54 protein-coding genes are annotated in these 57,374 nt (G+C 43.4%); 31 read left to right on the top strand and 23 right to left on the bottom strand.

From position 1 onward, the window contains the following. Window positions 1-181: 181 nt before the first annotated feature. From KYS23_RS14775 to KYS23_RS14740, 8 genes are all read right to left on the bottom strand, one after another. Window positions 182-1,159: a polysaccharide deacetylase family protein gene (locus KYS23_RS14775; protein ID WP_159532242.1), complete on the bottom strand. Its 978-nt coding sequence runs from the start codon at window positions 1,157-1,159 to the stop codon at window positions 182-184. Window positions 1,160-1,167: 8 nt separating this feature from the next. Further along, window positions 1,168-2,331, bottom strand: a complete 1,164-nt coding sequence (locus KYS23_RS14770; RefSeq protein ID WP_159532241.1) for a hypothetical protein — start codon at window positions 2,329-2,331, stop codon at window positions 1,168-1,170. Next, window positions 2,328-3,515: a glycosyltransferase family 2 protein gene (locus tag KYS23_RS14765; protein WP_159532239.1), complete on the bottom strand. Its 1,188-nt coding sequence runs from the start codon at window positions 3,513-3,515 to the stop codon at window positions 2,328-2,330. Before KYS23_RS14765 ends, KYS23_RS14770 begins: the two co-directional genes overlap by 4 nt. A gap of 6 nt (window positions 3,516-3,521) precedes the next feature. Then, window positions 3,522-4,034: a serine O-acetyltransferase gene (locus KYS23_RS14760; RefSeq protein ID WP_159532237.1), complete on the bottom strand. Its 513-nt coding sequence runs from the start codon at window positions 4,032-4,034 to the stop codon at window positions 3,522-3,524. Window positions 4,035-4,036: 2 nt separating this feature from the next. Continuing rightward, window positions 4,037-4,933: a ThiF family adenylyltransferase gene (locus tag KYS23_RS14755; RefSeq protein WP_218395984.1), complete on the bottom strand. Its 897-nt coding sequence runs from the start codon at window positions 4,931-4,933 to the stop codon at window positions 4,037-4,039. Window positions 4,934-4,956: 23 nt separating this feature from the next. Then, window positions 4,957-7,704, bottom strand: a complete 2,748-nt coding sequence (gene prsT, locus KYS23_RS14750) for an XrtA/PEP-CTERM system TPR-repeat protein PrsT (protein WP_218419191.1) — start codon at window positions 7,702-7,704, stop codon at window positions 4,957-4,959. A gap of 169 nt (window positions 7,705-7,873) precedes the next feature. Continuing rightward, complete coding sequence (locus tag KYS23_RS14745; RefSeq protein WP_159532231.1) at window positions 7,874-8,785, bottom strand: PEP-CTERM sorting domain-containing protein; 912 nt, start codon at window positions 8,783-8,785, stop codon at window positions 7,874-7,876. 64 nt (window positions 8,786-8,849) lie between these two features. Then, a complete protein-coding gene (locus tag KYS23_RS14740; RefSeq protein ID WP_218395986.1) occupies window positions 8,850-9,770 on the bottom strand; it encodes a PEP-CTERM/exosortase system-associated acyltransferase in 921 nt (306 codons plus the stop codon). A 214-nt stretch (window positions 9,771-9,984) separates the two neighbouring features. On the opposite strand from KYS23_RS14740, the gene KYS23_RS14735 reads away from it, so the two are divergent. Together KYS23_RS14735 and KYS23_RS14730 are read left to right on the top strand one after the other, a co-directional pair. Next, on the top strand, window positions 9,985-10,764 hold the full coding sequence (locus KYS23_RS14735; protein WP_232370651.1) for a S1 family peptidase: 780 nt from the start codon (window positions 9,985-9,987) through the stop codon (window positions 10,762-10,764). A gap of 14 nt (window positions 10,765-10,778) precedes the next feature. After that, complete coding sequence (locus KYS23_RS14730) at window positions 10,779-11,795, top strand: NAD-dependent epimerase (protein ID WP_159532227.1); 1,017 nt, start codon at window positions 10,779-10,781, stop codon at window positions 11,793-11,795. Window positions 11,796-11,816: 21 nt separating this feature from the next. Here KYS23_RS14730 and KYS23_RS14725 read toward each other — a convergent pair whose 3' ends face one another. The 4 genes from KYS23_RS14725 to KYS23_RS14710 form a co-directional block, all read right to left on the bottom strand. After that, entirely contained in the window at window positions 11,817-12,698 is an 882-nt protein-coding gene (locus KYS23_RS14725; protein ID WP_201299272.1) for a patatin-like phospholipase family protein, read from the bottom strand. Between the two features lie 411 nt (window positions 12,699-13,109). Next, entirely contained in the window at window positions 13,110-15,296 is a 2,187-nt protein-coding gene (locus KYS23_RS14720) for a malate synthase G (RefSeq protein WP_218419189.1), read from the bottom strand. A 154-nt stretch (window positions 15,297-15,450) separates the two neighbouring features. Continuing rightward, complete coding sequence (locus KYS23_RS14715) at window positions 15,451-16,395, bottom strand: LysR family transcriptional regulator (RefSeq protein WP_159532223.1); 945 nt, start codon at window positions 16,393-16,395, stop codon at window positions 15,451-15,453. Between the two features lie 257 nt (window positions 16,396-16,652). Then, a complete protein-coding gene (locus tag KYS23_RS14710; RefSeq protein ID WP_159532221.1) occupies window positions 16,653-18,248 on the bottom strand; it encodes an isocitrate lyase in 1,596 nt (531 codons plus the stop codon). 380 nt (window positions 18,249-18,628) lie between these two features. On the opposite strand from KYS23_RS14710, the gene KYS23_RS14705 reads away from it, so the two are divergent. The 3 genes from KYS23_RS14705 to glsB all read left to right on the top strand — a co-directional run bounded on the left by KYS23_RS14705 (window position 18,629) and on the right by glsB (window position 22,218). Beyond that, on the top strand, window positions 18,629-19,582 hold the full coding sequence (locus tag KYS23_RS14705) for a chemotaxis protein CheV (RefSeq protein ID WP_159532220.1): 954 nt from the start codon (window positions 18,629-18,631) through the stop codon (window positions 19,580-19,582). A gap of 245 nt (window positions 19,583-19,827) precedes the next feature. After that, entirely contained in the window at window positions 19,828-21,288 is a 1,461-nt protein-coding gene (locus KYS23_RS14700; RefSeq protein ID WP_159532219.1) for an alkaline phosphatase, read from the top strand. Between the two features lie 21 nt (window positions 21,289-21,309). Further along, entirely contained in the window at window positions 21,310-22,218 is a 909-nt protein-coding gene (gene glsB, locus KYS23_RS14695) for a glutaminase B (protein ID WP_159532218.1), read from the top strand. Here the strand turns inward: glsB and KYS23_RS14690 are convergent. From KYS23_RS14690 to KYS23_RS14650, 9 genes are all read right to left on the bottom strand, one after another. Next, window positions 22,212-22,910 carry a VC0807 family protein gene (locus KYS23_RS14690; protein ID WP_159532217.1) on the bottom strand — a complete coding sequence of 233 codons (699 nt, stop codon included), beginning with the start codon at window positions 22,908-22,910 and terminating at the stop codon, window positions 22,212-22,214. The two genes, glsB and KYS23_RS14690, sit on opposite strands and share 7 nt — an antisense overlap. Before the next feature lie 63 nt (window positions 22,911-22,973). Further along, window positions 22,974-23,513 carry a rhomboid family intramembrane serine protease gene (locus tag KYS23_RS14685; protein ID WP_218419187.1) on the bottom strand — a complete coding sequence of 180 codons (540 nt, stop codon included), beginning with the start codon at window positions 23,511-23,513 and terminating at the stop codon, window positions 22,974-22,976. A 93-nt stretch (window positions 23,514-23,606) separates the two neighbouring features. After that, entirely contained in the window at window positions 23,607-24,800 is a 1,194-nt protein-coding gene (locus KYS23_RS14680) for a glutathionylspermidine synthase family protein (RefSeq protein ID WP_218395990.1), read from the bottom strand. A 3-nt stretch (window positions 24,801-24,803) separates the two neighbouring features. Continuing rightward, window positions 24,804-25,484: a DUF1190 family protein gene (locus KYS23_RS14675; protein WP_420838761.1), complete on the bottom strand. Its 681-nt coding sequence runs from the start codon at window positions 25,482-25,484 to the stop codon at window positions 24,804-24,806. Window positions 25,485-25,493: 9 nt separating this feature from the next. Next, entirely contained in the window at window positions 25,494-25,910 is a 417-nt protein-coding gene (locus KYS23_RS14670) for a DUF350 domain-containing protein (protein WP_159532214.1), read from the bottom strand. Between the two features lie 26 nt (window positions 25,911-25,936). Further along, window positions 25,937-26,581, bottom strand: coding sequence for a YjfK family protein (locus KYS23_RS14665; RefSeq protein WP_159532213.1), 645 nt, complete (start codon window positions 26,579-26,581; stop codon window positions 25,937-25,939). Between the two features lie 14 nt (window positions 26,582-26,595). After that, a complete protein-coding gene (locus KYS23_RS14660; protein ID WP_218419185.1) occupies window positions 26,596-27,651 on the bottom strand; it encodes a potassium channel family protein in 1,056 nt (351 codons plus the stop codon). 103 nt (window positions 27,652-27,754) lie between these two features. Further along, complete coding sequence (locus KYS23_RS14655; RefSeq protein ID WP_218395992.1) at window positions 27,755-28,435, bottom strand: PspA/IM30 family protein; 681 nt, start codon at window positions 28,433-28,435, stop codon at window positions 27,755-27,757. A gap of 23 nt (window positions 28,436-28,458) precedes the next feature. Further along, entirely contained in the window at window positions 28,459-28,848 is a 390-nt protein-coding gene (locus tag KYS23_RS14650) for a DUF2170 family protein (RefSeq protein ID WP_159532211.1), read from the bottom strand. Between the two features lie 237 nt (window positions 28,849-29,085). Here KYS23_RS14650 and KYS23_RS14645 point away from each other — a divergent pair, with 237 nt between their 5' ends. The 6 genes from KYS23_RS14645 to secF all read left to right on the top strand — a co-directional run bounded on the left by KYS23_RS14645 (window position 29,086) and on the right by secF (window position 35,236). Next, window positions 29,086-29,298: a DUF6471 domain-containing protein gene (locus KYS23_RS14645; protein WP_232043593.1), complete on the top strand. Its 213-nt coding sequence runs from the start codon at window positions 29,086-29,088 to the stop codon at window positions 29,296-29,298. A 377-nt stretch (window positions 29,299-29,675) separates the two neighbouring features. Next, complete coding sequence (gene queA / locus KYS23_RS14640; protein ID WP_159532210.1) at window positions 29,676-30,740, top strand: tRNA preQ1(34) S-adenosylmethionine ribosyltransferase-isomerase QueA; 1,065 nt, start codon at window positions 29,676-29,678, stop codon at window positions 30,738-30,740. 166 nt (window positions 30,741-30,906) lie between these two features. Further along, the gene (gene tgt, locus KYS23_RS14635) at window positions 30,907-32,019 is read left to right on the top strand and encodes a tRNA guanosine(34) transglycosylase Tgt (RefSeq protein WP_159532209.1); all 1,113 of its coding nucleotides are present in this window, start codon (window positions 30,907-30,909) and stop codon (window positions 32,017-32,019) included. 24 nt (window positions 32,020-32,043) lie between these two features. Then, window positions 32,044-32,382, top strand: a complete 339-nt coding sequence (gene yajC / locus KYS23_RS14630) for a preprotein translocase subunit YajC (RefSeq protein WP_013783253.1) — start codon at window positions 32,044-32,046, stop codon at window positions 32,380-32,382. 55 nt (window positions 32,383-32,437) lie between these two features. Next, the gene (gene secD / locus KYS23_RS14625) at window positions 32,438-34,285 is read left to right on the top strand and encodes a protein translocase subunit SecD (RefSeq protein WP_218419183.1); all 1,848 of its coding nucleotides are present in this window, start codon (window positions 32,438-32,440) and stop codon (window positions 34,283-34,285) included. Window positions 34,286-34,294: 9 nt separating this feature from the next. Beyond that, complete coding sequence (secF, locus tag KYS23_RS14620) at window positions 34,295-35,236, top strand: protein translocase subunit SecF (RefSeq protein WP_218419181.1); 942 nt, start codon at window positions 34,295-34,297, stop codon at window positions 35,234-35,236. Window positions 35,237-35,305: 69 nt separating this feature from the next. Here secF and KYS23_RS20935 read toward each other — a convergent pair whose 3' ends face one another. Next, window positions 35,306-36,217, bottom strand: coding sequence for a LytR/AlgR family response regulator transcription factor (locus KYS23_RS20935; RefSeq protein WP_159532207.1), 912 nt, complete (start codon window positions 36,215-36,217; stop codon window positions 35,306-35,308). A 107-nt stretch (window positions 36,218-36,324) separates the two neighbouring features. On the opposite strand from KYS23_RS20935, the gene KYS23_RS14610 reads away from it, so the two are divergent. Beyond that, window positions 36,325-37,611, top strand: coding sequence for an acyltransferase family protein (locus KYS23_RS14610; protein WP_218419179.1), 1,287 nt, complete (start codon window positions 36,325-36,327; stop codon window positions 37,609-37,611). A 90-nt stretch (window positions 37,612-37,701) separates the two neighbouring features. Here the strand turns inward: KYS23_RS14610 and suhB are convergent, their stop codons facing one another. Next, window positions 37,702-38,478 carry an inositol-1-monophosphatase gene (gene suhB, locus KYS23_RS14605; RefSeq protein ID WP_013783261.1) on the bottom strand — a complete coding sequence of 259 codons (777 nt, stop codon included), beginning with the start codon at window positions 38,476-38,478 and terminating at the stop codon, window positions 37,702-37,704. 275 nt (window positions 38,479-38,753) lie between these two features. Here suhB and trmJ point away from each other — a divergent pair, with 275 nt between their 5' ends. The 19 genes from trmJ (at window position 38,754) to bamB (ending at window position 57,292) form a co-directional block, all read left to right on the top strand. Further along, a complete protein-coding gene (trmJ, locus tag KYS23_RS14600) occupies window positions 38,754-39,515 on the top strand; it encodes a tRNA (cytosine(32)/uridine(32)-2'-O)-methyltransferase TrmJ (protein ID WP_218419177.1) in 762 nt (253 codons plus the stop codon). Window positions 39,516-39,526: 11 nt separating this feature from the next. Beyond that, window positions 39,527-40,351 (top strand): serine O-acetyltransferase, encoded by an 825-nt coding sequence (gene cysE / locus KYS23_RS14595; protein WP_218395999.1) that lies wholly within the window; start codon window positions 39,527-39,529, stop codon window positions 40,349-40,351. A gap of 197 nt (window positions 40,352-40,548) precedes the next feature. Continuing rightward, window positions 40,549-41,034, top strand: a complete 486-nt coding sequence (iscR, locus tag KYS23_RS14590) for a Fe-S cluster assembly transcriptional regulator IscR (protein WP_057790573.1) — start codon at window positions 40,549-40,551, stop codon at window positions 41,032-41,034. Between the two features lie 30 nt (window positions 41,035-41,064). After that, window positions 41,065-42,243 carry an IscS subfamily cysteine desulfurase gene (locus tag KYS23_RS14585; RefSeq protein ID WP_218419175.1) on the top strand — a complete coding sequence of 393 codons (1,179 nt, stop codon included), beginning with the start codon at window positions 41,065-41,067 and terminating at the stop codon, window positions 42,241-42,243. Between the two features lie 263 nt (window positions 42,244-42,506). Further along, on the top strand, window positions 42,507-43,943 hold the full coding sequence (sufB, locus tag KYS23_RS14580; RefSeq protein WP_129739519.1) for a Fe-S cluster assembly protein SufB: 1,437 nt from the start codon (window positions 42,507-42,509) through the stop codon (window positions 43,941-43,943). Window positions 43,944-43,946: 3 nt separating this feature from the next. Beyond that, window positions 43,947-44,708, top strand: a complete 762-nt coding sequence (gene sufC, locus KYS23_RS14575; RefSeq protein WP_126873137.1) for a Fe-S cluster assembly ATPase SufC — start codon at window positions 43,947-43,949, stop codon at window positions 44,706-44,708. Beyond that, the gene (gene sufD / locus KYS23_RS14570) at window positions 44,705-45,961 is read left to right on the top strand and encodes a Fe-S cluster assembly protein SufD (protein ID WP_159532200.1); all 1,257 of its coding nucleotides are present in this window, start codon (window positions 44,705-44,707) and stop codon (window positions 45,959-45,961) included. The genes sufC and sufD overlap by 4 nt, the downstream gene beginning before the upstream one ends. Beyond that, window positions 45,958-47,175, top strand: coding sequence for an aminotransferase class V-fold PLP-dependent enzyme (locus KYS23_RS14565; RefSeq protein ID WP_218419173.1), 1,218 nt, complete (start codon window positions 45,958-45,960; stop codon window positions 47,173-47,175). Before sufD ends, KYS23_RS14565 begins: the two co-directional genes overlap by 4 nt. Window positions 47,176-47,184: 9 nt before the next feature. Continuing rightward, window positions 47,185-47,541 (top strand): HesB/IscA family protein, encoded by a 357-nt coding sequence (locus KYS23_RS14560; protein ID WP_126873140.1) that lies wholly within the window; start codon window positions 47,185-47,187, stop codon window positions 47,539-47,541. A 23-nt stretch (window positions 47,542-47,564) separates the two neighbouring features. After that, window positions 47,565-48,098: a putative Fe-S cluster assembly protein SufT gene (gene sufT / locus KYS23_RS14555; RefSeq protein ID WP_159532196.1), complete on the top strand. Its 534-nt coding sequence runs from the start codon at window positions 47,565-47,567 to the stop codon at window positions 48,096-48,098. A 16-nt stretch (window positions 48,099-48,114) separates the two neighbouring features. Next, the gene (locus KYS23_RS14550) at window positions 48,115-48,525 is read left to right on the top strand and encodes a SufE family protein (RefSeq protein ID WP_218419163.1); all 411 of its coding nucleotides are present in this window, start codon (window positions 48,115-48,117) and stop codon (window positions 48,523-48,525) included. Between the two features lie 212 nt (window positions 48,526-48,737). After that, window positions 48,738-49,169 carry a nucleoside-diphosphate kinase gene (ndk, locus tag KYS23_RS14545; protein ID WP_013783282.1) on the top strand — a complete coding sequence of 144 codons (432 nt, stop codon included), beginning with the start codon at window positions 48,738-48,740 and terminating at the stop codon, window positions 49,167-49,169. Between the two features lie 481 nt (window positions 49,170-49,650). Next, window positions 49,651-50,769 (top strand): dual-specificity RNA methyltransferase RlmN, encoded by a 1,119-nt coding sequence (rlmN, locus tag KYS23_RS14540; RefSeq protein WP_159532194.1) that lies wholly within the window; start codon window positions 49,651-49,653, stop codon window positions 50,767-50,769. A gap of 24 nt (window positions 50,770-50,793) precedes the next feature. Next, a complete protein-coding gene (gene pilW / locus KYS23_RS14535) occupies window positions 50,794-51,822 on the top strand; it encodes a type IV pilus biogenesis/stability protein PilW (protein WP_218419161.1) in 1,029 nt (342 codons plus the stop codon). 8 nt (window positions 51,823-51,830) lie between these two features. After that, complete coding sequence (locus KYS23_RS14530) at window positions 51,831-52,886, top strand: RodZ domain-containing protein (RefSeq protein ID WP_159532190.1); 1,056 nt, start codon at window positions 51,831-51,833, stop codon at window positions 52,884-52,886. A gap of 8 nt (window positions 52,887-52,894) precedes the next feature. Continuing rightward, window positions 52,895-54,013, top strand: coding sequence for a flavodoxin-dependent (E)-4-hydroxy-3-methylbut-2-enyl-diphosphate synthase (ispG, locus tag KYS23_RS14525; protein WP_013783286.1), 1,119 nt, complete (start codon window positions 52,895-52,897; stop codon window positions 54,011-54,013). Window positions 54,014-54,090: 77 nt separating this feature from the next. Then, window positions 54,091-55,371 (top strand): histidine--tRNA ligase, encoded by a 1,281-nt coding sequence (gene hisS, locus KYS23_RS14520; RefSeq protein WP_159532188.1) that lies wholly within the window; start codon window positions 54,091-54,093, stop codon window positions 55,369-55,371. 12 nt (window positions 55,372-55,383) lie between these two features. After that, entirely contained in the window at window positions 55,384-56,004 is a 621-nt protein-coding gene (locus KYS23_RS14515) for a YfgM family protein (protein ID WP_159532186.1), read from the top strand. Window positions 56,005-56,035: 31 nt separating this feature from the next. Next, on the top strand, window positions 56,036-57,292 hold the full coding sequence (bamB, locus tag KYS23_RS14510) for an outer membrane protein assembly factor BamB (protein ID WP_159532184.1): 1,257 nt from the start codon (window positions 56,036-56,038) through the stop codon (window positions 57,290-57,292). Window positions 57,293-57,374: the final 82 nt, after the last annotated feature.

Genomic DNA, 57,374 nt, shown 5'->3' with positions numbered 1-57,374 from the left:
TTCACATTGACCACATCAACGTTTTCCGATTCGATACTTTGCTGGAATGCATCATCTTTGTTTCCAAATGATAATACTGAAACGTCTAGCCCTTTATCTTTTTGTCTCGACACTAAATTTTTCACGCATTTTTCAGCACCGCCAACTTGCAGACTACTTACGCAATGGATAATTCTCATTTTTAAAATTTCCTGGCATAACCGAACATCTGCATCAAATCGGCTTCACTCATTCCAGGTGCAATTGGGAAACGATGTAAATCATAAGGTGAAGAAGAAGGGAGTTGATTTATGCCTGGTTGAAAATTAAAAGCTAATTCATAACCATTGTTTTTAAGACCGTCGACAACATTATCATCATACGTAGAGCGGTTTCCTACGGGGTATGAAAACGCTGAAATCTTGCATTGTAAATTGGATTCTAAAAGCGCTTTTGAATGACTAAGTTCGTAAAATAGCTCATCAGTGGTTAGCTTGGTAAGAATATCATGGTTGTGGGAGTGAGCACCTAGTTCCATACCATTATCTATAAGTGCTTGTAAGTGACTCCAGTCCATAAACTCAGCGGCAGGGTACAAACCTGAATGGTTGAGATATGCTTCTAATTCCTTGATTTGTTCTTCCGCGGTGCTTTTACAGTGCTTAATAGATGCCAACACAGCACGGATAAAGTGATCACCATCATGCTGGTTAATGACCTTTTCAGACCACCCAGAGAGTTTGATTGCTTTTGGGTCATAGGTTTTAAGTAAATACGCTGCTTTGTCCCACCAAGGAGCAACGGTATTTCCTATTAATCCTGTTGCTATGAAAAAGCTAGCAGTGACATTAAGGCTTTTGAGAATTGGGAGAGCATTGCTGTAATTATCTATATAACCATCGTCAAACGTAATGCACATCACTCTTTCATTGATGGTTTCGTTAATACGAAGGTACTCGCGAAGGGCGCTCAAACTAATTATTCTAAAGTGTTTCTTAAAAAATGCGAGATGCTGCTCTAACTCCTTCGTGGAACAAGAGTAAACACAAGGGTCGAATTGCGTATCTGCACTGTCTCCAATTCGATGGAAATTAACACTGTATAAGCCATTTGGTCTAGATGACCAAAAATACTTGTTCAGCCCTAACAAGTTTCCGAATTTTTTCTTAATACGAGACATCGTCAAACTTAAAGCCGCTTAAATGATGGGGAGGGTAAAATATAATCTCTATAAGCATTGGGGGTCCCCTCTTCGCCTGCTTCTGCAGCTTTGATTATATTGTACATTTCTCGAGCCGAAACATAATGAAGTAAGTAGTTTTCGCCATCATTGTATTTCTCATTAAGGTGACGATGCATTGCCTCGACAGGCTTCCCTAACAGCGTATCCATATCCCCATCTTGCGCACCGTGAGTGTGAATTTTTATAAATACCCACTCAGGCTTCCCTTTTACATGTATACCTTCGTCAACCCACAAATCGACGCGGTTCGGGGTCGGGGGGAAGGTATGTCTGACATCAGAATTTTCAATTTGTGGGAAAATCCCTTTTTTTCTAACCTTCCAATTCAGTCCTAAAATGCCTTGGATAAGAAGTAGGTCGCCCCACGCTCGTCCGCCTTTTTCAATTGGCTTGCCGGTTTCGTACGATTTCGGTTTTTCAGGGTCATCTTTTGCGTAATAAATAGTATTGAGCATGGCAGGCTGAGATGTATCGGGAGAAGGGAAAGTAAAATCCGCGTAGCAACCTGTTTCATTTAGTACAATTAGTTCGTCATTGACACCACACCAATGACCTTCAGGGTGTGAGTTGTCCAGTACCCAGTTACCGTGGATGAATGCGTAGGTGGGTTTTCCTGTTTGGGGATCAATACTTAATGCGTTGTGTTCTTCATGAAGGCATTGCGCAAATCCCGATAGGGTTTTCCTTAAATTGTCACTGGTATCATTTTCATGATGTAGATGGATTTCAATTTCGCCAAAGCCTTTGGCACAAAGGTCTGAGATTTTATCTAGATGTTCTTTTCTATATTCTTCTTCTGGGTAAAAAAAACTATGTTTGGGATGGCAACCATCTGAATCAGTGAATTTCGACGCCATCAATGGATAATCAGTCATCCAGCGGTCTACACGTTTCCTTTCTAATTCTATGTTGTCTTTATTAAGCCATTGGGGTTCATAATGGTCAACGAAGCAAAACATGACATGCTTCGTTCCTGACGGCTCTGGCGATGATGTAAATTGACTCTTGGTATAGTTCCATAGCCAACTTTGCATTTTTTTCTTTTTAATAATGAAAATAAAGGCTGCTATGAAGAGTGTGAGTAAAATTAGTGAAACAACTGCAATCATCGAGATGTCCTTTGCCAAGTAGCAGATAAATTGCTTGTTAGATATCTAATGTAGCCGCGAAATAGCGAAATATTCATGGATACAAAAAACGTTATTAATGATACTAAACCACTAACAATAGGTATGTTTTTTAAAAGCTTAAGGCTTCCAAGTAGCCATAGGCAATAGAATGCAACCTGGGCGCTAAAAAGGTAAGTGTAAATCGAATGGCTATGCCAAAGCAAAGCGAAATTTGTAGATAAAGAGATGATCATAAAGTGCGGTACAAACCAACGCATGACTTTATGGCTTATATAAGAAAACCATCGCCATTTATATTTAGGGTTGAGTAACCAAGTAAGTCTGGCAAAAGCTTGGTAATTGCCTGCACCAATACGTATACGACGATTCGCTTCTTCCTGCATGCTCGGGGCTATCTCTTCTATCGCTTTTGCTTCTGGCGTGTAAACCACGGATTGGTTTTGGCGTGCGACATTCATAACAATACAAAAGTCATCGATAATCGTGTTACTTGGCAGTGGAATATAAAATTTAGTTTTGATGGCATAGATACCGCCATTCGCTCCCAGTAGAGCATCTAATCTTGATTCATGGAATTTAAGCACTTGTTCATACTTCCAATAAAGATTATCTTTATTGTCTCCTGAATGTGCATCAACGAGTACCAACTCTCCACACACCGCACCAACCCCTCTTTGGTTTATAGACATAACAAGTTGAGTTACCGCGTCTTTTTCAAAAGCGGTATTCGCATCTGAAAAAATAGTTACTTCTGATGTAACCCGTTCCATCAAATCATTTAATACGTTAATTTTGCCTCTGTTCTCATCGAAGAAAAAAGTACTCAGCCGTGGATCGTCAAAAGATGCCAATATGGAATTGGTATTGTCCGTACTTCCGTCAGATGCAATGAATATATTGATTTTTTCTGCTGGGTAATCCAGTGAGAGTAAGTTTTCTACTCGTTCTTTTATACATGATTCTTCATTGAATGCAGATATAACGATGGTAACTGAAGAGTTGTCAGATACGTCAATACGACGTTCTTTTTTAATCAGCGTGTAGCGTGTGTCTCTAACACATTGAACCAAGGCGCTGACCAAAATTAATATAAAAGGATAGATAACATAGCTATAGATAATAGCCAAAGAGACAACCCAGAATAAAATTTCAATATACTTCATTTATGCTTACTTTGATTTCGCGGGAATGCCAAGTGCAGTCTTGTTAGACTCTACGTCTTTTACTACTACTGCATTAGCGCCTACTTTTACATTATTACCCACAGTGATTGGGCCAAAAACTTTAGCGCCAGCACCAATAAATATATGGCTTCCAAGAGTGGGAGACTTTCCTTTTTCATCACCCATTACTACACCGCTTTCTAAAGTAATATTGATACCACCCTTTACTTTAGAATTTATGACTACGCCGATAGGATGCATAATGACAAAACCTTCGCCGAAATCTGCATTTACGCCGATAACACAGCCATTATAAACTCTATTTATATGTTGAATTATCAACGCGACAGGTGCCAAAAATTTCGTCTGTGCGCACCTTGCAGCCAAGCGGAAAAGGATATTAGCACTAGTTCCATCAGTAAGACACGTCCTAAATAATGAAATTTCAGCGCCATCTTGATGAAAAATTTCCTGTTTTCTTTTTAAGTCGGATTTTATGAGTTGCAATGTAGATGGCATGATTACGTGTCTTTACTTTCTTCTAAGATCTGTTTTACTTTCTTAAACATGTACTTTTGCAGAGGGTTTCTGTTTCCCCAAGGTCTCCATGTCTTTATCAAGTTATTTCGGTATGCATCAAAGTGAAGACCTCGTGGAGCGCAGACAACCTCACCTCTATCTAATAGTAGTTTCAGTACATTGGTACACAAAACCCCAGCAGCTAACGAAATACCCATACACGTTGAAGGCACCTTCTTTTTCATAAAGTTCACGGATGAATTTTGAACGAGATAATGCCTTTGCTGTACTGATGGAGAAACGCCTATTACAAAACGAACGATGTTATCTTCGAAGTAGTTTTCCTTAGTCGTTTCGTCAGCATCATGGGGGGCGTCAACCATGGCAAAGTATTCGTCAAACGACATACCGCCGGGTTTGAAACATAACATTGCGGTCCCCATCCCCATTGGGGCGGCAGTAATGGTTGGTATTCCTAATTCATAGCAGCGGCGGAAGACTTGCCTTCTTATTTCTAAAGCGAAGATATCCAAACTGTCTATGTATACATCAACACCATCTAGGAAGGCCTCAAGGTTTTCGGGCGAAATCCCTCTATCAAAATTCTTAATATGAGCGTCGGGATTAATATCTCGTAACGTTTTTTCCATCACAACTGATTTTTCTTCACCAATTGTAGATACAAAAGCACCGGCCTGACGATTGAAGTTGGCGTAATCATATTCGTCTAAATCAGAAATGTGAAAGTTTGAAATGCCCATTCGAGCACATACAATGGCGTGATCGCCTCCAACACCACCTAGTCCGCCGATGGCTACTTTTGTATTCTTAATCTTTTCCTGCTCAGCTTCTGTTACCCAGCCGATATTTCTCGAGAACGCTTCGTTATAATTGAACATGAGATATCTCGTCTTATTAATTATTAAAGATTTGTCTGAACCTTCAGTTCGTCAATCCTACGTTCGTGCTCTTGAGTTTTTGGCTTTAATTGCGTTAATACCTTTCGGGCTTCGCTGTCATTTTTAGCTTTCAAAAGTGCAACAACGTAATCGATACCAATATCGGGGGAATTAGCGCTAGTGTTAAACGCATTTTCAAGTAAGGCTAACGATTCATCTATTCGGTCTAGTTGCAGTAAAATTTTACCACGGGTTGCCATTATAGAAGGGTTCTCTGGAAGTATAGCTTGAGCTGTATCTGCGTACACTAAAGCGTCTTCATATTTTTGTGCTTCACTCAAAAGCCACGCTAAATTGTTTAGCACAAGTGGGCTCTGTACTGTTTCATTTTCTACAAGGTATTTATAGTGAACAATCGCCTTTTCTGGGGCGGAATAAATCTGTTGATTGGCGGCAAATAAACGAATTTTATTGTGGTTTGGCACCATTGAAAGATGTTTTTCGCTGAATGCTAGCGCTTCAGCTTCTTTATCAGCCCTAAATAGTGCGGTATACAGAATAGACGCGACTTCTTGGCTTTTTACGTTCTGATAAACTCTCTCGATAACATCAATGGCTTCGTTGTACTTGCGCTGTGCGATTAATAGTTTGCTTTGAACTGTTAGCCCTAGTTCTGAGCTTTTAATCGCTGGGCTGAGTGAGTCGAAAACGGTAGCGGCTTTTTCAATATTACTATCTAAAATTAAAATTCGAGCTTTAATCAGTTTAAGTTGTGTTTGTTCAGGGAATAGTGAGATGCCTTCTTCCACGAGTTTAAGCGCGCCTTTGTAGTCTCTTGTGATTTCAGCCAATTCAATAGACTTCAAAAAGGGTTTTGTGCTTTTCTCAAGTGCCCGCCATTTTGCAAGCGCCTGTTCGGCATTTGCAAAATCTTTTTTCTCCCAATAAGCATCCGCTAGCATCATCCAGAACTTAGGTTCGCTTTCCGCCTCTGACTGAATATTTGTTAAGACAGTAAACTGTTCATCTGTTTTATTTAGCTCTGCCAGAGCACCCGCGTAAAGCAATGCATACTTTATTTCATCTGATGAGTTGCTCGCTTCTTTAAACGGCTTGAGCGCAGCGTCGTAGTTTCCAAGTTCGTTTTGAATTTGAAAGTGTCGCATGAGGACTACCATATCAAGAGGGTGGTATCCCACTAACGATTCAATCTTAGCTTTAGCTGAGCCTTGGTTGTTATCGCGAATGTCTTTCTCAACGAAAAATAAGTTTGCAGAAATGTGTTCAGGTTCTAATTCAAGAATTTTGTTATAGATGCCAGCTACCTTATAGGCGTTGTTTGTATGTGAGCTAGCTTGCGCTTGAATGTGTAGTGCCGATACAGTGTCGGGGTGAGCATCTAACCAATCTACTGCCAATTGTTCTGCGTTATCGAATTGCCCTGCGTTAAGATAGGCGAACGCTAGTACAAGAAAAGATTTCTCGGAATTGGGATCCTGCTGAAAACTGTTCTCTAACTCATCTATTCCAGTATCCGAAGTGAGTATTTTTAAAAGGCCAATACTTCTTAGAAGTTCAGCGTCTTGTACATCATCTGTGTTTATCTGTTCTATCAGGCTTTTGGCTTGCGCAATTTCACCTTCTTGAATAAGTAAAGATGAAGACTTTGCTAAATAGAGTGCTTCGTTGACAGGAATAGACCTAATATCATCCAAAGAACCATCGCTGTCATTGCTATACCCTAATTTAATCTGAATGATGGAATATAGCTTATGAGAAAAATGCTCAGGTGGTAAGGTTTCTACTATTACCTTTAAGTTTTGATATGCCTGCTCTAAATTGTTTTCGTAGTAATTTGCTAACGCAGCTAAAAGTCGGGTGACGGAATTTGAACGACCATTTTTAATTGCGGTATCAAGGTAAATAAGCGAATTCTCAAAATCGTTTTTAGAAAACTCAATCGTTCCTTTCAATTGATTAAAATAAGGATGATTAGCAGAAAGTGACAAGAGCTGATTAACTAAAGGTTCAGCTCTATCATATTCTTTGTTATTTATTAATGCGTCTGCTAACTTTAACTTAATTTTGTAGTCATTAGCTCTTTTTTTAAGCAAATCTTCTAAGGTTTCAATAGCAAGGTTCCAATTTCCATCGACTGCTTCCAAAATAGCTTTAAACTGAAGTGCTGCGATAAAGTCTGGTTGAGCTTCCACACTTTTATTAGTGTATTCAATTGCATCACCAATTCTATTGTTTTGAACGGCTAAGTAGCCTTTTGCCAGTTGGGAGATTTTTAACGATTCATTGTCAGTAAGACGAGAAAAGCTAGCTGACGCTCTGAATTTTCCGCCACTGTTGTACGTTGCAATTGCCTTATAAATTTCTAATTCAAAAAAGCTTTCAGTATTCTCTTCAGTGTTTTGGATAGATAATCTTTGTAGTTCGTCGAATGATTCAAGCCATAAGAATGTTTCAGCAAGGGATACGACACCATTAGGAGACAGAGAGGTGCCAGCGCGCACAAGCTCTTTTCTCGCCGCAGAATAAAGGCCTTGCTCCAAATAAACTAAACCTAAGGACTCCCTAGCCGTCAAGTTATTTGGTTCTTCTTTAATAACGTTTTTTAAGGCTATTGACGCTTCTTGATACTTGCCTTCTTGTTTTAGTTGTTCAGCATCTAGAAGTACTTCATTAGTCGATTTAGGGCTGCACGCAGTAAGATTCAAGAGTAGGAGGGAGGTTAAAACCGCTAATTTAACTGAAGTATCCACATTAATTTCCTTATTATTTCTTTACACTAAACTAACGCATCAGAATAAATATACAAGATAATATGAATAATTAAATCGCTATAGTGTGAGTATATCATTTGTTAAATGATTAAAAAAAAACCGCTCTAGCTAGAGCGGTCTTTAAATAGATTACAATGTAATCAGAGTTTTACTTTTGACGACGTCTGCGTGCAAAACCGAACATGCTCATAAGGCCAAGACCAAATACAGCAACGGTTGATGGCTCAGCTACCTGGAAAGTAACTGCTGCAGTGTGGTCATCAGATACTAAAACGGTAGTGCCGTCAGCGCTAACTGCTATAGGAGCAAGAATGTTAGCTTCTAATTCAGCGATAGAAACTGTTTGCGCAGCGCTCAACACGATATCAGTCATCGTATCTTCAATGTACTCTTGGAAAGAAGTGAACACTGTGCCAGCAAGGTTAGAAAAGTAAAATACTTCTTCGCCTGCAGCAGTTAAGCTTGTGTCTGTCACTAAGCTTTCAACCACTTGCTCACCAACATTAATGCTGCTAAAGCTAAACATGGTGCTCATTAACAAAACAGGGCCGCTTAAAAAAGCAGTACCTGAATCTTGGTTGAATGGGTCAGATACATCGTAAGCGTAAATATCAAGTGAACCGCCAGTGTAATCAACACCAACACCAGAAACTAAATCACCATCGAGGGCAAGGTCAAACGATAAACGTGTTTGAGAAAAAGGGAAGGTGCTGAAATCAACGCCTAAGCCACCTGGTGAAGGCGTGTAAGTGAAAGTGTTCTGGATAGCTGTACCATCTAAAACCATGTCAGCGAAATCGTCATAAACTGGAGACGATAATTGACCGCCAAAATCATAACCGATTAAAGATATACCAGCACGTGTAGTCACTTGACCAGCATCTACGCCAGAAGTAACAACTTCAGTGTAAGAATCATAAGAAAGGTCAAGCTGCTCGATAGGACCTAAAGGATTAACAGTCGCATCGTCAGACAAATCAAGATAAAAAGGGGTAGCTGCGGCTTGTCCACTAAGCACTAAACCCGCAGCTGTAATCGTTGTAAGTAGTAACTTTTTCATTTCTGCTCTCCGTAAGTATGCAGCGATCTAAATATTGCATTTCTACAAAGCAGTTAGCATGCCACTATTTAAGTTGTTGATTTTGTTGGGTAATAAGTTTTGTCGAAAAAGATCTGTAAATAAACTCGACAATTCTATCTGTGTTCCTAGCCGATAGGTCATTATTCGCAACATCATGTCCAAGTGAGGCTTGAATATGCTTAAACATAGCCGCAAAGCCTTTAGGTAGGTTCTTATGTAACATCTCTGGTGTTATATAATAAGCGGCACGCTTTCCATGATAATCAACTACTGGACCAATTTGTTCGAATTTTATCCCAATGAAACGCATTGAACGAGCTAGTCGCGGCTCCATCATTACGTAGGTATGCTTAATTCCCGAATTGATTGAAATAGATGCAGCTGCCAAATACAACCCGATAGCAATAAAGGGGAAGCATCGAAGTTCAGTTTCCGAGTACGTCGAGGTATTGATTACACCTGTAGATGCACCATCAAACTTATCGCTTTTACGACGGCGAAATTCTTCCGGTACCGCTAATCTAGATACTTCACAAATTTCGTGGCGCTTAAAATTTGCTGGGTTAAGCTCAGGGTGAGTTATCGAAGAGGGACAATATTTTTCAATAGGTAATAACTCATCTTCTTTTTGCGGACGAACGAGTCGAACCGTACCAGCAAAACGATGTGTCTTTTTATGTTCAATCATGCAAGCCGTAGAGTAAGCATCAAACTCATCAATTTCTAGTTTTGATTCTCTTTCCGGTTCAAAGCCTTCTTCTACGCAGTAAACTTGATGTCTAATGCCGTAAGAGTGTTCCTTTAAATCCTTATTGTTTGCAACAAGTGGTGTCAAATACGCAGAAAAGTGCGAAGAAATTTCTCTGACCTCTTGTAATTTTTGATATCCACTTAATGCTTTTGATATTCTACTTTTTTTCCCAAAGATAGTTTGGATCGTAGAAAGTAATTTCCTTTTTTGCATGTTTATTCGTACCTATTTATAAAGACCATACATCCAGAAAGGCTATAAAGGTATCTGCAACCTAAGCAGTGCAACATCTAAGCAGTATAGATTGTATTCCTAATATTATGAACGTATTATTTTTGTAGTTGTATTTATTAGTAAATATAAGTGAAACTGTTAGTTATATCTTTCCCGATGTCTACATTGATATCGATTAACCCAAAGGTGCATCGTGAAAACAGACTCGAAAAGTAGAGGCTTAATGCTATGCGTACTCACAATTGCTTGTATTTTATCGACACAAGCGCTAGCAAAAAACCTCGTTGAGCTGACGAAAAGCTCGGTAAAATCTACAGTGGCTATTGCACTCCATAGCCCTTTGAAACACACAACACCTCAAATTAAAGGGACAGGTTTTATTGTCGGCGATGGTAAACACGTTGTGACAAACTATCACGTTGTTGACGAAGAGCTAGACCCTACTATAGTCGAACATTTCGTTGTAATGTTGCCAGATGGCAAACAAGTACGCTTCGATAAAGTAGAAATCCTGGCCATTGATGACAAGCATGATTTAGCGTTGCTAAAGGTGAATAATCCTTTCCCCTCGTTTAAATTAGCCAACAACTCCTTGGTTGATGCAGGTACGGAACTAGCCATTTTTGGCTATCCATTGGGAGGAGCATTAGGATTGTTTCCTGCTGTACATAAAGGCATAGTGGCAACCATTACGCCTGATTATATGCCTTCTAATAATGCGAGATCGCTTACCGCGAAAAGTCTTGATAGACTTAAGAATCCAGATCTAATTTATCAATTAGATGTGACCGCTTATCCAGGTAATTCAGGTAGCCCGGTTGTTAATGTTGAAACAGGGGAGGTGTTTGCGGTCATTAATAAAGTTTACGTTAGAGACAGTAAAGAAAGTGCGTTAACGCATCCTTCAGGCATTTCTTATGCCATTCCAATCGAGCACGTTCATGCACTGTTAAAGCGTGAAATGGAAAAATAGAAAATAGGACTTTTATGAAAATTCTCGTTACCGGCGCTGCAGGCTTCATTGGTGCAGCCGTTTCTCAATATTTAATTAATCGCGGTGACGATGTTGTTGGGATTGACAACATTAACGATTATTACGATGTCGCGCTTAAACATGCAAGGCTTGAGCAAGTTCAAAATTCAGCGGCAGGCCAACGCTTTACGTTTATTAAGATGGGTGTTGAAGAACGCCCTGAAATGGCTGCCTTATTCGAAGATCAAAAGTTCGACAAGGTGGTGCACTTAGCGGCTCAAGCAGGGGTACGGTATTCAATTGAAAACCCTAATGCTTATGTAGACGCCAACTTAGTTGGCTTTATGAACATACTAGAGGGATGCCGCCATAACAAGGTCGGTCATTTGGTTTATGCATCATCAAGTTCTGTTTATGGTGCGAATGAAACAATGCCGTTCTCAGAACAGCATAATGTTGATCACCAAGTAAGCCTATATGCTGCCTCTAAGAAAGCGAACGAATTGATGGCGCACACGTACAGCCACCTCTATAATCTGCCTACCACTGGATTACGTTTCTTTACGGTTTATGGCCCTTGGGGGCGCCCTGATATGGCGCTATTTAAATTTACTAAAGCCATACTGGAAGGTAAAACCATTCAGGTATACAACTTCGGCAACCACAGACGAGACTTCACCTACATTGATGATATTGTTGAAGGGGTTATTCGCTCGCTTGATAACGTAGCCAAGCCAAATGAAAGTTGGGATGCAAGCGCCCCAGATCCTAGTTCTAGTAAAGCGCCTTACAAGGTTTATAACATTGGCGCACAAACACCCGTGCATTTGCTTAAATTTATCGAAACCTTAGAAGCCTCACTGGGTGTTGAAGCGAAAAAAGAGCTTTTACCATTACAACCTGGTGATGTTCCAGATACCTATGCGGATGTATCATCATTGGTTAATGACACAGGCTATAAACCGTCGACGTCTATCGATGTCGGTGTTAAGAACTTTGTAGATTGGTACAAAGACTTTTACAACATCTAAAAATCCAGACTAAAGCAATTCCTAGCCAGTAGATGCCACTTTGAATGATTGAAAAGCGGCGCACTTTTTGGGAAGAAATTCTTTAGTGGTTTCGTAACCAAGTTCAAATAGATGGTTCTTCATTTCAGCGGTTAACGCAAAGTCTACCGCTGAGATTTCCCCTGTGTTGATAACCACCGTGTTATGCCAATATTTAGCGTTAATATATTCTCTTGATATGGCAGTCATAAAGGTGCGTATCAACATCGATAGATACTGCGGTAGCAATAGCACGCCTTTCTTTATTATCTTACGTTTTTGAATGGCACTTTGAAGTCGAAAGCACACTGTCGGCGTGCCATCATGTTGCCAATCCTCAAACAAGGCATCTTCAGATAATATTGCGCCGTCTACTAACAAGTGTTCTTTGAAAGGTTTAAATGAAAAGAGCAGAGGGATAGACATGGAATAACGTACGGCCTCTGAAACCTTCATGTCCGGCGTATTCTCTTTTCCAAATAATACAGGGCCGCCACCGTTTACATCTGTGGCTAATATAGTGAGTGCGATGGGAAGCTCGGCAAAAGTCATACCTTCAAGCTTATCGTCGATCCAGCGTTCAAAATGATCTCCCGACGACAATCCGCCTTCTCGCAATAATCGCCACACAGAAAAAGCGGTAAATTGTTTAAAGTCGGTGGCTATTACTAACTCACGCATATCTTCAATACTATGACCTTTGGCGTACATCGCTGCAATGATTGAGCCTCCAGATACACCCACAAGGGTTTTGATTTCGACATTTAAGTCTTTGAGTGCTTTAAGTATGCCTATATGGGCACTAAGCCGAGTGCCTCCGCCAGACAAAATAGGCACGATGGAAGTGGGTATCTTAGCAACGGGTACCGATGAAGTTACCTGCATGTTTTTTAACTCCAGTGATTATAGTAAAAGCGTAGTAGAGTTAGCCGAGCCCGCCACTTTATTGGCGTGCTGGTAGAGGTACTAGTTAAATGCTTAAGCATTAATGTTGGCATTACTGTACGAGCAAGAAACGCGTGCCTAGAGTGTATTTGTAGCGGTAAAAGCGAGGTGATAAACGCCAGTAAAAATGTCTGTAACAAGTGGTTGAAAAAATAGCAGTGGAAAAGGCTAGAAAAAGAACCAAGACAATGACTGAAAGCGTTAATGAATGATGAGTTTTTCCAGGAGAGCACCAGCAAAAATGCCGAACTTATCTTATTATTAATACTCAGTAAGATAAGCTCGGCAAGGCGTTTTTACTGGCGTAGCCATAGAAATAACCACGCCGAATACACCATTTATTCACCCTGACTAATTTCGTGAGGCTAGTTTCGCTTTCATCTCGCGGCGTCTAGCGTGCAATAAAGGCTCGGTATAACCACTTGGCTGTTCTTTTCCTTTAAAGATAAGGTCGCTTGCGGCCAAGAAACCAACTGAGCTATCTAAATCAGGCATCATAGGAATATACTCTGCGTCGCCAGCATTTTGCTCATCCACTAACTTTGCCATACGGCGAAGTGATTCATCAACTTGCGCTGCACTTACAATGCCGTGCTCAAGCCAATTCGCAATGTGCTGTGATGAAATGCGTAGTGTGGCTCTGTCTTCCATTAGCCCAACATTATTAATGTCAGGCACTTTGGAGCAGCCTACACCTTGATGCACCCAACGAACCACATAACCTAATATTCCTTGCACATTATTGTCTATTTCGCGCTGTATCGTATCGGCTGATAGCGAATCTCTACTTTCTAGCAGTGGAATAGTCAGAATATCGTTAAGACCTGAGAAACCCTCGTCTAGTCCCTTCTGAATGTCGAAAACATTAACATCATGATAATGCAGAGCGTGCAAGGTGGCAGCGGTAGGTGAGGGTACCCATGCGGTATTCGCGCCCGACTTGGGATGTCCAATCTTGGCATCCATCATATTTTGCATTTCATCGGGAATAGGCCACATGCCCTTACCAATTTGAGCCTTACCTGAAAGGCCGCATCGAAGGCCGACGGCTACATTAGCGGTTTCATAGGCTTTAATCCACGCCATGGTTTTAAGGGTCGCTTTTTCGGCGAAAGCGCCCGCAAGCATAGACGTATGAATTTCATCGCCTGTTCTGTCTAAGAAGCCTGTATTAATAAATACAACGCGAGACTTCGCTGCATTGATGCAGGCGTCTAAATTAACACTGGTGCGGCGTTCTTCATCCATAATACCCATTTTCAACGTGTTTTTAGGTACATTGATGACGGTTTCTATTTTGGCGAATAGCGCATCAGAAAAGGCCACTTCTTCAGGGCCATGCATTTTGGGTTTAACAATATATATGCTGCCATGACGCGAGTTTTGGAATGGGCTGTTATTCAGCAAGTCATGCTTAGCGATGAGCGAAGTCACTAAACCGTCCATAATACCTTCTGGTACTGGCTCGCCATCGAATAGCATGGCGTCGTTTGTCATTAGATGACCTACGTTACGCACAAACATAAGGCTGCGGGCTGATAAAGATAATTGCTCTTGATTCGTTACATGTTTTGAAGGCGAGTACACTCTATCTTCATGCATAGCACGAACGATGTTTTTGCCACCTTTATTCATTTCAATGCTTAAAGCGCCTTTCATCAGCCCTAGCCAGTTGCTGTAAACCAAGGTTTTGTCTTCGGCATCAACAGCGGCAACGGAGTCTTCGCAATCCATAATGGTAGTGAGCGCAGCTTCAATTAACACATCTTTCACGCCAGCTGCGTCAGTTTTACCAATAGGGCTGGTGGCATCAATCTGAATTTCAAAATGCAGACCATTGTGAATAAACAACAATGCAGTAGGGGCTGAAATATCACCTTGATAACCTTGCCATTTCTCGGTGTTCGCAAGCGTGGTGATGTCGCCATCAGTTAAGGATATCGCTAATTTACCTGTTTCTATTTTATAACCGGTAACATCAGCGTGATTTCCTTTTGCAAGTGGAAGCATATTGTCTAAATAGGCTTTCGCTTTCGCTACCACTTTCTCGCCACGGACAGGGTTATAGGTTTTTCCGGGTTCAGCCCCATTGTCATTACTAATAACATCAGTGCCGTATAAAGCATCGTACAAACTACCCCAGCGCGCATTAACAGCATTCAATGCATAGCGGGCGTTGTTGATTGGTACAACTAATTGAGGGCCTGCCATGGTAGCAATTTCTGCATCCACGTTTGTGGTATCGGCTTGTACCTTTGTAGGCTGTTCTACTAGGTAGCCAATTTTTTTTAAGAAAGCAATGTATTGCTCACCGAAAGCGGGGTTTCCAGCCTTGTGATAGTCATCGATAGCGAGTTGGAGTTGCTCTCTTTTTTCTAGCAGGGCACGATTTTGAGGAACGAATTCTGAAAAGAGGGCTTCTGCACCTTGCCAAAATGCGTCTGGTTGAACACCAGTGCCTGGCATTGCCTGTTGGTTGATGAAATCATCGAGTTGCTCAGCAACCTGTAAACGGCCTCGTGTAATATAATTTTGCATAACTACCTCTATACATTTTCTGTAGCTCTAGTGTAGAGAGTATAGAGGCAGTTTTTTAATTTATGGTTCCTATCTTTGCCATTTCCTCAGTGAATGTTTGTGTGTATTTAGTATTCACATGTGAAATCTTAATGGCGTGAAGCAACATGGTGCTCTAGTGGTCACTCATTTCGTTGGCTACATCGCTAATTAAACGGCGTAACCAGATATGCCCTGCATCATGATGGAGTAGCGCACTCCACGCCATTTTTAACGCAATAGGGGGAATATCGAACGGTGGTTCTTTCACTACAACGCTTGGGTCGTCTTTGAATAACTTCGCCGCTTTGCTTGGTAAGGTGGCGATAAGCTTTTGCGTTTTAGCTATCTGTAATGCGGCGTGGTAATGACGTGTAAATACTCGAATAGCCCGTTGCTTGCCTATTTTAGTTAGCTCAGCGTCTACCCAACCTAGCTTCTGTACTTCTGTTGGGTCGATACCCACGCCAACACCAAAGCCGGTTTTACTCACCCAAATATGTTGAGCGCTTAAATAGCTGTCTAAGTCACACTTAGCAACAAGCGGATGATCTGAACTCATTACACAACTGAAGGTATCGTACCAAATCACTTTTTGATGAAACGACAGCGGCAGTTCTTCAAAGCGGTTAATGGCCATGTCAACCTTGCCTTGCTCTACATCGTGGAAGGTAACATCACTAGGGGTAATTAAATCTAATGTGATATTCGGCGCAAGGTCGGCTAACCGGCCTACTAACTCAAGCAGCAACGTACTTTCTGCATAGTCGCTGGTCATGATGCGAAAGGTGCGTTCGCTGGTTAGCGGATCAAAATCGGTTTCAGGCTGAATTGAGCTTTCAAGTCGGCTGAGTACATCACGAATGGTGGGTTGAAGTTCAAGTGCCCGTTTTGTTGGGGTCATTCCGTCGCTGGTGCGCACCAATAAAGGGTCTTTAAATAAGTCACGTAAACGCTTTAGCCCGTTGCTCATTGCAGGTTGCGTAATACTTAGCTGATTGGCCGCTTTTGTTACACTGCCTTCGCGCAGTAAAACATCTAAATATACCAGTAAATTTAAGTCGACCTTCGCTATATTCATTATTGTAATGCTCTTAATAAACTCAATTAGACAGGGCTATTATAAAGCCTTTTTTATCTGCTGTCAGATACGCTTTTGGTCTTACTCTTAAAAAGCGTGAAAATCCCAAGTTGCTGAAAAATATGTTTAATTATTTTTTAGTGCTGGTAATGCCATTGTTTCTTGAATTTGGACATATGGCAAATTCAGATAAATTCGCTGAATAATAAAAAAAGGCACCCGAAGGTGCCTTTGAACAAAGTTGGGATACTTTGTGTTTAAACGTCGAACTGGTTCATGGTGTTATCATCACCTGATGCTTTAAGTGCACCTTCACCAGAGAAGTACTCTTTGTGGGTATCACCTAAATCTGAACCAGCCATTGCTTGGTGTTTAACACAAGCAAGGCCTTGGCGAATTTCTTGGCGCTGAACACCGCGAACATAAGCCAACATACCTTCTTCACCAAAGTACCCTTTAGCCAAGTTGTCGGTAGACAAGGCGGTAGTGTGATACGTAGGTAGTGTAATAAGGTGATGGAAAATACCCGCTTCACGAGCAGCGTCTGCTTGGAAACTCTTAATTTTTTCATCAGCAGTGGTCGCTAATTCAGTCGCATCGTACTCTTCGCTCATTAACTTAGCGCGGTCGTATGCAGAAACATCTTTCCCTTCTTCAGCCCAAGTATCAAATACTTGCTGACGGAAGTTCAGTGTCCAGTTGAAAGAAGGAGAGTTGTTATAAACCAGTTTTGCGTTTGGCACTTCCTTACGAATGGCGTTAACCATTTCAGCAATCTGACCAACATGAGGCTTTTCAGTTTCAATCCACAATAAGTCTGCGCCGTGTTTAAGCGATGTTACGCAATCTAGTACGACGCGATCGAAGCCAGAGTTGTCTTTAAAGCGGAATAAGCCATTAGGTAAGCGCTCAGGTTTCACTAATTGTCCACCTTGCTTCAATACAAGGTCGCCTTCAGATAAATCATCAGCACCGTTAACGGGGGTTGTTTTTAAGAATGCATTGTACTGAGCCGCAAGGTCGCTTTCAGAGGTTGATACCGGAATTTTCTGCGTTAGGCCAGCACCCAGTGAATCGGTACGAGCTACAATAACGCCGTCATCTACGCCAAGCTCTAAGAATGCATAACGAACGGCATTAATTTTAGCGAGGAAGTCTTCATGTGGAACCGTTACTTTTCCATCTTGGTGACCACACTGCTTTGCATCAGAAACTTGGTTTTCAATCTGAATACAACATGCTCCGGCCTCAATCATCTGCTTAGCTAATAAGTAGGTCGCTTCTTCGTTACCGAAGCCTGCGTCGATATCTGCAATGATAGGTACTACATGGGTTTCATAGTTATCAATTTGACTTTGAATAGCTGCCGTATCTCCGCCATTCGCTTTCGCGTCGTCTAGCTTGTGGAACAAGTCGCCTAATTCACGAGCGTCGGCTTGGCGCAAGAAAGTGTATAGCTCTTCGATTAGTGAAGAAACGGTAGTCTTTTCATGCATTGATTGATCTGGAAGTGGTCCGAATTCAGAGCGAAGCGCGGCTACCATCCAGCCTGAAAGGTATAAGTAGCTTTTATCGGTAGTACCTTGGTGTTTTTTCACTGCCAACATTTTCTGTTGACCTACAAAACCGTGCCAGCAACCTAAAGACTGAGTGTATTGCGCAGTGTCAGCATCATAATCTGCCATGTCTTTTCGCATGATTGCAGCGGTGTAACGCGCAATATCTAGTCCAGTCTTGAACCGGTTTTGAATCTTCATTCTAGCAGCGTACTCAGGGCTAATGCCTTCCCAAGCACCTTTTTGTGCTGCTTTTAACGTGGCGAAGTTATCAATATCTTGTTGATACTGCGACATGAGCGTATCTCCCTACTATAATTAGTTTCAATGTTGTTTTGAGATTTCGCATTGGTGCGTTCTCTTAAGCTTCCATTTCATCCTAGTGCGGCAGCTAAAATAATAAAAGTGTATATTTTGGATTGCCATCATTCATGTGGTGAATGACGTGGGTGTTGGGAGTGGTTTCGTATCATGTATCAAAGCTCACCAATATTCGTAAGAACGTAATTTGTGAACTAACTTTTACCTTGGAGAACAAAAATTAGGCGGGTTATTAGCATAATTGATAATAGGTTTCTGAGTGCATGACGTGTAAATTCTTTTGACACTTAGCTGCATTTCAGTAAATGACAGCAGGCATTCCGAACAATTGATTTTGAGAATTAAAGTGAGTAACGATGAGTAACGGCGTCCTTTCCTCGGTTGACCAGCGCACTAAGTTAGTGGGTGAAAACAGGCTTGAATTGCTGATGTTTCAGTTGGGCTCTCGTCACATATTTGCTATGAATGTTTTCAAAATTAAAGAAGTCATTAATATTCCTAAATTCAATAGTATGCCTGGTTCTCACCAAAACCTAAAAGGCGTGATGAATTATCGAGGCAGTGCCATTCCCATCATAGATATACGCCAAGCCATTAAAATGCGCGGCGGTTCAATTGGTAGCGATGCCCACAATGTTATCATCACTGAGTATAATCGATCTGTTCAAGGCTTCATTATTGGTAAAGTGATGAACATCGTGAATACATCTTGGGATACTATTCAGCCACCGCCCAGTGGGATGGGGAAAACTAATTATCTTACTGCCATCACGCAAGTTGATGTGCAAGGTAAAAAAGAAATTGTTGAAATTATCGATGTGGAAAAGGTGCTAGCTGAAATCATTGATTATGACATCTCTATTTCTGACAAAGTGCTCGATAAAGAAATCGTTAATCATTTCAAGGACAAAAAAGTATTGATTGTTGATGATTCAAGCACGGCAAGAAAACAAGTTAGAGACACGTTAGAGCAATTAGGAATAACCATCATTGAGAGAAAAAATGGGGCTGAGGCTTTAGCCTTACTTCAACAGTGGGCGGATGCAGGTAAGCGCCCCAGCGATGAAATTCTAATGATGTTTACCGATGCTGAAATGCCAGAAATGGACGGGTATATGTTGACCTCCGAAGTTCGAAACGATCCTAGGATGCAAGATCTCTTTATTACGCTAAACACTTCTTTAAGTGGCAGTTTCAATGATGCCATGGTAGAAAAAGTAGGATGTGACCGGTTTATATCCAAATTCCAACCCGATATGCTTGTAGAAGTTGCTCAACAACGACTTCGAGACTTTCTCTCAGAAAATTAGCTACCTCTTATAATTATTCACCCTCGTGGCAGTGCTATTTCTCCTTAATACTTTGAGAAATGGGTAGGTCTGCCTTACACTAACGCCTTCAATAATAAGCATGTTCAACATTCTCGCCATCATCTGGTGAATATTTTGTGCAATGTGTGAAATGACACAATTCTTAAATGCGACCCATTTAGGATGAGGGTCGCCCGCGCCCACGTTTTTATATATGGCGCTTTTTCAGTTCTCAGGGAAGTTTCATGATTTATAGTAAACGCAAACTATTAACCACCTTAACGCTATGCGGTTCGCTTTCCGTAATGTCTGGGTGTGGCTCTACCTCAAATGAAAGTGCACAAAAGACGGATGCTCATAACTCAGCACCTAACAATATAATCATGGTGGTAGCTGATGGGATGGGGCCTGCTTTCACTACGGCTTACCGTAATTATGTTGATGATAAAAATACCCCTGAGGTTGATGCGGTAATATTCGATGATATTTTGATGGGGAATGCATCTACTTATCCAGCACAAGTTTCTGGTTTTGTAACTGATTCAGCTGCCGCAGCTACCGCATTAGCGTCTGGTGTGAAATCTTATAACGGTGCTATTGGTGTTGATGTAGATAAGCAACCTGTTAAATCAGTCATGTATTACGCGAAATTGAAAGGTATGCGAACAGGCCTAGCGGTCACCTCACAAATTGTTCACGCTACCCCAGCGGCTTATATTGCTCACAACGAAAGTCGCCAGAACTACAATGCTATCGCTGATGACTTTTTTGATGTTCGCGTAAATGGTGAGCTTGTCGCCGATGTGATGTTAGGTGGTGGTACTGATTTTTTTGAGCGGGAAGATCGTAACATTATTGGTGAATTTATTGATGCCGGTTATGAATATACCGACACTTACAACCGTTTAGCGACAGTGCCAAAAGGCAGCAACGTACTGGGTTTATTTGCACCTGTAGCCCTACCTGCCATGCTAGACGACAGCCGCGATAATCGCCTTAAATACCTAACAGAACATGCTATTAAGCACTTAGAAAACGACAACGGGTATTTCTTACTGGTTGAAGCCAGCCAAGTAGACTGGGCGGGGCATGCCAATGATATCGCGTCGGCGATGGCTGAAATGCAAGACCTCGCCTACACCATAGAATTCTTAAAGACCTACGTGCAAGCGCACCCAGATACCTTGGTTATTCTAACGGCCGATCATAGTACTGGCGGTTTAACGATAGGTGCTCGAGGTGACTATAGCTGGAGCCCCGAGTATTTACATAACCTGAAAGCGTCACTGAGTACCATAGCGAAAGATATGGTTGAACAGGATAATCCAGGTGACTATGTTGCAACGACTTTTGGTTTTGATGTTACCGATGAAGAAATTGCTACTTTCGACAGCATTGCACAGCAAGATGTGAAAGCGCGATTTAACGCCTTAAAAGTATTTTTAGACAATAAAACTAACACAGGTTGGACAACATCGGGACATACTGGTGTCGATGTAGAGGTATTTTCGTTCGGTGCTGGTCATCATGTGTTCATGGGTCAAATTGATAATACAGATATCGCTAAGAAAATTTTTAACTTTATTGATAAGCGCGACATGCCTGCCCAAGGTATTTCAACGAACGTCGAATTGATAAAAGCAAGTGATAAAAACGACGCGACCAACACGAGCTGTGACTTTAAAGATAATTGGCGTTGTAACTAAAAGTATAGGAACACTGCGCTAATGCTTGAATTGTTAGAAGCCATTTTTGATGAAGTGAAACCTATGCTAGGGGAGGGGGAAGTCGCAGACTATATTCCTGCGCTAGCCAGTGTCGATCCTCATCAATTTGGCATTGCCATATGTGATATTGAAGGGCGTATTACGTCAATTGGTGATGCCGATGTGCCTTTTTCTATTCAAAGCATATCCAAAGTTTTCAACTTAGTGCTGGCCATGAATCACTATGGCGAAGGTATGTGGGAACGAGTAGGCTGTGAACCTTCAGGTCTGCCATTTAATTCGCTAGTACAGTTGGAATACGAAGACGGTATACCAAGGAACCCGTTTATTAATGCGGGGGCATTAGTGGTTAGTGACATGACACAGTCTCGTTTCGCCTCGCCTCATATCGGTATGCGAGATTTTGTTAGGCGCCTATCCTGCAACGATAATATTTTTGCTAATAAAGCGGTTGCTGACTCTGAATTTGATCACCGTGCTAGAAATGCAGCGATGGCATATTTAATGAAAGCCTACAACAACTTCGAAAATGAAGTTGAGGATGTATTGTATAGCTACTTTAACAACTGTGCCCTGGAAATGAGTTGTGTTGATTTAGCGCGAGCCACAAACTTTTTAGCAAATAGAGGCTATTCTAATTGTGCCGACGAACAGGTACTAAGCCCAGACCAAAATCGTCAAGTGAATGCATTGTTAGCCACAAGTGGTATGTACGACGAGGCGGGTAGCTTTGCCTTTAAGGTTGGTTTGCCGGGAAAAAGCGGGGTTGGTGGGGGAGTTATTGCCGTGGTGCCGGGACGCTTTTCTATATGTGTTTTTTCTCCCGCGCTAAACGCGGTAGGGAACTCTCATTTAGGTGTAGCTGCGCTTACTTCATTGAGCAAGCGCATTAATTGGTCGGTTTACTGATTAATAAAATCATCGAGCTCTTCGCCAGTTATCTTCTTAATCTGGCTGAATAAATACCATAGTGCGGTAATAAGCAATATCATGCTAGGAATAACAATGACTGGGTAGCTCAACGCAGTCATTCGTCCTAATTCCTCGGTGTACGCCGTGGTGCCAGGGGCGCTTACCAATATCACTTTTGCCAGAATATAGTTTAACGCAGAAGATAGAAAGAATGAGCTTGCTACAATATAAGAACTTACTGCGACTTTGCGTTTAAACAATGCTTGTTTATTTTGTTCATCGAGTACGCGATTTAAGTGTGGCCAGTTTATAATTTGGTCGTTTAAGATCAGCATTTTGACCAGCGGCTTTTCAGTAAATTGTGTTATTAATACTGCCAAACCAATGGCTGCAGGGATCGCGGCCTCTTTAATGGCAATATACTCGGCAGGCAGTTTTAGCAAACTAAAGCCGCCAGTTAGTAATACGCTGATAATCCCTAAAACTGAAAATCCGTTAACTTTGCCTGATGCTTTTAAATCCCAAAGTCCATAACCTATGGGAAAAGCCAGCGCGGCGACGATACTCCATTCTGGGCCTAAATAATCTTCAGAGCTTGCATAGCTCATTAACACCACGGGTATAATAATATTGAAAGCAAGGTTGCCGAAAAAACCCTGATTTTTTTGCTGCGATTGTACTTCTGCCATAACGCTTTTGTCTTTCTCTTAATAGCCGCACTGTTTAATTAACTGCAATTATACGGCATCCATTCATCGTGCCCAGTGCCAAGCGGCAAATAACCCACCTAAAAAGCCAAATAGATGATATTCAAATGAAATAAACCTAGAGGTTGGCAATATACCTACCAGCATTCCGCCGTAAACGATGGCAACAATAATAGAAATCAGCAGGTATTTAACTTTTTTACTTTTAAAGCCAGCTAAAACTAAGAAGCCGAAGTAGCCGTAAACCATACCACTTGCGCCGATATGCGTAGCACTTCTACCGAAAACCCAGACGCCCAGTCCGCCAATAATCAATGCACTTGCGGTGGCGATGAGAAAGGTGCGCTTTCCCCACTGCATAGAAAGCCACATAAACAATAACAGGGGGATAAAGTTAGCCATTAAATGCGACGGCGTACCGTGTAAAAAAGGGGCTATGAAGATATAGGGCAAATGGGACAAGGAGCGGGGATAGACACCAAACTGATTTAAGCTATTTCCCGTTATAAGGTTCACTATCTCAATGACAATGAGAAATGCGCCTAGGGTAAGTAACACGCGAAGTTGAAAAGACAGTGGCTTCATAAACAGTATTCTATTCCTTCGTTATAACACTTTGCCTAGCGCGTTAGTTTTATTGGCTGCTAAGCTCATCAAGCGGCAGACGCTAGGGCTTGATTACAAGATGATATGGGGTAAATATCGAGACAAGTCTTGCGTAATCGCATTGCTGTCTTCACGCACCGAAATGCCTGCTGGCATGTCATCTACCAACCAGCTACCAATGAGTGTATGGTTTCCATCAAACACAGGAAGGGGGTGAAAAGCTTGTACAATGAACCCTTCTTCTCCATACGGACCTGGGCTTAATTCCGATTCCTTTCCATTTTCAATTAATGAAATATTCGCGCCTTCTCTTGAAAATAATGGCTTTTTGACCCACTTGCCGCCGTGCATGGCATTATGAGGGGCTTTATGATGGATGTTATGAGGGATATCGTCGGCGAAATAGGCAGGTAGTAAATTAGGGTGGCCTTTAAATTTCTGCCATAACAAAGGCAGTAATGCTTTGTTTGAAATAATAGACTTCCACGCAGGTTCTAACCAATTTACCTTTGCATCAGCGAGTGAGTCACCAAACTCTTCGCGCAGGATAAACTCCCAAGGATATAGCTTGAAACAATCGGTAATGGGGGCATCAGCAAGGTCGGTAAATACGCCAGTATCTGCCAAACCAATGTCTTCAATAAAAACGAAATCGCTTTGAATACCAGCTTCTCTTGCGCAGTCTTGAAGGTATTGCACCGTACCGCGGTCTTCTTCGGTATCTTTGCAGCAAGAGAAGTGCATTTGATTTAATTGATAATGCTGGGCTATTTCACCGAAGCGAAACACCAGCTTTTCCTGCAAGCTATTAAACTGATCAGCATTTCGCGCCAGTACACCCGCATTCACTTGTTGTTCTAACCATAGCCATTGCCAAAAACCTGATTCGTACAAGCTGGTGGGCGTATCTGCATTGTTTTCAAGCAGTTTTGCGGGGCCTTTGCCGGAATAAACTAAATCTAAGCGGGAATACAAACTAGGATCGCGGTTGCGCCAACTGTCTTTAACTAATCCCCAGTGGGCTTTGGGAATAGAAAAGCGGGTGAGTAACTGCTCACTATTAACCACATCGTCAACTACAGCTAAGCACATCTGATGAAGCTCGGCGGTGGGGTCTTCAATGTCTTTTTCAATCTGGGCGAGCGTAAATTGATAGTAGGCGCGCTCATCCCAATAGGGTTCGCCATACATGGTATGAAAGTGAAACCCAAATTCGCCGGCCAGTTGCTGCCAACCCTTGCGTGGCTGGCATGGCATTCTAAACATGGCTTATCCGCCCCAACTGCCTTTGCGTGAGCTACTTCCCCACGATGATTTTGCCCTAACACTACTACCGAAACCGCCGCGCTTCATTGTGCGGTTTACCGTAGGTTTGGGTTTCAGTGTATCTGAGCCCACTTTGTAATTGCGCTTGCGAATATCACCGCTAAACACATTTCCATCAGCCGTAACCCAACGAGAGCGATATGAAGAGTAGGGTGAATACGAGGTATAGAGAGGCTGTGAGTAATAGCGATTTGGCGATAACAACTGACTTACCATGAAGCCGGCCATAAAGGGCATAAATACACTACCAGAATTGGTATTCACCGTGCGACATTGGTTGGCACCAAATTCGTATTCACAATCGTATTCGCTATTAAAGCGAGGGCTGGTACGCATCGCTTCTTCTGTCGCGGTTTTGTAAGCCGCATCACAGCGTTCAACTGCATCGGGGAAGTCTCGCTTACAGTCTTCCAGTGAAGTGTAGATTTGCGCGTCTTGTTTCTCTTCACCACAAGCACTAAGGAAAACACTGGCAATACCAATAGCTAGAGGCTTTAACGCGTAGCTTTTTCGCATACGAGAAAGGTTGATACCTGAGCTACGTTTACGGCTGGTGGCAGAGATACCAGATTGACTGTCTGTCATAGCCTGTTGTGCTGCGTGTGATTTATTAGAATCTGTCATGGGTCCCCCTTAATAGGTCATGCATGCCGCATTTAATAAACCCACTGCAATAGACATACTGGCTAGCATTACGCCTGCAGACACTTCATTTTCGTTAATACGCTGTGCAATTTTAGGCATAAAGGTAAAACGTAATAACGCAAAGGCTAGTGATTGCGCGACAATAGCGACAACAGCCCAAATAATGAAATCGACAATCGCAACTGAGTGAGTCGCTGCGCTAGCAAGTGCAATAGCAAAACCAACAATCGCGCCGCCAAAGCCAATTGCAGCTGCTACATTTTTCTCTTCTTTAACTAGTTTCCACTCATCGTGTGGGGTCACTAGTGCATACACAAGTTTGAAGACGAATAAGAAAACAATTGATAGGCCGAAATACAGCGCAAAGTTATCTAATCCTGTCAATGAATCCATAATAGTGTCCATAGAACGTCCTTACCTTTATATGTCGATTAACCGTTTATCGTAATGTCTGCGGGCTCTACGTCAAACCCCGTGGAAATAACTAAGCAGCGGTCAAAATTGCTACCCACTACCTTTTCTTCGCCCGCAACCAGTAATGACTCCACTCTATCATTTTCTATCTCTCGTTCGTAGAGCATCATAAACTGATCGGTGGTGCTGATATCTTCATCTTCTTCGTAGGTGGTTTCTGTCACTGCTACGGGCGGTGATTCTGCCCCTACGGCCTCCCAGACTCGCTTAAATACTTTGCCGTCAAGAGTATAAGTAGGTTGGCTAATCAGGGTATTTACACACGATTTCCATTGCTGTTCACTGCCAATGGTTTCAGTGCTATAAAAATGCCAAAGCTTAACATCAGTAATGTGATTTTCACTAAGCCCACCATCAAGCACCACTTGCAAAAAGCCATCATCGTCTGTGTAAAAGCGCAGCAAAGTACCGCCGGTATCAAGTGGCGCTTCGCCAACGGCTTGAATCAGTTGTGAACGTGCAGCGCCTTCTATAGTAAGCGATGGCTCGAGTAACGACAGCTTTAAATTATCTAGCTCGAATGAACCACCTAGATACAAGCCCATCACTTCAGGCGCTTTGGGTTTTTCTGGCGCTTTTTTCTTAAATAATTTACTAAACACAATACACTCCTGTGCTATTCGGCGTCTAACGATGGCCAATTGATGGCATTAATGCGCCTGTCGGCAATGTAAAATAAGGTGTCGCCTGGTGCTAGGGTTGATTCTAACGGCGGATTCACCACCATGTCTTTCACTTGACCGTGTGGGGCATAACCAATAAATATGGCATCGTGTCGGCGCTTTAAGTTCATAAATAATTTGGCAACTGAAATAGAAGGGCTGTCGTTGGGAATTTTCACGGAGAATTGCGCTTGCCCTTCACCAATGCTTAATAAGTCATGGTGCAGCATACTCGAACCTGGGTCGAATGCCGCTTTCGCCAGCATTTCAACAGCGACACTAGGTGTACATTCCACTTTTGGGCAGTGTTCTTGTAGCAAGCCCACTAGGCTATCATCATTGAAATAAGCAACTTGATGGGCTTGCGGATTTCGTTTCGAACAATATAGCGCAGTGGTCATAGTGACATCGTCTTGTGGATTATCGATCAGAATTGTTTGAGCCGCGTTAATACATGCTCGGTCCATATCGTCATCTTTGTTAAACGAGTCTACTTTTACGAATTCGATAATACCTGGCATGGGGTTGGTGATATCTGCTTTTACACACAGAACAATGTCGGGCCGCTCAGTCATGGCCTCGCGTTCTTGCAATAACAAATTTAACAACAACATAGTGCGTTGCTCATTCCATCCAATCACCAAAATATGTTTACTAACATTTAGGCTTGTCATGCCCATTACCCCTTTTTTCCATTGTTCAGATACCCAGGCCGCAATTCGTCCAATCACCATGGCAAAAATACTTAGTCCTAAGGGAATAACGTAAAATGCTACAATGAGCTTGCCGGCGGAGGTCGTGGGCGATAAATCGCCATAACCCACCGTCGATGCGGTAACGGCTAACCAGTAGATAAAATCGGCTTGTGTAATTAATGCATTTTCGTTGGCGGCATAGAGTAGCCAATAACTACTCACACCATAGAAGGCGGTGGCGCCTAGAATCGTGTACCAACGAGATTCGGCGAAATACTGCAACATGATTTTGCGCAGTTTTGTCCATTGCGACATAGCGAGAAACAACCTTTGTTTGTCTTTCTTTAACTGTGCCTTTAAGCGGGGAATATGTCTATAAAAGACGAAGCGGGAGCCTAAGCCCCCGTTGAATATTACTTTATTTGCCTAAAATGCGAGCAAGTTCATCATCGGCAGAGGTTTTGCCCCCTTTTATACCGGCTTCAGAAAGGCGCTTTTCTAGATCGCTGCTCGACTCTTCAGTAGCCAGTTCTTCGGCCGCCTGAAGCTCAGCGTTGCGCATCTTCTGCTTATCTTGAATGCGTGAAAGCGATTCCGTTGCAGTTTTCATTTTGCTGTTCGCGCCCATGTGGCGAGATGAAACAGCAACTTGCGCTTTTTGTACACTTTCAGTGGCTTTCACCATATCGACTTGCTGCTCTAAGCGACGTAAGTTCGCTTTGGCTTGCTGGATATTCTGTGCTAATTGTTTTTCTGATTGTTGGAACTGATCAAGATACGCCTGTTCTTGCGCTTGCTCTTCTTTCAATTCAGATACTTTGTGAGCACAATCAAGGGCCAACTGACGATCGTTATCAATCGCTTTGCGCGCGTGCGCTTCGTATTCAGCAATGGATGAGTTAAAGCTATCTACTTTTTGCTGAGACAACTTACATTTCGCTAAAATCTGCGTTCTTGCATGATCAGATTTACGTAATTCTTCTTTAGCTTCTCTAATTTCCTGCTCCAGAATACGGATAGCTTGGCTATCTACTACCGACTGTGCCGCTTCGTTGGCACCACCCTTTACTGCAGTAACTAATTTTTTCCAAACTGACATTCGCTTCTCCTTCGAAGTAAATATTAAATAAGGTGTGTTTCGTAGGCATCTAAAAATGATGCAACGTTCTGAAACAGTGTTTCTACTTCAATCACAATACTTTCTGATTTCGATTGTGCACTAAGCGCACCAAAGGCAACGTAGTATTCTTCATCGCCAACAGTCGAAATGCCGACCGTGGTTAATGGGAACAACATATGGGTAGATAAAATCTCGTGATCTAAAGCCGCTTTGTCTTTAACTTCTGATGAAGCAAATAATAAGGTTTCCACTAAGATTTGCTCGCCGCTAATAGCCAGCCACGCGTCTATACCGTCTTGATTCGCAATGAGTAAACAATTTTCCTCACGCGTCACCACAAAGTCATCGTGCCCTTTAAACAAAGTTTCGATGCTTTCTAGATCCCAACTCATACAGTTCTCCTTTTCGATTGAAGCGATAATGTCGAGTGCCACTGTAACCACAATTTACGCACTCGCCAATATTCTTGACTTGCAGTGTAGACGTATTATGCCATAATCGTCAATAACGAATACGCTTTTAATGTGTAAGAAAGTGTGTTTTTGTAAAATATACGTCACAAATGGGGTGTTTAATTGAGTGCTAAAAATGCATGGCGACAAACCGTAGCGCGACTCGTTAAGTCTGAAATGTCTGTGCGCGGAGTGAAATATCAAGCGCTCAGTCAGCGTTTAGCCGACATTGGTGTGGAGCAAAGCGCTGATAATTTAAGAAACAAAGTGAATAAGGGCATTATGGGCGCAGATTTGTTAGTACAAATATTATACGTCCTTAAAGCGCGAGCAGTAGATGCGGCGTTAATCGAAGAAATCTTAACTGATCTTGACGATACAAACAGGTAAAATGCTTTATCGCAAAAAGATATGAAGTGAAAAATTCGCTTAGGGAGTCGATAGTAATCGACGAGCGAAAAAAAACCCGACAAGTGTCGGGTCTAAGATAAGGAATGTTAAGGGAGAACATCATCACTATCTGGGTGTATCTTAACCGTTTAAGGTTTTTGCTTCTATTGTTGTTTGATATTTAACCGTATTGAGTTCTATAAGTAGGTATAACAAATTATACATGGCTACTTTAGGCTAATAAAAATAATAGGTTGGATGAGTTTTTGAAATTTCATTTTGCTTAAAATTACTAAAGTATATGAAACTTAAACCTACTTAACATTCAACTTTTGTCTTAATTCTTTCGTTTAATTTTGGCGTCTTTAAATAGTAATATGAAATTATCAGATTATCGCTTCACACTTCCAGAACACCTTATTGCCAAGTACCCAACTGAAAATAGAACGGCAAGCCGTTTACTTCAGTTAAACGGTAAGTCTGGCACGGTTACCCACTCTATGTTTAACGACATGTTGTCGTTAGTAGAAAAAGGTGACTTACTGGTATTTAATAACACGCGGGTTATTCCTGCACGCTTATTAGGCAAGAAAGAAACCGGTGGGCAAGTTGAAGTGCTTATTGAACGTATTTTAACCGAGCACACAGCGCTTGCACATGTTCGAGCCAGTAAAGCACCAAAGCCTGGTACCCGTTTGTTGCTAGAAGAGCATGTAAATATCACGGTTGAAGGGCGTGATGATGCCTTGTTTTTACTGCGCTTCGACCATGAAGAGACGGCGCTTTCTTTGTTAGAGCAATTTGGCCATATGCCATTGCCTCCTTATATTGACCGCCCGGATGAATCTACCGACAAAGAGCGCTATCAAACGGTTTACAATCAAACGCCTGGAGCAGTTGCGGCGCCAACGGCGGGCTTACACTTTGATGACAATATGCTAGCGGCGTTAAAAGCAAAAGGCGTTAATTTGGCCTTTGTTACTCTGCATGTTGGTGCGGGTACTTTTCAACCTGTAAGGGTGGAAAATATTGAAGAGCATAAAATGCATGCTGAGTATGCCGAGGTACCCCAAGAGGTGGTAGATGCTGTATTGGCGACTAAAGCCCAAGGTAAGCGGGTGATTGCGGTAGGGACGACGTCGGTACGTTCATTAGAATCTGCGGCAAAAGCTAGTGCAGTGCAGTCAATAGAAAATAATACGGGTGAAAGGCCTGTGATTACGCCGTTTTACTCCGATACTGAAATTTTTATCTATCCGGGTTTTACCTTCAAAGTGGTCGATGCCATGTTCACTAATTTTCATTTGCCTGAATCGACGCTTATGATGCTCATAAGTGCTTTTGCTGGCAGAGAAAATGTAATGAATGCTTATCAAGATGCTATCGAGAACGAGTATCGATTCTTCAGTTACGGCGACAGTATGTTTATCGAAAAAGCCTAATTGAAAGCGATATTTTAGGGAATAAGGCAGGGGATGACCGTCCTATTTCCTTCTCTCAACGATAAACATGCGTATTGGGCATGATCTCAGAAGAATAACTGGTATAATCGCCCACAATTTCGTTTGACCCAGCGCCAGAGCGCGCACCTGATTGGGAACGCTTTACATGCAATTTGAGTTGTTGAAAACCGATGGTAAAGCCAGACGCGGACGTCTGGTTTTTGATCGTGGTGTGGTAGAAACCCCAGCATTTATGCCGGTGGGAACCTACGGCACAGTAAAAGGGATGACCCCTGAAGAATTAGAAGACAGTGGTGCACATATTTGCCTTGGCAATACATTCCACTTGATGTTGCGTCCAGGTACGGGCGTTATCCGCCAGCATGGCGACCTGCATGACTTTATGCATTGGGACAAGCCAATCCTTACCGATTCAGGTGGTTTCCAAGTATTTAGCTTAGGTGATTTACGTAAAATTACCGAAGAAGGGGTAACCTTCCGCTCGCCAATTAATGGTGAGAAGATTTTACTTACGCCAGAAAAGTCGATGGAAGTGCAACGTGACCTAGGCTCTGACATCGTGATGATTTTCGATGAGTGCACGCCTTATCCTGCCACTGAGCAAGAAGCACGAGTATCCATGGAAATGTCTCTGCGCTGGGCGAAGCGAAGTAAGGAATCTCATGGCGACAGCCCTGCCGCGTTGTTTGGTATCATTCAAGGCGGCATGTACGAAGGCTTGCGTGATGTATCTTTAGCTGGGCTTGAAGCCATAGGCTTCGACGGTTATGCCATTGGCGGTTTATCGGTTGGAGAGCCTAAAGAAGATATGATCCGTATTATCGACCATACGGCGCCGCAAATTCCAGAAGACAAGCCTCGCTATTTAATGGGGGTAGGTAAGCCAGAAGATATCGTAGAAGCGGTACGCCGTGGAATCGATATGTTCGATTGTGTTATGCCAACCCGTAATGCTAGAAATGGTCACTTGTTTGTAACCGATGGCGTAGTAAAAATTCGTAACGCGAAACATCGTAACGATACGTCGCCTCTTGATGAAAATTGTGACTGTTACACTTGTAAAAACTATTCTCGCTCTTATCTACATCATTTAGATAAGTGTAATGAGATTTTGGGTGCGCGTTTAAACACCATCCACAACCTTCGTTACTACCAACGTGTTATGCAAGGCCTTCGCGATGCTATTGAAGCAGATTCGTTGGACGATTTCGTACACACTTTTTATGAACAAAAAAATATGCCGGTTCCGGCACTATAACAACGAAAATAATTGGGGAATTTTATGAGCCTATTTATCTCAAGCGCACACGCGCAAGCTTCTGGTGGCGCTGCACAAGGCGGTGGCATGGAAATGATCATCATGTTGGCCGTATTCGGTTTAATATTTTACTTCCTACTTTATCGCCCACAAGCGAAGCGTGTAAAAGAGCATAAAAACTTAGTTACCTCACTGGGTAAAGGCGACGAAGTGCTAACGCAAGGTGGCATTGTTGGTCGTATTACTAAAGTGTCTGACGACAAAGATTTCATTGAAATTTCTCTTAACGACACGAACAACATCGTTGTGCAGAAGTCGTCTGTAACAGCTGTGTTGCCAAAAGGCACGATGAAGTCGCTGTAATTGACAAACGCCGGGGCCGGGACCTTCCCGGTACTGGCACGAAAGGAACTATCCAGTGCTAAATAAAAATTCAATCTGGAAAGTGCTAAGTACGCTTATCGTCATTGGACTATGCGCACTCTATGCACTTCCTAATATCTACGGTGAAGATCATGCGGTGCAGATTTCTGCCGGCCGTGACGCTGTTGTAACCGAGTCATTGATAGGCCAAGTTGAGTCTACGTTGGCGGCAAAAGGTATCACCCCTAAGCGCATCGAATTCGAAGATGAGCAAATTCTCGTTCGCATCTCAGATTCAGATACTCAACTAGTTGCCCGTGAAGCATTAGAAGATGCATTGGGCGACGATTACTTTGTGGCAATGAACCTTGCACCTGATACGCCAGAATGGCTTGAAGGTTTAGGTGGCACGCCAATGAAGCTTGGTTTGGATTTACGTGGTGGTGTTCATTTCTTAATGGAAGTGGACATGACCGAAGTCATCACTAAGTCATTGGAAGATGCTGAAAGCGGATTCCGTACCTCTTTGCGTGAAGAAGGCATTCGTTATCGCGGGGTTACGCAAAAAGAAGACTACGTAGAAATTACGTTCCGTGATGAAGATACGCTAGATAAAGCAGAGTTTTTCTTACGTAATCAAAATCGTGACCTTACAATAAGCCAAACTGATGACCTAGTGCTTCGTGCGGTATTTTCTGAAGCTAAACTTCAAGAGATTCGCGAGAACGCGGTTAAGCAAAACATTACCATTATTCGTAACCGTGTTAACCAATTAGGTGTTGCTGAGCCTTTGGTTCAAAAACAAGGTGCTGACCGTATTGTTGTGCAACTTCCTGGTATTCAAGATACGGCCCGTGCTAAAGAAATTCTAAATGCTACCGCAACCTTAGAATTTAGAATGGTTGATCAGAAAAACGACGTGCGTGACGCTATTAGCGGTCGTGTACCAGCGGGCTCACAGGTAATTGAAGATCAGCAAGGTATTCCTCAGTTGCTTGAAAAACGCATCATGCTTACGGGTAGTCATATTATTGATGCCAACAGTGGTGTGGACGAGTACGGTTTACCTAACGTAAATATTTCTCTTGATTCAGAGGGGGGCAACAAAATGTCTCGCTCAACCCGCGGCAACATTGGAAAACCAATGGCTACGGTATTTATTGAATACAAGTCGAACGGCGAGCGTAATAAAGACGACAAGCTAATCTTCGAAAAGCACGAACAGGTTATTTCCGTAGCCACTATTCGTGCACAGTTAGGCAGTAAGTTTCAAATTACGGGTCTAGATTCACCGAAAGAAGCGCGTGATTTAGCCTTGTTACTCCGTGCCGGAGCATTGATTGCGCCTATTCAAATTGTTGAAGAGCGCACAGTAGGGCCAAGTTTAGGTAAAGAGAACATTGAGCTTGGTACACAAGCTATTGTGTATGGTTTGTTGGCGGTACTTGTGTTTATGCTCATTTACTACAAAGCCTTTGGTATTGTGGCAAACATTGCACTTATCACCAACTTGGTGATGATTGTGGGTATTATGTCTATGATCCCTGGTGCGACGCTAACCTTACCGGGTATGGCGGGTATTGTTCTTACCGTTGGTATGGCGGTAGATGCTAACGTACTTATATTCGAGCGTATTCGCGAAGAGATACGTGATGGAAGAAGCCCTCAACAGGCCATTCATCATGGCTATGACAGCGCGTTCTCTACCATTTTAGATGCTAACATCACAACGTTCATTGCGGGTCTTATTCTGTTCGCTGTAGGAACCGGTCCAATTAAAGGCTTTTCTATTACGCTTATGATTGGTATTGCTACCTCTATGTTTACTGCTATTTTACTAACACGCGTTGTAGTTAACGCTGTGTGGGGTGGTCGACGTAATGTACAGAAATTAGCGATTTAGGAGCAGGACATGCAATTATTAAAGTTATCTGAAACCATTAATTTCATGCGTCTGCGTGTACCAGCGATGGTGCTGTCTACCATTCTTATTTTAGGTTCCTTCGTCTCGTTAGGCATTAACAGTCTTAATTGGGGGTTAGATTTCACCGGCGGTACGTTGATTGAAGTGGGTTACGAAGACGCGGCAAACCTAGAGTCGATTCGTACGTTACTTAACACCGCGGAATTCGAAGACGCAATCGTACAGAACTTTGGCAGCAGCCAAGAAGTGCTTATTCGCATAGCCCCTCGTGACGGTGTTAAAGCGGCCACGATTGGTGAGCAAGTATTAGCGGCATTGCGTGCAGACGGCACGGCGGTTGATATGCGTCGTATCGAGTTCGTAGGGCCAAACGTAGGTGAAGAGCTTACTGAACAGGGCGGTTTGGCCATGTTGGTGGCACTAATCTGTATATTAGTTTATGTTGCAATGCGTTTTGAATGGCGTTTCGCGCTAGGGTCAGTATCGGCCCTTGCTCATGATGTCATTCTGACCTTAGGGTTGTTTTCGGTACTTCAGATAGAATTTGATTTAACAGTACTAGCGGCGGTATTAGCGGTAATTGGTTACTCGCTTAACGATACCATTGTTGTCTCTGATCGTATTCGAGAGAATTTCCGCAAGATTCGTAAGGGCGAGCCCATTGATATTATCAATATTTCGCTTACGCAAACCTTGAATCGTACAATCATTACATCACTCACCACGGTATTAGTGTTGATTGCCTTGTTCTATAAAGGCGGCGCACTCATTCATGGTTTTGCTACTGCATTGTTGTTTGGTGTTGTTGTTGGTACGTATTCTTCCGTTTATATTGCAAGCTCAGTTGCACTAGCACTGGGTATTAGTAAAGAAGATTTGATGCCACCTCAGGTAGAAAAAGAAGGCGCTGATTTAGACCCAATGCCCTAATTTTTGACGCTAGGTTCACAAGATACAAAAAGCTAGTCAGCAATTGACTAGCTTTTTTTTGCTTTCAATTTACGCTGCAGGAGTTAGGCGGGCTTTTAAGGCGTCTTTGTAACGCCTAGAGACGGGAACTTCAGTGCCATTTAACAATGTTAAAGTGCCATCTCCGCTGTCTTCAAATCGTATGTTGTCTATAAGTGTGCTTTGCACCACATAGGAACGATGTACACGAATAAAGCCTTTTTCACTAGCGTGTTCACAGAAATGTTTCATGGTATACCGTAATGGAAAGGTCGACTTCACCGTGTGCAGATTAATATAATTGCCTGACGCTTCTACCCAATAGACGTCACTAAGTTTTACTAAAAATTCTCTGTTTAGCTTCTTTACCAACAAATTGTCAGGCATGCCCGAGGTGGGGGTATCCCCTCTAGCGCCACTCACTTCCCCAGGCGCATCATGCTCCCGAATGACAGAAGCCTCTCCTATAAGCCTTCTATAACTGAACATCATGATGTAATAAAAGGTGATAAGAGTGATATAACCCCATAAATCCTTACGGTATTCATAGAAAAATTCGCTGGCTATAGGCCCGAAATTATATTCTTTGTCCGATAGTAAATAGCACAGCTCTCTAAAGGCCACCATCAAAGTGACATGTGCAATTGAAAAAAGGCTCGCAAACGCAAAATGCCAAAGTAGCCATGTTCTAACCCCAAATGCGTAAGTATCAAGTTTGCGGATGAAATAAATAAGGGGGACGACTAATAATGCAGTGGCTAATGCGCTGCTATATTCCCACAGATAAGGCTCCCACAACGAAGTGCTGTTATTTGAATCTCTCGAGAGCTCTGTCCAATCTGATGCAGCATTAATCGAGTTATTCAAAAATAGATAAATCACCAGCAGTACAAAGGCTGCCCATTTATGATATCGCTCTGTATCGCGAAAAAACTGACTGAGTTTTTCGTCACTGCTACCCACCGCTCACCCCCAATTACTCATTCTCTCGTCACTCTACGCTAGTGTAAGTAAGAAAATCTACGTTATATCAAACCCTATTACTACATTATTGAATAGGACAGACAGTAATGACACAAGCAATAAGTCGCAACGAATCAACCCGGTTTCATGAACTCGATGCACTAAGAGTTATCGCGTTTGGTGTGTTAATTCTCTATCACATTGGAATGTACTACGTTTTGGAATGGGGGTGGCATATCAAAAGTGAACAGCCTCAAGCGTGGCTGCAAGACGTGATGATTTTAACTAATCAGTGGCGAATGTCGCTGTTATTTCTAATTTCTTCGATGGTACTGACGGTATTGTTGACGCGCGTAGAGCCTAAACCGCTTCTATTCCTAAAACGGGCAGGGGAGTTGATAATTCAGCGAACCCAACGTTTAATGATTCCGTTATTATTTGGCATGTTTGTGATAGTTGCCCCACAAGTTTATATTGAATGGACGGTTAATGGGGTGATAGACACCACTTTTACGCAGTTTTATTTAGAATACATTAACCCTAATACACAGTGGCTTGCCGAGCGCCATTCTGACATTGGCTTGCTGACGTGGAATCACCTTTGGTTTTTACCTTACTTGTGGGTGTACTCGCTACTACTTATTTTGTTGTTTCCGATGATGGCTCAGTTGCGAAAACTTCAGATTGGAATGATCACCTTTGCCTTCGCTTCCTCTACGGCAATGGTAGCAATCTGGCTAATGCTGCGAAATACATACCCCACTACACACGATTTGCTTAATGACTGGTACAGCCATGCTAAATACTTCCTTGTTATGGTGGTAGGTGCCGTTATCATCTTGCAGCCCAAACTATGGGAAGCGCTGGAGCGTACTCGTTATGTAAGCGCGGTGGTGGCGTTGTGCATGTATTCACTTATTATCGCTGATAGGCACGACATGTTTGGTCCTGTTGGCGATTGGATGACTGAGTTCTGGTGGTTCAGAGTGATGGTAGGCTACATTGTAGTGCTGAATCATTGGGCTTGGTTGGCGGCAATACTAGGCTTTGGTAAGCGTTACTTAAATAAACCCATGGACTGGGTTAAATACCTTAATAGCGGTGTGCTTCCTTACTACATGATGCACCAAACACTGATTGTGGTGGCCGCGTATAGCCTTCATTCAATAGGCTTTCCAGTAGGCATTCAGTTTGTGCTCATTTTACTCTTTACGTTAGTTGGTTGTGCGCTAACTTATGAACTTGCCAAAAGAAACATGGTTACACGAGTACTATTTGGGTTGAAGGCTAGGTCGCAACGACCTAACCAAGACATTGATACAACCATTACGCTCTCTTCTGCATCGGCTTATTCAAAGACAGGGTCTAAGCCGCCTACAAAAGCCAGCTTATAAACAGGCACAAAAAAAGCGGTGTATGAACACCGCTTTTTTTCATTTTATATAAGACGCTAATTCAATGAGCTGCCTTCTAAAATGCAAAGGCTATTTTAAATGCTTAACTAAGCCTTGAACTACCTTGGCGCTACCAGCAACAATTTCACCGCTATAAAGTGGATCGTTACCGCCTTTAAAGTCGGTGACTAGGCCACCAGCTTCACGAACAATAAGTTCGCCTGCTGCGATATCCCACGTTTTAATACCACGTTCCCAGTAGCCATCATGACGGCCAGCAGCAACGTAGGCTAAATCTAACGCTGCACTACCTGCACGGCGAATGTCGCCACACTCATGGAAAATTTTGTTTAGGCTTAGCGCATACTCGCCAAACTTAGCTTTGTTTTTGAACGGCATGCCAGTAGCGAGAATAGTCTCATTTAAATCACGAGGCTTAGACGCACGAATGCGGTAACCATTTAGCTGAGCGCCTTGTCCACGGCTAGCTGTGAATAACTCGCTTCGAATAGGATCGAATACAACAGCTTGGTCTAGACGACCTTTGTGAAGTAATGCAATAGATACGGCAAAATGAGGAATGCCTTTAATGAAATTGGTGGTGCCATCTAATGGGTCAATAATCCACTGAAAATCAGTATCTGCGCCGGCGGTTTCGCCAGACTCTTCGCCCATAAAGCAGTGATTTGGGAATGATTGCTGAATTTTAGCAATAATAGCTTGTTCAGCATCTTTATCGATTTGCGTAACGAAATCGTTAGCGCCTTTTGATTCAGTTGCTACTTCGTTGTGTTTTTCGAAACCACGAACAATAATTGTGCCAGCCGCACGCGCTGCGCGCACCGCAATATTCAGCATAGGATGCATAGATAAACCACCAATTGTAAAAGACCAAAGAACAGACCTTGACCATAGGTTAGCCCAACATGCGTTTTACGCAAGTGACCCACAAGGTAAGGTGTTCAAAACGCGCGCATCTTAACCAGAATGGTCGTGTGATGCAAATGAAATGTGGGTAGGTCGCACAACTACGGATGATGCCGACTGGTTTGAGGCATCAATGTAGGCCTTCAGATAGCCATCTATACCGCCATTGTGCTACTATTCGCTCAATATTGACGAGGCTACAGGTAATAAAAAGCATGCTCGAGAACATCCGTATTATTTTGGTGAGTACATCACACACTGGCAACATTGGCTCTACAGCGAGAGCAATGAAAACCATGGGCTTGAGTAGCCTTTATTTAGTTAATCCTGTTCATGAGCCTGATGGCCAAGCAAGTGCTTTGGCAGCAGGCGCTGGAGACGTCCTCGCCAATGCTAAAATAGTGAGTACATTAGAAGAAGCCGTGTCTGATTGTGGTTTGGTGGTAGGTACCTCGGCCCGTTCTAGAACCCATTCATGGCCTATGCTTGGGCCACGTGAATGCGGCGAAAAACTAGTACAGGAAGTCAGTAATTTCCCCGTAGCACTGGTATTTGGTCGTGAAAATAGTGGATTAAGCAACGAAGAGTTGCAGCAGTGTCACTTCCATATGTGTATTCCAGCAAATCCTGAATATAGCTCGCTTAACTTAGCCGCCGCGGTACAAACCTTATGTTATGAAATTCGTATGGCCTATCTTAATCGCGAAACTTACCCCAGCGTTGAAGAAGAGTACCCACTAAACGAAGATTTAGAGCGTTTCTATACCCATCTGGAAACGACTTTGGAAAGCACCTCTTTCATTCGTAAAAGCCATCCTGGTGTAGTGATGACTAAACTTCGACGTTTGTTTAATCGCGCTCGTCCTGAGTCTCAAGAACTGAACATACTACGTGGTATATTGGCGTCTATCGATAAATCGGTGAATGCGCCTGAACCTGAGCCTGAAATTGATAACGACAATGAATCACCTAACTAGACGAGGCACTCGTGTTCTCTAGAATTAAAGATGACATTCAAGGGGTATTTCATCGCGATCCTGCGGCACGAAATACCTTTGAGGTTTTAACCAACTATCCAGGTTTACATGCGGTGTGGCTGCATCGTGTTAGCCACAAATTGTGGAAAGCCAACTGGAAATGGTTGGCACGCAGTCTCTCCACATTCAACCGTTGGCTAACGGGGATTGAAATTCACCCAGGTGCTACGTTAGGTCGCCGAGTATTTATCGACCATGGCATGGGCGTAGTGATTGGTGAAACTGCAGAAGTGGGCGACGATGTTACTTTGTATCACGGGGTAACATTAGGCGGTACAAGTTGGACGCCGGGGAAACGTCACCCTACCTTAGAAAAAGGCGCGGTAGTGGGCGCGGGTGCTAAAGTGCTTGGCCCTATTACCATAGGTGAAAATGCCAAAGTAGGTTCAAACTCTGTGGTGGTGAAAGATATACCTGCGGGGGCTACTGCAGTAGGGATTCCTGGGCGTATAATTATCTCTAAGCAACAAAGTGATGCAGCGCAGGTTAACCCCAACCGCAATAAAATTGCCGAAAAATATGGGTTCGATGCTTATGCAGTTGCGCCTGATAATCCAGATCCTGTCGCTAATGCCATGGGAATTATGCTTGAGCATATGCATCAAATGGATACCAAGGTGGAAGAGATGTGTAAGGTTATTCAATCACTCGGCGGTGACGTGTGTACTGATAACTTGCATAACATATCAGCGCAAGATTTCGCCGATACGGGTATTGAGTTTGCAGATGAGAGTAAAGCTAAAGCTGGCCAAGAGGCGTTCGACCCTGCTATTTAGCCGACGCTTGGGTAGCCGAAATGAAAAAGTAAGCGCGTAACTCATTGGTGTAAGTTACTAATTTTAAAGTTTATTTTTTGCGAAGCTGAAAGCGATTACCTCAATCAATAATACTTGACTAAATTACTAGGTCTTATACTTGACCAATTTAGTCAGGTATGTGAAAATTCCTGCTATATTAATAGCGGGAGGATTCTATGAAATTAACATCTAAAGGGCGCTACGCAGTAACGGCAATGCTTGATGTAGCATTGCATTCGACACGCGGTCCTGTGCCTCTCGCTGATATCTCTGAACGCCAAGCTATTTCGCTATCTTATTTAGAGCAGCTTTTCTCTCGATTACGTAAAGATCAGCTAGTCGATAGTGTTCGCGGGCCAGGTGGTGGCTATTTACTAGGGCGCGATGCTGCCAATATATCAATTGGTGAAGTTATTCGTGCGGTAGATGAATCTGTAGATGCCACCCGTTGCCAAGGTCAAGCGGATTGTCAAAGTGGCGACCGTTGCCTAACTCATAGTTTATGGCAAGACTTGAGCGATCGGATAAGTTCCTTTTTGAACGATATTACCCTTGGCGAATTAATGGCCAAGCGCGACGTTCAAGAAGTGGCTGGGCGCCAAGATAAAAGCGCCTCCCTTCGTAATGTTGCCAACGATATCGAAGTTAGCTTTCAGTTATAACAACAGTTTTAGAGAATGTTTTAGTCGCTTATGTCTCGTTCAACACCTATTTATTTAGATTACGCCGCTACCACGCCTGTCGACCCAAAGGTTGCAGAAAAAATGGTGCAGTGCCTGACTATGGATGGCAATTTTGGCAACCCAGCTTCCCGTTCGTATCGTTTTGGTTGGATGGCGGAAGAAGCGGTAGACGTCGCCCGCAATCAAATAAGTGATGCACTGAACTGCGACCCACGAGAAATTGTATTTACCTCGGGTGCGACAGAATCGAATAATTTAGCTATTAAAGGTGTAGCAGAAGGCTATGCGAATAACGGTAAACATATCATTACCGTTAATACCGAACACAAAGCTGTTTTAGATACGTGTGAATACCTTGAAAAGCAAGGTTTTAAAGTGACTTACCTAGATGTGGATACGTCAGGTCTTGTTTCATTTTCACAGCTTGAAGCAGCAATAACTACCGACACCATTTTAGTGTCAGTAATGCACGTAAATAACGAATTAGGTGTTGTTCAAGATATTAGTGCTATTGGTGAGCTTTGCCGTGCTAAGAACATCCTGTTTCACGTCGATGCGGCGCAGAGCGTAGGTAAGCTTCCTATTGACTTGCAAGCATTGCCAGTCGACCTGTTATCTATTTCAGCGCATAAAATTTATGGTCCGAAAGGGATGGGGGCGTTATACGTTCGCCGTCGACCAAAAATCAACTTAGCGGCACAGATTCACGGTGGCGGTCACGAACGAGGAATGCGTTCAGGCACACTAGCAACCCACCAAATTGTAGGTATGGGGGAAGCGATACACCTTGCCTATCAGCAGTTAGAGAATGATACCGCCCTTATTAGCAAGTTGAAAACTGCGTTGTGGGAAGGGCTAAGCCAGTTAGATGATATTCACCTTAATGGTCATGAAACTCAGCGTATAGCGAACATTTTAAATGTGAGTTTTGGTGGTGTGGATGGGGAAAGTATGATGATGGCGATGAATGATATTGCGGTATCTTCAGGTTCTGCCTGTACATCGGCAAGCTTAGAACCCTCATATGTATTACGCGCCATAGGAAGAAGTAGTGAACTGGCTCACGCTGGAATACGTTTTAGTATAGGTAGGTTCACCACATTAGATGACATTACCTACGTCATCAATAAAGTCATCGATATTGTTACCCGTTTACGTGAGGCGACAGTATTGGCCGCAAGCCGATAGCGTCTTTTGTCGCACGGCATCGCAATTACCGATTGCTACGATATTTAATTTTTATTTAACAGGGCTATTGAATATTTGAGTGAAATACTCAGGTATTATATAATACGGCACCAAAATTTTAGGCTGTCTAGATATTCGATAAGAATATCGCAAATGCGTTTTGGCAAATACGTGAATAGCTAAAACGGCAACGTGACTTACTGGCAAGACCGAGAGGCCAGTAGTGAAGGCAGCAAACGCAGGCAAACAAGTGAGATCCCAACATGAGTGAACAGATCGAACAGGCGTTAGAAAGAAAGTACGATGCTGGATTTTATTCAGAGATCGAATCTGAGACTTTTGAAAGTGGCCTCGACGAGTCAGTAATTCGCCGTATTTCAGCAATGAAAAACGAGCCAGAGTGGATGCTAGAGTGGCGCTTAAAAGCGTATCATTCGTGGCTTGAAATGGAAGAGCCTGATTGGGCCCATGTCGACTACCCTAAAATTGACTATCAAGCCATTTCTTATTACTCGGCACCAAAGAGTATGAAAGATAAGCCTCAGTCACTTGATGAAGTCGATCCGGAACTACTGCGTACCTACGAAAAGCTAGGTATTCCGTTGCATGAACAAGAAATGCTAGCGGGTGTTGCTGTAGATGCGGTATTTGACTCAGTTTCAGTGGTAACAACCTTTCGCAGCAAGTTAGAAGAAGCGGGCGTTATCTTTTGCCCTATCTCTGAAGCGCTGGTGAAATACCCAGATTTAGTGAAAAAGTACATCGGCTCAGTAGTACCGCGCACCGATAACTACTTTGCCGCATTAAACAGTGCCGTATTTACCGATGGATCATTTGTTTATATCCCCAAAGGCACACGCTGTCCTATGGAGCTTTCTACCTATTTCCGTATAAACGAAATGAACACTGGTCAGTTTGAACGTACGTTAATTGTTGCCGAAGAAGGGAGTTACGTAAGCTACCTAGAAGGCTGTACTGCCCCCCAGCGTGACGAGAATCAATTACACGCCGCAGTGGTTGAATTGGTTGCTATGGATGATGCCACTATTAAGTACTCAACAGTACAAAACTGGTACCCAGGTGACGAAAACGGTAAAGGCGGTATTTACAACTTCGTGACCAAGCGTGGTATTTGCCATAAAAACGCAAAAATCTCGTGGACTCAGGTTGAAACCGGTTCAGCGGTGACGTGGAAATACCCAAGCTGTGTGCTGAAAGGCGATAACAGTGTAGGTGAGTTTTATTCAGTGGCGTTAACCCGTGGAAGGCAGCAAGCCGACACCGGTACTAAGATGATTCACCTTGGTAAGAACACGCGCTCTACCATTATCTCTAAAGGTATTTCAGCGGGTAACAGTAACAACGCCTATCGTGGATTAGTGCAGATGGGCCCTCGTGCCGATGGCGCGCGTAACTTCACAGAGTGTGACTCGCTGTTAATCGGCGATAAATGCGGCGCGCATACGTTCCCGTATATCGAAAGTAGAAATCCAAGTGCCATTGTTGAGCACGAAGCAACAACGTCGAAAGTAAGCGACGAGCAGTTGTTCTTGTGCCAGCAACGTGGTTTAGACACAGAAAAATCCGTTTCCATGATTGTTAACGGTTTCTGTAAAGAAGTATTCAAAGAGCTGCCGATGGAATTTGCCGTAGAAGCCGGCAAGCTGCTCGAAATTAGTCTTGAAGGTTCAGTGGGGTAATCAATGCTTAGTATCAAGAATTTACATGCCAGCGTAGAAGAGAAAAACATCATTAAAGGGCTTAACCTAGAAGTTAAGCCAGGTGAAGTACACGCTATCATGGGCCCTAACGGCGCCGGTAAGAGTACCCTTGGTTATGTGCTTTCTGGCCGTGATGGTTATGAAGTTAGCGAAGGTGAAGTGACACTGAACGGTAAAGATTTACTCGATTTAGAAGTGGAAGAACGTGCCCGTGAAGGTTTGTTCTTAGCGTTTCAATATCCAGTAGAAATTCCAGGCGTAAGCAACATGGAATTTATGAAAGAGTCTGTAAACGCCATGCGTGAACAGCGCGGCGAAGACCCGCTTACTGCTGCAGAATTTTTAAAGAAAGCCAAAGATGCGTGTAAGCAAGTGCAATTGCCGCTAGATTTCTTAAAGCGCGGTGTTAATGAAGGCTTCTCTGGTGGTGAGAAAAAACGTAACGAAATCATGCAAATGATTTTGTTAGAGCCAAAGCTTTGTATTCTTGATGAATCTGACTCAGGTCTAGATGTTGATGCACTTCAAGTGGTTGCCGACGGTGTAAACAGCCAGCGTGACGGTGAGCGCAGTTTTATCGTAGTGACTCACTACCAACGTTTGCTTGATTACATCAAACCTGACTTTGTGCACATTCTTGCCGACGGCAAAATTGTGAAAAGTGGTGATGCATCTCTGGCACTAGAAGTAGAGAAAAGTGGTTATGCCTTCTTAGGTAAAGCCTACGAGGAGGCTGAAGCATGAGTCAATGGCTAGAACAGGTCATTGATGGGGCAGCGCTAGATGATTATCTGGCGCCCGTGCGTCAGCAGGCCTTAACACAATTAAAAAACGATGGTTGGCCGAAACGCCGTAACGAAAGCTGGATCAATACGCCACTTACGCCTGTAGAAAAGCGTAACGTTGCAATTGCCACGCAAGCAGACAGCGTACCTGTGCCAAACATCGATAACTTAAACGCGTTAGATATCGTGTTTGTCGATGGTGTGTTAGTTACGCAAATTAACACGCTAGACGTGCCAGAAGGCATGGTGATTACATCGCTAAACGTTGACGATGCGGCTACACAGCAAGCGATTGCGAGTGTGTTCGGACAAGTGAAGCCAACACGCCATTTATTTGGTCGCGTTAACGATGCACTTTGTCAGCACGGTGTTTTCATTAATGTGGCAGATGGCGCAAAAGTAACTAAGCCTATTCGCATAGTGAATTTAGCGACTAAGAACGTAGATGCCCATACTCGCGTATTGGTTAAGCTAGGTAACGCATCAAGCGCGATTATCATTGAACAAGGTTCAGGTGATACCGATAGCCTTACAACAGCATTCGCAGAATACGATATTGCTGACGATGCGCACTTGGAGCATTACCGCTTTGCTATGTTCACAGGCAGCGCCAAACAACTTGGTGGTAGTCACTTTATGTTGCACGACCGCTCAACCTTAAATAGCACCCTAGTGGGCTATGGCAGTGAGTTGTCTCGCTTAGATGTAGATATGCATCATGCCGGTGAATTTGCTAACGCCAAAATGAACGCGATTTATTTGTTGGCTGAAGGTGAGTTATTCGACTTACATTCAACCATTGAGCACGCCATGCCTAACGGCACCACAGAAGAAAATGCGCGTGGGATTGTGGGTGATAAAGCCCGTGCTGTGTTCAATGGCCGTATTCACATTCACCGTGACGCACAAAAGACCTTGGCAGAGCTTAACAACCGTAACTTATTGTTGTCTCGTCGCGGTGTTATCAACACCAAACCTGAACTTGAAATTTATGCTGACGACGTGCGCTGTGCTCACGGTGCAACAGTGGCAGAAATTGAAGGTGAAGCGCTTTATTACATGCTGACTCGTGGTGTTCCGCGCAGTAAAGCCTTGGTGATGTTGAACTTTGGTTTCATACAAGAGCTAATTAACGATATGCCAAATGCGGCTATCCGCGATTGGTTACTTCCTGTGCTAAGCGAGCGCTTTGCACACATGGAGGTTAAATGAGCTTAGACGTTGCTGCGCTTCGCGCCCAGTTTCCAATCCTTGCTAAAACGGTAGATGGTAAGCCATTGGTTTACCTCGACAACGCGGCGACAACGCAAAAGCCGCAAGCGGTGATTGATGCCATTGTCGATTTCTATACGAACACCAATGCGAACGTGCATCGCGGCGCTCATCATTTATCTGATGAAGCAACTCGTCGTTATGAAAATGCGCGCACGAGTGTAGCGGGCTTCATTAACGCCAGTGCGCGGGAAGAAGTGATTTGGACCAGCGGTACCACTGAAGCCATTAATATTGTGGCTAACGGGTTGGGGCAGTTGCTTCGCGAAGGCGACCAAGTCATGGTGACAGAGCTAGAGCACCACGCGAACTTGGTTACGTGGCAGCAAGCGTGTCGACGTTCTGGCGCAACATTAAATATTGTGCCGGTGTTCGATAACGGTGAGCTCGATATCCACGCTTTCGATAGACTCTTAACACCTAGCACTAAAATGGTGGCGTTTCCGCATGTATCAAATGCATTAGGTACGGTTAACCCTATTAAACTGCTAACGGAAAAAGCGAAAGCAGTAGGTGCATGGGTGTTAGTGGACGGCGCGCAGGGCATTGCTCACGGCGGCGTTGACGTACAAGACATAGGTTGCGATTTTTACGCTTTCTCTGGGCACAAGCTATTCGGACCGACTGGCATTGGCGTTTTATGGGGCCGTAAATCGGTGCTAGAAGACTGGCCAGTATGGCAAACCGGCGGCGAAATGATTAAAGACGTGTCTTATCATGAAGCCACATGGGGCGAGTTACCTAATCGGCTAGAAGCGGGTACACCTAATATTGCAGGTGCTATTGGTTTAGGTGCTGCAGTTGATTGGTTTAAAAATCTTGATATGGCCGCATTACATAACCATGAACAAGCACTATTAAACTACGCCACTGAACAAGCACTTGCCTTTGAAGGTATGCGTTTAATTGGCACAGCGCCTAATAAAGTCGGTGTTTTAAGCTTTTTATTAGACGGTGCGCACCCTGGTGATATTGGATTTATTCTTGATAGGCAAGGCGTAGCAATAAGAACGGGCGATAACTGTGCTCAGCCGCTGATGAAGCGCTTTGGTATTCCAGGCACTGCTCGTGCATCGTTCTCAATTTACAACACGCTTGAAGAAGTGGACAGCTTATTTGCTGCACTTAAGAAAGCGAAAATGATGTTGGCCTAAGGAGGCACTATGAGTGTTGAAACATTTGTTCCTAGCACAAAGCTTATTACCTTGAGCGACAGCGCCATTAAGCATTTTGAAAGCAAGCTTAAAGACAAGCCGGGTCAGTTAATTCGCTTATCTACCCGTGTAAGTGGCTGTACCGGTTATGCATACGAACTTGATTTTGCCGATAGCGCTAAAGACGGCGACGAAATTGTAGAAATTTCACCAACCCTTCGTGTTGCGGTTTCAGAAGATGCAGCAGACCTAGTACGTAGTACGGAAATTGACTATGTAACTGAAGGTGTGAACGGCATTATTAAGTACAACAACCCAAATGTGGTTGATGAGTGTGGTTGTGGCGAAAGCTTCAACGTTGGCTAACTGCAATATTAAGAAGTTATAGCATGAAGCAGAAGATGGTGGTGACAGAACGAGAGTGTAAAGCACGTCTTGTTCCGGCAGGAAACCCTGCAACCATACCAGAGGGTGAGTTTGTTACGATCACGCAAGATTTAGGTGGCAATTACACGGTTACGTGGCGTGGCAATATGTACCGTATTGACGGCACCGATGCCGATGCGATTGGCCGTAAAGCCCAAGTACTTAACTTCGCCGAGCCTGAAGATGGCAAAGTGAGTGAGCAGCAGGTCTGGGATGCGCTTGAAACTATCTTCGACCCTGAAATACCGATTAACTTAGTATCGCTAGGGCTTATCTATAAGGTTAACGTTGATCAAGATAGTGGCGAAGTTGATATTGATATGACGCTAACCGCGCCAGGTTGCGGCATGGGTCCAGTATTGGTAGGCGATGTAGAATATCGTGTAGCACTTGTTCCCTTTGTTACTGCCGTCAACGTTGAGTTGGTATTCGATCCAGCGTGGTCACGAGAAATGATGAGTGAAGAAGCGCAGCTAGAAGCGGGCCTTTTCTTTTAATAACACAGGAATATCCATGGCATTACCGTCTACTGAAGAAATTATTGATGATTTAGCGTTTTTCGATGATTGGGAACAACGCTATCAATACATTATAGATTTAGGTAAATCTGTGCCAGGCTTGCCAGAAGACAAGCGTACGCCAGATAGATTAGTGAAAGGTTGCCAAAGCAGTGTGTGGCTGGTTGAGTCTTACGACAATAACCAAATTACCTTCGAAGTAGACAGTGACGCAGTGATTGTTCAAGGCTTATTGGCGTTAGTTTTAGCGGCGTACAATAATAAATCGCCGAAAGATATTCTTGAATTTGACATTGATGGCTATTTCGAAGCGCTAGATTTGGAGCGTCATATTACGCCGACTCGGGGAAATGGCCTTCGTGCAATCGTGGCAAAAATTCAACATCTTGCTAAAGAAAACAGTTAGTTATATAAATTTTGGTGCCGGGCGTTAGGTAAAATTAAGTGTAATATGCGTCCAAAGCCGAGTGCGTCATAAACGCTGTCATAATAGTGTCACTTTTATCACGTGTAGTAGAGCGCCATGGGGTGTTGAAATCGCCGCTGGTCAAGCCGTTAATAATTGCCTATAATTCGCGGCCAAAAATTCATAAGACTTAAATTTGTTTGGAGAAAACAATGGCTCTAGAGCGTACTTTTTCGATTATCAAGCCTGATGCGGTAGCTAAAAACGTTATCGGTGCAATTTACAACCGTTTCGAATCTGCTGGTCTTCGCATCGTGGCATCTAAGATGATCCACATGAGCAAAGAACAAGCTGAAGGTTTCTACGCAGAACATAAAGAACGTCCTTTTTTCGGCGCTCTAGTTGATTTCATGACATCTGGCCCAGTAATGGTTCAGGTTCTTGAAGGCGAAAACGCTGTTGTTAAAAACCGTGAAATTATGGGTGCTACTAACCCAGCTGATGCCGCTGCTGGAACACTTCGTTCTGACTACGCTGCTTCAATTGATGAAAACGCATGTCACGGTTCTGATGCACCAGAATCAGCTGCACGTGAAATTGCTTACTTCTTCTCTGAAGAAGAGATTTGTCCTCGTACGCGTTAATCGCAAACGACCGAATCTAAAAAACGAGGCTTCGGCCTCGTTTTTTGTTTCTGTAAGTCTGTTTTTTTAGCTTTATTGTTCAGCTACTGGCTTTGATTTATTCCGTCAAGATGGGGCAACAATATTGCAAGTTACACCCTATATTTAGTCTGTGGGTTACGCTTTTTCTACTTGAACAAGTATGGTAAAATCCGCGCAAATTTTGAACGGCTTTGGTCTATGACTTTTGTCCGTTTTGGGCGTAAGGTTTTTCTTAGCAGCATTTCTTCTGCTTACGTCCTACAAGTGAACGGCTTTTCACTACTTATGCTTTAAGAGTAACTCGTTATTTAGAGGCTTCCGATAGAGGCTCCCGAGGCTTCATCTTAATAACTCAAGTAGATTTAGAGCAACGTGGATTCGAACTTCCTAACGTCCGTTCGCGTCATCATATTAGCAGTACAAGGCAATAGCTTTGAATAGGTAAAAGGGTCATCATTTTATGGCAAAGACAAATTTGTTAAATCTTAATCGCGAAGGCTTGCGTAATTTCTTCAAAGACAAAGGAGAAAAACCATTTCGTGCCGATCAGGTAATGAAATGGATTTATCAGCAGGGCGAAAGCGATTTTGAGAAAATGAGCAACCTGAATAAAAACCTGCGTGCAATGTTGATAGAACACTGTGAAGTGAAAGCACCAGAGATTGCCTATTTCCAAGAAGCTAGCGATGGCACCATTAAGTTTGCGTTAGCGCTTGAGGGCGGTCAGGAAGTGGAGACGGTATGGATCCCAGAAGCTGACCGTGCAACGCTTTGTGTATCGTCACAAGTAGGCTGCGCCCTTGAATGTACGTTCTGCTCTACCGCTCAACAAGGTTTTAACCGTAATTTGAGCGTCAGTGAAATTATTGGTCAAGTATGGCGAGTAGCGACTTTCCTTGGTTTATCGAAAGATACCAGTAAACGTCCTATTACTAACGTAGTCATGATGGGCATGGGTGAGCCTTTGCTTAACCTTAAAAACGTGGTGCCAGCTATGAACATCATGTTAGATGACTTCGGATTTGGTTTATCGAAGCGCCGCGTGACCTTGAGTACCTCAGGTGTTGTGCCTGCACTTGATATGCTTGGTGATCAAATCGACGTGGCTTTAGCGATTTCATTGCATGCGCCAAACGATGAGCTACGTAATGAAATTGTGCCGGTGAATAAAAAATACAATATTGAAGCCTTTTTGGCTGGTGTGCGCCGTTACCTTGAAAAATCGAAAGCTAACCAAGGCCGAGTGACGGTTGAATACGTTATGCTTTCACACATTAACGACAGTACCGACCAAGCGCATGAATTAGCGAAAGTATTGAAAGATACACCAAGTAAAATTAACTTAATTCCGTTTAACCCTTATCCGGGTTCACCGTACCTTTGTTCAAGCAATTCGCGTATCGATAGATTCTCAAAAGTTCTTATGGATTATGGGTTTACCACCGTTGTACGCAAAACTCGTGGTGATGATATAGATGCTGCTTGTGGGCAATTAGTGGGTGATGTTGTAGACAGAACCAAACGATTGTTAAAAAAACAGGTGAAGGGCGAAGCGATTTCGGTAAAAATGGCCCAATAATCATTAAGATATTAGGGTAATAACATGCGAATAGGATTGATAGCAGCTGTCGTCTTTTTAGCGGGATGCGTAAGCAACTCGCAACCAGGCAGTTACAATAGTAACTTTGATCGCCAGGAAGCTGCTAAAACTCGTATGTCTTTAGGGTTAACCTACCTTAAAAACAATAATTATAAACAAGCCAAAGTGAATTTAGATCAAGCGCTTGAATACGATCCGCGCTCAGCTGAGGTCAACTATGCTATCGCGTATTATTACCAACTGGTGGGGGACGCAAAGCGAGCCGATGATCTATATCAAACAGCAATGTCCTTAGCACCAAACAACGGTGATATCGCAAACAGCTACGGTGCATTCAAGTGCCAAGACGGTGATTACGACGGCGCTAAAGAGTACTTTCTTAAGGCCGTGAGTAATCAACAATACGCTAATTCAGCAGAAACCTACGAAAATCTCGCCCTATGTGCACAAAGCCAAGGTAATACTGATGATGCTATTACCTATTTTCAAAGTGCACTCAAACACCAGCCGTTGCGTGCTAAAAGTTTATATTTACTGACAGAGCTTTATGTTGCCACCGAGCAGTGGACATCAGCGAAGTACACGTTAGACAAATACCAACGGGTTGCTAAACCTTCTCCCGATTCCTTATGGCTGTCATTTGAAATACACCAAGGGACAGGCGATTGGGAAGGGGCAAAAGAAGTGGGGTATAACTTATCAACCTTATTTCCTGACAGCCCGTATACAGCGGAATATAAGAATATTCTTGCGCAGCATGCCCCACAGGTTGAACGAAAAGTAAAAGGGGAAGATACTAACGCTGACAAAGTATCTCACTCAGCACACGCAGAAACAGAAACAAAATCAGGGTTGCCTTCTCAGCAAGCGCAATTCCACATAGTAAAGGCTAACGAAAACCTTTATCGTATTTCTCTAAAGCATAACATTAAAATTACCTCGCTGAAGGAGTGGAACAACATTGAAAATGCTGGCGCGATTTTTGCCGGTATGAAGATTTGGTTAGTACCACACAACATGCAAGGGGAATAGGAAGTCGAATGGTGTCAGAACAACAAACGACTGAGGAAGCAGGTTTAGCACAAGAGTCTACCGTGCCAAGCCCAGGTAAAATGCTTCAGGAGCGACGGGAATCGCTAGGGCTAACGCAGCAACAAATCGCTGATAAGCTTTTCTTGAAAGTCTCTCAAATCAATGCCTTGGAAGAAGATGCTGTGGATAAAACCACCTCTATTACTTTTACAAAAGGCTACGTAAGAAACTACGCGAAACAACTAGGATTAAATGCCGAACACGTTGTTGCTGCCTTTGAGCAATATCATACAAGTGTTGAACCACCGGCAAAACTACAAAGTTTCTCTCGTCGTGTCGCAAAACAGACACACGACGATCGCTGGATGATGGTTACCTATATTATTTTGTTACTGATAATCGGTGGCATTGTTGTGTGGTGGGTTCAGCAACCAAGTGATGAAGCTATCGTTGAAGCGCCTAATCTTGACGAAATTAAAGAAGAAGCTGCTAACACCCCCATCCCCGAAGCAACTAACCACACCAGTTCAGGTGCGTTAAACAGCGCAAATACTAATACAGCTACTGATACTGGTAGTGCTGCGCTTCCTCAATCTGGTAATGGTAACTTCACCAGTAACGGAAACAGCAGCTTTGAACCTTCACCAACCAATAGCCAACCTAATAGCGGTAATACAGATGATGAAAGCTTGCCGCCGTCAGCAGGTATTAACGAAAGTAATAACCTGACCGCATTGGTGAGCAATTCAGATTCCGGCGAAATCCGTTTAGGTAGCCAAGTTACTAACAATTCTTCGGACACCGGCAGTCAAAGTGGGGCAGTGCCCATATCGATGACATTTACCTTCGATGATGATTGTTGGGTGAACATAAAAGACGCAACCGGTGAGGCAATTGCTTACGGTGTTAAGCAATCTGGCCGTGTTATGGAAATTCAAGGTGTGCCTCCTGTTGCAGTTACACTCGGCAAACCGGATAATGTACGTATATCAGTTAATGGCGACCCCGTGGATATCACGGCCTTTCAAAATGGCCAGATAGCGCGATTCTCGCTTCCTATGTAGGTAATTAGATGTTTGCAGAAAGTCCTATCAAACGCAGAAAGTCCACGCGTATTAATGTAGGTAATATTCCTATTGGCGATGGTGCGCCCATTGCCGTTCAATCTATGACGAATACGCGTACCACTGACGTGGCTGCCACGGTCGATCAAATTAATCGTATTGTCGCTGTAGGAGGTGAGATTGTTCGTGTTTCCGTACCTACCATGGACGCTGCTGAAGCATTCAAAGAGATTCGTAAACAAGTTAGCACGCCCTTAGTGGCCGATATTCATTTCGACTATCGTATTGCGCTTAAAGTGGCGGAGTACGGTGTTGATTGCTTGCGAATTAACCCAGGTAATATCGGCAATATGGAGCGTGTACGTTCTGTGGTTGATTGTGCCAAAGACAAGAATATCCCCATTCGTATTGGCGTAAATGGCGGGTCGCTGGAAAAAGACTTACAAGAAAAGTATGGCGAACCTACGCCTGAAGCCTTGGTTGAGTCGGCCATGCGACATGTAGATATACTCGATAAGCTTAACTTCGACCAATTCAAAGTGAGTGTTAAAGCCTCTGATGTGTTTCTGGCGGTGGGGGCTTATCGACTATTAGCTCAGCAAATCGATCAGCCACTTCATTTGGGTATTACTGAAGCGGGCGGTCAACGTGCCGGTGCAGTAAAAAGCTCTGTTGGTCTAGGTATGCTTTTGGCAGAGGGTATCGGTGATACTATTCGTATTTCACTGGCTGCCGATCCGGTCGAAGAAATTAAAGTGGGTTTCGACATTTTAAAGTCGCTCCGAATCCGGTCTCGTGGCATTAACTTCATCGCGTGCCCAAGTTGTTCAAGACAAGAGTTCGATGTTATCGGTACGGTAAATGCGTTAGAGCAACGCCTTGAAGATATTCTTACGCCTATGGATGTCTCTATTATCGGCTGTGTCGTGAATGGTCCTGGAGAAGCTGAGGTATCAGACTTAGGCTTAACGGGCGCCAGAAACATGAGCGGGTTATACGAAGATGGTAAACGCGTGAAAGAGCGATTGGCCAATGATGACCTTATCGATAAGCTTGAAGCAAGAATTCGTGCCAAGGCAACCCGCATGAGCGAAGCTAACAAAATACAGGTATCGGTGAAAGACTAAGCCTGTACGATTGTTGTTTATCTTCAAAGCCCCTATAATGCGGGGCTTTTCACTATTTAGCAGTATGAGAATTTCACGTGGCTAAGACTATTCAGGCAATTCGCGGAATGAATGATTGCCTGCCGGAAGTATCCGGTACATGGCAGAAAGTAGAATCTGTACTCCGTCAAGTGGTGGCCAGCTATGGCTATCAAGAAATTCGCACGCCTATTGTAGAGAGTACCGACTTGTTCAAACGCTCTATTGGCGAAGTGACCGACATTGTCGAAAAGGAAATGTATACCTTTGAAGACAGAAACGGCGACAGTTTAACACTTCGCCCTGAAGGTACTGCCAGCACGGTGCGTGCCGGTAATGAGCATGGCTTGTTGTATAACCAACAGCAGCGCTTGTGGTATATGGGGCCAATGTTCCGCCACGAACGTCCGCAAAAAGGGCGTTATCGCCAATTCCACCAGTTCGGTGTTGAAACCTACGGCCTAGATGGGCCTGATATCGACTTGGAAGTGATTTTATTAAGCGCTCGACTATGGAAAGCGTTTGGTATTGAAAAGCACGTTACCTTGCAAATTAACTCATTAGGTTCAAACGAAGCCCGTCAGGCCTACCGTGAAACTTTAATTAGCTATTTGAAAGAACGCGCAGATAAGCTTGATGAAGAATCGCTTCGCCGGTTAGAGTCAAATCCACTTCGTGTACTTGATAGCAAGAACCCGAATGTGCAAGCAGCCATTGCTGATGCGCCATCATTGCTAGATCACTTAGATGAAGAATCTAAAACCCATTTCGATAACTTATGCGAACGCTTAACACAAGCAGGTATTGCATTTGAAATCAACCCACGCTTAGTGCGCGGGCTAGATTATTATAATCGCACCGTTTTTGAGTGGGTAACCGAAAGCTTAGGTTCGCAAGGTACAGTCTGTGCGGGCGGCCGATATGATGGTTTGGTAGAACAGCTAGGCGGAAAAGCTACACCTGCGGTAGGTTTTGCCATGGGTATGGAACGTTTAGTACTTTTACTTACCACGTTAAGTGAAGATGCACTAGATTCTAGCAGTGCTGATGTGTATGTTACCGCGATGGGCGATGATGCTCAGGCTTATGCCTTAGAAGTATCAGAACACCTTCGTGATACATTGCCTAGTGTGCGGGTGATGATGCACTGTGGCGGCGGAAACTTTAAAAAACAATTAAAACGCGCTGACAAAACAGGGGCAAGTTTTGCCTTGTTGTTAGGGTCACAAGAAATGCAATCACGTGAAGTGGCAGTAAAGCCGTTACGTGATGGTCAAGAGCAACAGACAATCGCTTTTGATGCGTTGTCGAGCACCATTGCCGACCTGCTGAACGCATAATAAGAGGAAATCATGGAACAATTCGCAACAGAAGACCAACAAGTAGAAGCGATTAAACGCTTTTGGAAAGAGCACGGTACCGCCATTATTGTAGGTGCAGCATTGGGGTTAGGTGGACTTTGGGGCTGGCGTTACTACTCTGATACGCAGATGGCAACCAAAGAAGCGGCATCAGTAGAATACCAAAATGCAGTGGAAACCTATGGTGAAGAAGGTAGCGCAGATAAAATTACCGCCTTTATTAATGCAAACGAAGACTCAGGCTACGCCAGTATTGCTAGCCTCTTGGCAGCCAAACAAGCAGTAGATGCTGGTGAGTTTGACGCCGCAGCATCACACCTAAACCGTGTGGTTACCTTTGCTGAAAATGAAGAATTAAAAGCGCTAGCCGCTATTCGTTTAACTCGAGTTCAAATTGAAATGAACCAGCTAGACGCAGCGTTGTCTACGCTAGGCAATATTACGAACGAAGCATTTGCTGCTGAAGTATCTGAACTGAAAGGTGATGTATATCAGCAACAAAGCAAATTTGATGATGCTCGTTTAGCCTACTCAGGTGCGCTAGAAAAAAATGCCAACAACCCGTTATTGCAAATGAAGTTAGACAACTTAGCCGTTGCTGCGGGCCAATAAGCTGGTACATAAAAATAAAGAGGTAAGCAATTTGTTTCACAATACGTGTGGCCGTAAGGGCCGATTTGCTCGGGCGATGGGCATGGCATTGGCCATCTCTGTAACGCTTTCCGGTTGTTCTACCGTCTCTGATTGGTTTGCAGATGAAGAAGAGCTAGAAATTCGCCGTTTGAAACCAATCGAAGCGAAGTTTACGCCGTCAGTAAAATGGGACAGAGACATCGGCGACGGTGTCGATCATTACTTCTCTCGCCTTCGCCCAGTGTATGCTTACGAAAACCTTTATGCCGCTGATCGCCATGGCAGCGTTGTCGCTATGAACCCAGAGAACGGTGATGTTTTATGGGAACGTGACTTCGCCGTATTTGAAGGTGACGGCTGGTGGGACTCCATTGCTCGCCTTTGGCGTAGTGGAGCAAGTGCGCGTATTGGCGGAATATCCGTTGCCGACAGATTGTTGTTTGTAGGCACAGAAAATGGCGTTGTAATGGCACTTGACTACGAAACAGGCGAAACCAAGTGGGAAGCGTCTATTCCTGGCGAAGTCTTAGCAGCGCCTTCTGCAGACGAAGGTATTTTAGTTGTTAACACGGGTGCGGGCACCTTGTTTGGTTTTGATACTCGTACTGGCGAGCAACTATGGAGACATGAAGGTGATACACCTCCATTAACCCTTCGTGGTATTTCGGGCCCAGTGGCGGCAAACGGCGGCGCCTTAATTGGAACGCCTACCGGTAAGTTGCAAGTTAACCTACTCGATTCAGGTATTCTTGCTTGGGAAACGGTCATTGCCACGCCAACGGGCGCGACAGAGTTAGAACGTATTGTTGACCTTGATACCACACCTGTGCTTTTTGGTGGCACCATTTACACGGTTTCCTACAATGGCACACTGGCAGCAGTAGAGTTGCGAAGTGGTCGTATTATTTGGAAGCGTGAGTACGGCTCGTATCGCAACCTGAGTATAGAAGGTAACAGTATTTTTGTTGTAGATAACAACTCCAATATTTACGCACTAGACAGACGAAACGGTGTAGAACTTTGGTCACAAGGTGGCTTGAAGTCTCGTTCTGTTACTGCTGCAACGCCAGTGGGTGAACATATTGTTGTGGGTGACAACTGGGGCTTCGTTCATTGGATTGAACAAGAAACTGGCCAAATAGTGGCTCGCGTCGATGTAGGCGGCGATGATGAAGACGATGCTATATACGATGCACCATTAAACGTTGACGGTGTGGTAGTAACCATGACCCGTAACGGCGTAGTGGCAGCCATTTCTACGTTATAGCCTGTTCAACAACATAATTTGTTGGATTGTTGGCCTAATATCTTCTGTTAGGCTGACGCATCATACCTAAACAGGTATAATG

This window comes from Alteromonas lipotrueae (assembly GCF_019249255.1).
GTDB lineage: Bacteria > Pseudomonadota > Gammaproteobacteria > Enterobacterales > Alteromonadaceae > Alteromonas > Alteromonas lipotrueae.
This window is presented reverse-complemented; position numbering and strand designations above follow the sequence as displayed.

What these genes read in the sequence shown, in the direction of transcription:
- KYS23_RS14775 (WP_159532242.1), bottom strand. Translation starts at nt 1,159, where the DNA reads ATGTCTCGTATTAAGAAAAAATTCGGAAACTTGTTAGGGCTGAACAAG.
- KYS23_RS14770 (WP_159532241.1), bottom strand. Translation starts at nt 2,331, where the DNA reads ATGATTGCAGTTGTTTCACTAATTTTACTCACACTCTTCATAGCAGCC.
- KYS23_RS14765 (WP_159532239.1), bottom strand. Translation starts at nt 3,515, where the DNA reads ATGAAGTATATTGAAATTTTATTCTGGGTTGTCTCTTTGGCTATTATC.
- KYS23_RS14760 (WP_159532237.1), bottom strand. Translation starts at nt 4,034, where the DNA reads ATGCCATCTACATTGCAACTCATAAAATCCGACTTAAAAAGAAAACAG.
- KYS23_RS14755 (WP_218395984.1), bottom strand. Translation starts at nt 4,933, where the DNA reads ATGTTCAATTATAACGAAGCGTTCTCGAGAAATATCGGCTGGGTAACA.
- KYS23_RS14745 (WP_159532231.1), bottom strand. Translation starts at nt 8,785, where the DNA reads ATGAAAAAGTTACTACTTACAACGATTACAGCTGCGGGTTTAGTGCTT.
- KYS23_RS14740 (WP_218395986.1), bottom strand. Translation starts at nt 9,770, where the DNA reads ATGCAAAAAAGGAAATTACTTTCTACGATCCAAACTATCTTTGGGAAA.
- KYS23_RS14730 (WP_159532227.1), top strand. Translation starts at nt 10,779, where the DNA reads ATGAAAATTCTCGTTACCGGCGCTGCAGGCTTCATTGGTGCAGCCGTT.
- KYS23_RS14725 (WP_201299272.1), bottom strand. Translation starts at nt 12,698, where the DNA reads ATGCAGGTAACTTCATCGGTACCCGTTGCTAAGATACCCACTTCCATC.
- KYS23_RS14720 (WP_218419189.1), bottom strand. Translation starts at nt 15,296, where the DNA reads ATGCAAAATTATATTACACGAGGCCGTTTACAGGTTGCTGAGCAACTC.
- KYS23_RS14715 (WP_159532223.1), bottom strand. Translation starts at nt 16,395, where the DNA reads ATGAATATAGCGAAGGTCGACTTAAATTTACTGGTATATTTAGATGTT.
- KYS23_RS14710 (WP_159532221.1), bottom strand. Translation starts at nt 18,248, where the DNA reads ATGTCGCAGTATCAACAAGATATTGATAACTTCGCCACGTTAAAAGCA.
- KYS23_RS14705 (WP_159532220.1), top strand. Translation starts at nt 18,629, where the DNA reads ATGAGTAACGGCGTCCTTTCCTCGGTTGACCAGCGCACTAAGTTAGTG.
- KYS23_RS14700 (WP_159532219.1), top strand. Translation starts at nt 19,828, where the DNA reads ATGATTTATAGTAAACGCAAACTATTAACCACCTTAACGCTATGCGGT.
- glsB (WP_159532218.1), top strand. Translation starts at nt 21,310, where the DNA reads ATGCTTGAATTGTTAGAAGCCATTTTTGATGAAGTGAAACCTATGCTA.
- KYS23_RS14690 (WP_159532217.1), bottom strand. Translation starts at nt 22,910, where the DNA reads ATGGCAGAAGTACAATCGCAGCAAAAAAATCAGGGTTTTTTCGGCAAC.
- KYS23_RS14685 (WP_218419187.1), bottom strand. Translation starts at nt 23,513, where the DNA reads ATGAAGCCACTGTCTTTTCAACTTCGCGTGTTACTTACCCTAGGCGCA.
- KYS23_RS14680 (WP_218395990.1), bottom strand. Translation starts at nt 24,800, where the DNA reads ATGTTTAGAATGCCATGCCAGCCACGCAAGGGTTGGCAGCAACTGGCC.
- KYS23_RS14675 (WP_420838761.1), bottom strand. Translation starts at nt 25,484, where the DNA reads ATGACAGATTCTAATAAATCACACGCAGCACAACAGGCTATGACAGAC.
- KYS23_RS14670 (WP_159532214.1), bottom strand. Translation starts at nt 25,910, where the DNA reads ATGGACACTATTATGGATTCATTGACAGGATTAGATAACTTTGCGCTG.
- KYS23_RS14660 (WP_218419185.1), bottom strand. Translation starts at nt 27,651, where the DNA reads ATGTCGCAATGGACAAAACTGCGCAAAATCATGTTGCAGTATTTCGCC.
- KYS23_RS14655 (WP_218395992.1), bottom strand. Translation starts at nt 28,435, where the DNA reads ATGTCAGTTTGGAAAAAATTAGTTACTGCAGTAAAGGGTGGTGCCAAC.
- KYS23_RS14650 (WP_159532211.1), bottom strand. Translation starts at nt 28,848, where the DNA reads ATGAGTTGGGATCTAGAAAGCATCGAAACTTTGTTTAAAGGGCACGAT.
- KYS23_RS14645 (WP_232043593.1), top strand. Translation starts at nt 29,086, where the DNA reads ATGTCTGTGCGCGGAGTGAAATATCAAGCGCTCAGTCAGCGTTTAGCC.
- queA (WP_159532210.1), top strand. Translation starts at nt 29,676, where the DNA reads ATGAAATTATCAGATTATCGCTTCACACTTCCAGAACACCTTATTGCC.
- tgt (WP_159532209.1), top strand. Translation starts at nt 30,907, where the DNA reads ATGCAATTTGAGTTGTTGAAAACCGATGGTAAAGCCAGACGCGGACGT.
- yajC (WP_013783253.1), top strand. Translation starts at nt 32,044, where the DNA reads ATGAGCCTATTTATCTCAAGCGCACACGCGCAAGCTTCTGGTGGCGCT.
- secF (WP_218419181.1), top strand. Translation starts at nt 34,295, where the DNA reads ATGCAATTATTAAAGTTATCTGAAACCATTAATTTCATGCGTCTGCGT.
- KYS23_RS14610 (WP_218419179.1), top strand. Translation starts at nt 36,325, where the DNA reads ATGACACAAGCAATAAGTCGCAACGAATCAACCCGGTTTCATGAACTC.
- suhB (WP_013783261.1), bottom strand. Translation starts at nt 38,478, where the DNA reads ATGCATCCTATGCTGAATATTGCGGTGCGCGCAGCGCGTGCGGCTGGC.
- trmJ (WP_218419177.1), top strand. Translation starts at nt 38,754, where the DNA reads ATGCTCGAGAACATCCGTATTATTTTGGTGAGTACATCACACACTGGC.
- iscR (WP_057790573.1), top strand. Translation starts at nt 40,549, where the DNA reads ATGAAATTAACATCTAAAGGGCGCTACGCAGTAACGGCAATGCTTGAT.
- KYS23_RS14585 (WP_218419175.1), top strand. Translation starts at nt 41,065, where the DNA reads ATGTCTCGTTCAACACCTATTTATTTAGATTACGCCGCTACCACGCCT.
- sufB (WP_129739519.1), top strand. Translation starts at nt 42,507, where the DNA reads ATGAGTGAACAGATCGAACAGGCGTTAGAAAGAAAGTACGATGCTGGA.
- sufC (WP_126873137.1), top strand. Translation starts at nt 43,947, where the DNA reads ATGCTTAGTATCAAGAATTTACATGCCAGCGTAGAAGAGAAAAACATC.
- sufD (WP_159532200.1), top strand. Translation starts at nt 44,705, where the DNA reads ATGAGTCAATGGCTAGAACAGGTCATTGATGGGGCAGCGCTAGATGAT.
- KYS23_RS14565 (WP_218419173.1), top strand. Translation starts at nt 45,958, where the DNA reads ATGAGCTTAGACGTTGCTGCGCTTCGCGCCCAGTTTCCAATCCTTGCT.
- KYS23_RS14560 (WP_126873140.1), top strand. Translation starts at nt 47,185, where the DNA reads ATGAGTGTTGAAACATTTGTTCCTAGCACAAAGCTTATTACCTTGAGC.
- sufT (WP_159532196.1), top strand. Translation starts at nt 47,565, where the DNA reads ATGAAGCAGAAGATGGTGGTGACAGAACGAGAGTGTAAAGCACGTCTT.
- KYS23_RS14550 (WP_218419163.1), top strand. Translation starts at nt 48,115, where the DNA reads ATGGCATTACCGTCTACTGAAGAAATTATTGATGATTTAGCGTTTTTC.
- ndk (WP_013783282.1), top strand. Translation starts at nt 48,738, where the DNA reads ATGGCTCTAGAGCGTACTTTTTCGATTATCAAGCCTGATGCGGTAGCT.
- rlmN (WP_159532194.1), top strand. Translation starts at nt 49,651, where the DNA reads ATGGCAAAGACAAATTTGTTAAATCTTAATCGCGAAGGCTTGCGTAAT.
- pilW (WP_218419161.1), top strand. Translation starts at nt 50,794, where the DNA reads ATGCGAATAGGATTGATAGCAGCTGTCGTCTTTTTAGCGGGATGCGTA.
- KYS23_RS14530 (WP_159532190.1), top strand. Translation starts at nt 51,831, where the DNA reads ATGGTGTCAGAACAACAAACGACTGAGGAAGCAGGTTTAGCACAAGAG.
- ispG (WP_013783286.1), top strand. Translation starts at nt 52,895, where the DNA reads ATGTTTGCAGAAAGTCCTATCAAACGCAGAAAGTCCACGCGTATTAAT.
- KYS23_RS14515 (WP_159532186.1), top strand. Translation starts at nt 55,384, where the DNA reads ATGGAACAATTCGCAACAGAAGACCAACAAGTAGAAGCGATTAAACGC.